Genomic DNA, 47,215 nt, shown 5'->3' on the forward strand with positions numbered 1-47,215 from the left:
AATTAGGCTTAGAGGCTAGTCCGAACTAGGGAAGTATTCGGAAGTCTGTGCCAGAACTAGGCTCAAACCGAGCTATTCACCGCTTACGTTGTCCAAACTGGCTTGGTCAATCCTTGTCCCTTTTAGGGCAAGGTTGGTGAATTTTATCCTATCTGTAGTTAAATATACACAAAATTGGCAAAAAGCTGCTCATACTTCTGAGTATTACCAAATACTATTAGGATGCAAACAGCAAGCTCTCACGCATTGAATTAATTTGATTGTTGAGGCTGACGGGAGACAGGGAGAGAGTTTTACGGTTTTTGTCAAAACTTATTGCTATTCAATGTAGATGAACAAGAGCTGACTCAATTGCAAAATTTAGGACTATTTTCTCAAGCGATACTACAAGTGATACTAGATAGCAGTAGCCTAGAAAATAAAGATGTTGGATATTAGGAGAAGGGCATCGGAATATTCCGATTAAACTATAGCTAATTCAGTACGGATGAGGAACTCGACTGAATCGTCCTCAAGACCCAAAAATTTTACCCGCCAAAAATAGCCTGTGTAGGGTTGATGCAAAAGGAAGGCACAAGGGCTATCATGTCATAAAAATACGCCCTTCGTGTATGGCAGTAGCCTAATGACTAAGTTATAGTTTTTTCGGTTAGAAGGAGTTTTCATGAAAATAGCACTGGTTAAAGAAATTGAAGTTGGCGAAAATCGGGTCGCCCTGATTCCGGATACTGTTGCCCGTTTAGTCAAACAGGGCTTAGAGATTTGGGTAGAAAATGGTGCGGGAGAGGCATCGTTTTTTAGCGATCGCGCCTACGAAGAAGCAGGGGCTACCTTAGTCTCAGATCCGGGCAAACTCTGGGGTGAAGCCGATGTCATCGTGAAAGTGAGCATTCCCAAAGATGATGAAATCAACCAGATGCGGGAAGGATCGGTATTAATTAGCTTCCTCAACCCCCTGGGTAAGCCAGACGTCGCCCAAAAACTGGCAAACCGCCAGGTGACAGCCTTCAGTATGGAATTGATTCCCCGTACCAGTCGCGCCCAGAGTATGGATGCGCTGTCCTCCCAAGCTGGGGTAGCCGGGTACAAAGCCGTACTGATTGCCGCCGCCGCGTTACCGAAATTCTTCCCCATGTTAACCACAGCAGCGGGAACAATCAAACCCTCAAAAGTATTTATCCTCGGTGCAGGAGTCGCTGGCTTACAAGCGATCGCGACTGCCCGACGCCTGGGTGCTATGGTAGAAGCCTTTGATATTCGTCCGGCGGTTAAGGAAGAAGTGCAAAGTTTAGGGGCGAAGTTTGTCGAGGTAAAAATCCAAGAAGACACCGTTGCTGAAGGCGGTTATGCTAAGGAAATCTCTGACACCGCTAAACAGCGCACCCAAGAGGTGATCGCTGAACACGTCAAGCAAGCCGATGTGGTAATTACCACCGCCCAAGTTCCTGGGAAAAAAGCCCCCTTGCTAGTGACGGAGGAAATGGTACAGCAAATGAATCCAGGTTCGGTGATCGTGGATCTCGCCGCCGAACAAGGTGGAAACTGTGCCGTTACCGAAGCGGGGAAAGATATTGTCCGTCATGGCGTGACGATTATTGGTCCAATGAATGTCCCCTCGTCCATGCCCACCCACGCCAGCCAGATGTATGCCAAGAATATATCAACGTTATTGCAGTACCTGGTAAAAGAGGGACAGTTACAACTCAATTTTGAGGATGATATTGTAGAGAGCACCTGTGTCACCCATGGTGGCGAAATTCGTAATCAGCGGGTCAAAGATGCTCTGTCTCAAATGAGTACAAAAGTATAGGTCATGGTTGATCGTTTTGTCTTTGGCGATGAACCTGTCGCTTGCTCAAAGAAAAGTTAGTATCATGAAGCCCGAAAAAGGAGGAAGGGATGACCACCACATTTATTGCCAGTTTATTTGTCTTCGTGTTAGCTTCCTTTGTTGGTTTTGAAGTGATCAACAAAGTGCCACCCACCCTGCACACTCCCTTGATGTCTGGCGCTAATGCCATTTCCGGTATTGCCGTCATCGGCGCCTTGCTTATCTCCGGATCTAAGGAATGGAATGTCACAGTCATTTTGGGTTTAATTGCTGTGGTGTTAGCCACGGTTAACGTGGTGGGCGGTTTCTTAGTTACGGATCGAATGTTGCAAATGTTTAAAAAATAAGTGAGGTGAGAGCATGACCGAGTTTCTGCCGACTGGGATTGAACTAACCTATTTAGTCGCAACGGGATTATTTATCTTGGGGTTGAAAAAGCTGGGATCACCAGCTACGGCACGCCAAGGAAATGTTTGGGCTTCGGTAGGAATGCTGCTGGCTGTAGTGGCAACTCTGCTTAACCAACAGGTCTTAAATTATCAGATGATTGTGGCAGGGATCGCCCTGGGTTCCGTAATTGGCGTAATCGCCGCCTATAAAGTCGCGATGACTGCCATGCCTCAGATGGTAGGCTTACTGAATGGGTTGGGCGGTGCCGCATCAGCCCTAGTCGCGATCGGGGAATTTTGGCGCTTGCTCAGCACGGGTCAAGGTGTACCCTTAGGGTCTACGATTACCGTGATTCTGGGTGTGTTGATTGGTGGAGTCACGCTCACTGGCAGCTTTGTGGCATTTGGCAAGTTACAGGGGTTGATTACGGGTAAGCCGGTAAAGTTTCCCTTACAGCAACTTTTTAATTCCTTACTCCTGATTAGCTTTTTGGTGTGCAGTGGCTACCTATTAGTCACACCGGAGAATACAACCATCTTTCTGTCGATGGTAGGTATCTCCTCGGTGTTAGGGATTTTCTTTGTCCTGCCGATTGGCGGCGGCGATATGCCTGTAGTGATCTCACTGCTGAACTCGTTTTCTGGGTTAGCGGCGAGCGCGGCGGGTTTTGTCGTGATGAACGATATGCTGATTGTGGCTGGGGCGTTAGTTGGGGCTTCGGGTTTAATCCTGACCAATATTATGTGTAAGGCGATGAACCGTTCCCTACCCAATGTGCTATTTAGTGCCTTTGGTAGCGGTGACGCCAAAGGCGGTGCTGGTGGCGCAGGTGGTGTAGGGGATAAGGTTGTCCATAGCATCGATGCTGAAGAAGGGGCAATGATGTTGGGCTATGCCCGTTCAGTGGTCGTTGTTCCAGGTTATGGTATGGCGGTGGCTCAGGCACAACATACGGTGCGCGAGTTAGCTGATCAGCTTGAAAAACTGGGCGTTGAGGTCAAATACGCCATTCACCCAGTTGCGGGTCGTATGCCGGGACACATGAACGTACTTTTAGCCGAAGCGAATGTCTCTTATGACCAGCTCTATGACATGGATGACATCAATCCTCAGTTTGATAACACGGATGTCGCCCTCGTCATTGGTGCCAATGATGTGGTGAATCCAGCCGCTCGCAGCAATAGCGGTAGTCCGATTTACGGTATGCCGATTCTCGATGTCGATAAGGCGAAACATGCGATCGTGATTAAGCGAAGCATGAGCGCGGGCTTTGCTGGGATTGAAAATGAGCTGTTCTACGGCGATAAGACCATGATGTTGTTTGGTAGCGCCAAGGATATTGTGGCGCAGCTAGTTGCTCAAGTGAAGCAGCTGTGACATCATCCCACACCAAATCAAAGATTCTGGTGTGGGCTTCCAAGCTTCACAACTTGGATTTCCTGGTTTTTCCCGTTCGGCTGACGCTCACGGCGGAAGCCTTGCGGGATTTCGACACTTACCTAGACTCAGACGAGTACATTTGAGTCCCCGGTAGACCGTCTGCACAGGCAGTTTCCATTCCCGCCAGCCCTGCGGTACTGGTTAGTTTGATTTGCGTTGGTTGTTGATGATCGAATTCGATCATCAACTCACACTGCAGCAATTTAAACTCGCTTTGTGAGCAGATGTATCGAATTACATGTCAATTTACCACATTGAGGTTGAGGGAGTCGAGTGTATCCCAACGCCCAATTAAAAATTATGGTGTGGGTCTTATTGCTCCCCCTCTCCCCCCACAATTAGATAAATTCTCAACTCAAGACTCAAAATTTAAACCCTATCCGGAAATATCGGTGGGATAATCAGTATGAACGGCTTCTAGCTTCATGACAATTTTCGGCTTAAGTTTCTCAAGCTCTTGCTTGAGAATTCGTTTACTTAGCTGAGGCTGAGCGCTGGGCATAGCCGCATGGCTAGCATTTGCCCAATCTAGGAGCAGTTTCCGCTGAGTTGAGGCAATGGTGGAGGTCATCACATTGGCGCAGCGTTGGGGTTGAGTCAGGGCAAAGAATAAAATCCGGTAGCTTCCCGATTCTCCTAAAATGCGGATCACTTTCTGACCCATGGCAGTTTTCAGATCCAAATAGCAGGTTAGCCAACGGGCGCCATGTTGCCGATTATGCAATGCTGTAATCCATAACACCATGGGATGAGGAGACATCAGAAACAGGAATTGGTTATAGCGGGTACTAATTCGGCGGTTTTCAATATCGTCCTTCGTCAGCATCACCCAAAGGGTGGCTAACAGTTCTTGACTGGTGCGAATAATATGAGGAAAAACAATCGAGGCTTGGGGTTTGTTTTTGGGCCAAGATGTTTGTAAACAGAGGTCTTCAATGGAACGAGCTGGAGGCTGGGGCGGTTCTTCTACGCGGGATATTTTCGAGAGTACCGCACCAATCCGTTGACCGAGTTGTCGTCCTTGACCAAAACGCTGCTCTAAGGGTTCTAACGTCTGGATGACTTCCTCAATTGTTTGCGGGCGATCGCTCGCCTCTTTTGCCAAACAACTCATCACCAGATTTTCCAAGGCTTTGGGCAATTTCAAATCAGGTTTTGCGGCTTCAAAGGTGCGCGGTGGACTGAAGTGATGGGCTTTGTACCACCCGCCGAAGGAATTGGATTCGCCCACAATCGGCATTTCCCCCGTGAGCATCTCAAACATCATCACACCCAGACTGTAAATATCTGAGCGGTTATCCAGTTCCCGTCCTTCCATTTGCTCGGGGGAACAATAGGCTAACGTCCCCATAAACGAGTGTGTTTGCTCGCTGTTGGACTGGATCAGCTTGGCAATGCCAAAGTCGAGGATTTTTACCAGTTCCCCGAAGGAGGCGTCTTGAACCACGAGAATATTGCTGGGTTTAATATCTCGGTGAATAATTGGGCTAGGTTGCCCTTCGATCACGATCCCCTTATGAGCGCATTGCAGCCCTAAACTAATCTGACGGCTAATATTGAGAAACCGAGGTAAAGGTAGGGTTTGATCGCGAATGATTTCACTTAAGCCATTGCCTTCTAGGAACTCCATGACGTAAAACGAAATATCATTTTCATCCACGCCATAATCCCGGACGCGCACGATATGATTACTTTTTTCCCCAAGTAGCGCACAGATTGTTGCTTCTCGCTCAAAGCGATCGCGCATTTTTTGGTTGAGCAAGGTTTGGGAGATGAATTTGACAGCGACAATAACGCCGCCGAGTAACATATCTTTAGCTTTATAAACTTGACCCATAGCGCCCTGACCTATCAACCCAACGAGTTGATAGCGATTGGCGAGTATGCGACCATGATTAGGGTCTTTTGTCATGATTGGTTTAGTGAGAGCTTGGAGCAGTTGTGAACAATACCTATTTACCAGTTTGACCCAAGCGCAATTCGGCAAGTAGCATCCTCAAGAACTAAACCCAATAACTCACTCGGTTACTCGTTCCATGGTGACTAGCCATAGTTCATCGCTTCGTTGAGCGCTCAACTGGAGCCACACCTGTGGCAAACCGCACAATAAATAACTCAAGAAGTTAAAAATGTCAAGGATGACGTAGAATTTATCGGTCTATCCTGGACTCTATCCTGCTAAGCTAACACACAAAAGCAGGTAAAACGTCGCAGATTTTTAGGGGGGGGTCAAATCCCAGTGAGTGATCTTCACGCTTTATACTTCTGATTATAGGTGACACAGAAAATCGGAGTGACATCCTCCCACACCAAATCAAAGATTATGGTGTGGGCTTCCCAAATCACTTTGAGAACTTCCTGGTTATTCCCTTTCGGGATTTCGCCACTTGCCTAGATTGAGTTACCTCAACCCCCGGTAAATCGGCTGCACAGGCACTTTCTATTCCCGTCTGTCCAACGGTACTGATTAGCTCTATTCCTCGGTTTCTGATGACTTGACCACTAGCTACGTCGCGGTCAGTTTTAAAACCGCAATGGGGACAATCATGCACCCGGTAATCCAAGTCTTTTTTGACTTCACCTTTACATTCAGGACACTCCCCTGAAGTGCCTCTAGCGTCAACAACAGCAAAAAACTTCCCACGCTTCCAACAAACATATTGAGTAATGGTGCGGAATTGACCAAAACCAGCATCAAGAATATGCTTACCCAGCATTCCCTTGGCACTGATTCTATAGTCCAAATTTTCCATGAAAACCATATCACCAGCATCACAAAGGGCGTGAGCTTGTTTGAAATGGAAGTTTTTTCTGGTGTTGTCAATGTGGTGGTGAAGTCGGCCTACCTTGAGTCGTTGTTTTTCATAGTTCTTTGACCGCTTCTTTTTCCAGAGAGCATCTATCAATCAAACACTTACGACTATTACACCAATCTTTTATCTTCCCCAAGGCATAGTTATATGCACGGCGACAGATTTCCATCCACTCAATTAACCGTTGTTCTTGAGTGACATCTGGATAGATTCGGTAACGATAGTTAAGTGTCAGCATAGCTATCTTATAGCGTATTTACTGGATGATAGTGTGCTGTAAAATGTTAATTTAGGTGAACATTGAGTTAACTAAATTAACTTGGGGAAGTCGTGTATCCCATCGCGCTCATCATAGATTACAGCGTGGGTCTTACGACCTCCCTAAACCCCTGCTACAGATAAATTAGATAGGTTATTGCTAATGGTGTACCAGTTAATACGTCTTGTGCTATCCCGGCTGTCGTTCTAGCTTGGCTTCCATTGTGCTGGTCAGATAATGACCCGCCATGATGCTACTGGAGAGGTAGTAGGTATTGTCATCAAGTTGGTGTCGGGTTTCAAAACCACTACGTCTTTGACGATCGCCTAAAACCCAATAGCGTTGAACAATTGATTCTGGAGTGATCCAACCCTCGCCTTCGACACGACCTAAACCACTATGCTGTAAAACAAAGGTATACTGTCGTTCTCCGGCATCAAGACGCCCCCGATACTGGAAAGAAATATCCTCGCGCTCATCGTCGGGAAAAACCAGCTTTGTCACCATCGTAAACCAGTTTTCTCGACCCCAGGCAACAATTGTTTTCCCTCTGACGCTCAGCAGCAATCCATTGCGCTCCAGCCAATTCCCCTGGAGTGTCCATCGTCCTGCCTCCATTAAAAAGGTGTGAGCCACAGCGTTACCCTTTGCCTCTGATTGAATATTGCTTGTTGAATTTTTCCTCAACAGTGACACAATGCCTGACTAAGCAGATTGCCAAAATGGTAGTCATGAGGATAAAAAAGGCAATTATGTTTCAGTATTAAGTGTAGTCCCAAGTGGGCAAGAAACGCTTCATTGTAAATTAATTATTTTAGGATGGCGCGATATTACCCAAAAGTACCCCTTGCTTGGCGCCTGTAACTTGAGGGAGATTCCCGCAAATGCCCAAGTCTCGCCAATAGGCTAAAACGGCAAAGGCGATCGCTTCTTTGAAATCTCCACTCACCCCAGCCTCATCTGTTGTTTGTATGTCCACTGACTGTAACCGGGTTTGTAAGCGCTGTTTGAGATAGAGATTGCGGCTACCCCCACCGCATAAGAATATCTGATCGGGCATCTGGGGCAAAAAGCGACGGTAGCTTTCCTCAATTGAGGCGACGGTGAGTTCTGTCAGGGTTGCCAATAAATCAGCCGGACTCAGGGAATAGGGTTGACTCTGGGCAATACATTGTTGTAAATAATCCCAACCGAACAATTCTCGCCCTGTGGATTTAGGGGGGGCTTGTTGGAAAAAGTCATGAGTTAACCATTGGTTAAGCAAGGCTTGACAAACCGTACCCTGACGCGCCCAGTTCCCGTCTTGGTCATAGGTTTTGCTTCCCTGAGTAAAATGCTGCACCGCTAAATCCAACAGACTATTCCCAGGTCCTGTATCCCAACCGCAGACAGCATCTAACCAATTCCCTTGACAGGGAGGGAGGTAGGTAACATTACCAATTCCGCCGATATTTTGGATACATCGGTGTTGAGTTGGATAGCATAGCAAACAAGCATCAATTTTGGAGACTAGGGGCGCTCCTTGACCCCCAACTGCGATATCAGCAACACGGAAATTACTGATAGTTTTAATCCCTGTGGCGTCAGCAATAACCTCTCCCCGTCCTAACTGAAGACTATATCCCAAAGAAGAGTCGGAGAATCCTGGGACATCATCTCTCCCCTGCTCCCCCGCTCCCCTGCTCCCCTGCATCTTCCTAGGGGGGCGATGGTAAACAGTTTGACCGTGGGAACCGATCAGCGTAGCGGCGGGTGGGTGGTGTTTCTGGATGGCTTGGGCGGCTTGGGCAAATTGTTGGGCGATCGCATCATCTAACACAGCGAGTTCTGCCATAGGTATAGAACCGCCAGCACAGAGATTTAGGATCTGCGATCGCAGTTGTTCCGGGTAGGGGTAAGTCGCTCCCGCCAACAACTTCACGGTTAAATCTGACTCGGAACCAGCAATCTCCACGAAAGCCGCATCAATTCCATCAACTGACGTACCACTTATTAATCCAATGACGCGGGTCATAGTTTTTTCTGGGGGAGGAAGAAGAAAATAGCTACGGTAGGAATCAATAGATTGTACCAAGAGTTGGCATTTCCTCAAAAAACCTCAGCCGTGAGGCTGAGGTCTGTGACATCCGGCTCTTCCGGACTTACTATGCCAAACTGTTAGTTAAAATTACCAAACCCTACGGTCACTCATCGCGATCGCACCCTAACCCTTGCAGCCGTTTCGCTCGTCTCACCCGCACCTGGGTATCGTCACTACCACTAGCGATCAGAATATTTCTCTTCAAAACATTTATATCAACACTATTGAATTTGAATGTTTGGTTTCTCAATGACCGACCCACTTCAATCCCACTTGCATAATTTTCTGCTCGTTTACCCTGATTCGTTAGGGGCCACAGCATCATTCGCCCGTCATCGCCACCACTGGCTAAGTAACAACCCCCATTACTTAAAGCCACAGAGCGCACGGGTTGACCGCCATGACCATTCGACCAGCGATCAAGAATTTCACAAGACTGATTATCCACCAAACAGGATCGCATATTCCATAGAGTAATAGTGCCTTGATTATCAGCAGTTGCCAAAAGATAAGGTTTTAATTTGGCAACATCCATGCTGAATATATAGTCATCTTTTCCCCCTTCCTCTCCTTCTTTGTAGGTCACTTTACGCAGAGAATTATCACCCAAATTCAAAATAACTAACTGATGAAATCGTCCAGCAACTGCTAAATTTTGATTGCCTTGTCCTATAAATTCCAAGTTATAGACAGCGAAGTCAAAGTTTAGCTCCATAATCGGTTGCTTTTCTTCGTTCAATTGTCCTAGAGATTGGTCTAGATCTTGGTAAATATCCCACCCAAGCACCTTACCACTGCCATGACCGCTAAACAGATAACGAGAGTCTTCAGTAAACTCTAATGCTAAGACCCGATCATCTTTTTGAAAAGAAAAAGAATCCATCAATTTTGGTGTTTCTGCCAATAAATTCAATAGTTGGATCTCACCATTTTCTAACCCAGCAGCGACAACATTATTATCTATCGGTTTATAACGAATAACGCGCACGGCTTTTCCCGTATCGGCAATTTCCTCTACTTCTGGATTAGCAACAGGATTAAAAAAGCCATCAACTCGCCATTTAATTAAAGTTTCATCACTGGAACCACTAACGACATTCTGGCTCATGCCATTAAATTGCACGGAATTAACTGCCGCTTGGTGTCCAAACAACTTGTTATTGGGATTGAGCCAAGATAGCCACCAGATGAAATATAAAAGCAAAACTCCTCCACCCAAAACTAACCAAGCCGGAAGAATTGGATAAACATCCAGTCTTAACACTTGACTAGTGGGATTGGTATTTCCTAAACGCTGATCCGATAACATCGCCACCGCTTCTAAAGATAGCCGCTTGGTTCCACCCCATAAATGGCGTCGGGCTTGAACTCTAGTCGCTGCTTGAGCCGTTTGACCTGGATTCAATTCTGCGGGTTTATCCGGCAATTCTAAGGTACATTCCTGTTTGTCTTCACCTTGAATTTCAACACTGACTTGCTGCTGAAGATTGCTATGATTATCAAATTCCAATGTGTAGGTAACCGGGAAACTACGCCAGTTGGGTAACCAGGTGCGTTTGGCTGGAATTTGTTGCTGCTTGGGAGTGGCGCTAAATTTAACCAATCCCATAGGTAAAACTTCTAGGATACCTTCCACTTGGGCAGGAGTTCCATGACGATGAGTCGCCGCGATCGCAAAAGGATAAATCCGGCTGGGGGCTTGGGGAATGTCAGGAATTTGGCAGATAAATGTTTCGGTTGCTTGTCCGCCAGGAGGTAGGTGTAACTGGCGTTCAGTTCCATCCACAATCCAGGTTGGATCTAAGCCCGAAAACTTCAAAGTAACATCAGTTTCAAGTTGACTGGGATTATAAACCCGTACCGGGATTTCCTGCTGATTTGCTGGATACTCTTGAAACTCCCCCACTGGCAGATCCAATTTTAACGGAATCGAACCCGTACCTTGTTCTAAAATTAAACGCAGGACTTCTCTGTCTTCATCTGGAAGTTCCATGGAGAAGACACGCACCGTTAGGTTCATTAGTCCGACAAACCCTGGTACAGGATTATCCACAATCGTCACCTGAAAATGGGTGACATCACCGGGAGGCTTTTTGGTACTCACTTCTGGGGAGATAATGTACCAATCCGGAAGGCGATCAACCTCAACTCCAGCCGCCATGACTTCCACCTGAAAACTGGCAAAGCGATCGCTATCATTCACCACCATAACTTCAAACGCAGCAGGTAGACCTCCGGGCTTAAATCTAATTTGTTTTGGGGAAACAGTCGTATCAATTAAATTATCTGCCATTATTTTTTCCTTACTCCTGAAACTCCCCTAGTTTTCCTATTAAGCAGTTCCCTCATCAACACCCTAGATCAACTTATCAAACAGATCATCTCGACGCGATTTATCCGGCGGTTTTGATGGCTTGGAGGGGTGGGAAGGAGTTGATGTAACAACTTTTGGCAGTGGCTGCTGTCCCCAGGTTAGCTGTCGGCGACGCCAAGCCGTATACAAAATGTTAATCCCTATTTCCTGTGCTGTACGGATTGCTTCACGGGAGGTAAGTCGCTTTTCATTGATTCCCCACGCGCCTGATAAGTTACCTAGCGCGACGATAATTCCGCCACCGCTTAAGATTTGAATCGGCTTTCTATTGATAGTAGGTGCCGCAGCAAAGAGAAAGGGTTGAGTCCGAAGTAAGTCGTGGCGGTCTAATTTTTCCAGTGGAGTTAACAGAACTCCCAAACTTTGGGCAAACTCTTGGAATCGACCCGCGATCGAATTCTTGCGTCTGGCTAACTCTGTCGCAATCATCTCTCGTTCACTTACAATATCTTGTCGGCATTGCTTTAATCTTGTATCTGTATCAATATTTGGAGTGTTATCGATTTGAGTTAATGCCTGTTCGAGTTCGTGGTAAAGTTGGCTCAGGTCTTTTATTGCATTGCCTTGCCTCCAATGTTTCAAGTCTGACGACGCTTCTACTAAAAGTGTGCCTCCTGCCTTTAAATACTGTCGCAGAACCTCAAATTCAGATTCTCCTAATACATGGACTTGGCGATCCGCCATGAAAAATAAATCATATTCTAAAATATTTTGTAGCTCTGCCAATTGTAAACTGAATTGTCCAATTTCATCACCCCCCTGCAGGGCTGGATAAAGTCCAGAAGTTGATTGTAGAAGATAGGAGAGATTCGATAAAATACGCTCATGTTCATGGTTATCAACGGCTAGCCCTTTGTACATGGCAACTTGAACAACCGCCTGAGGTCGCGCTTGTGGCTGGAGACGGTAGCGCAAGTCCAACTGGTTATAGCTAGGGGAGAAAACATGGACTGGGACTTCAAGTTTAAATTTTCCAGCTTTAAGGAGAATCCGGCACAATTCGACGTCCCCTTCAGTGGGTGGACTCGTCTTCTCATCAATCCGAAATGTTTCGATGATTCTATCTGTGGTTCTACGGGTGCGTAATTCTTCGGGATCTCTAAATTTAACTACCAAATAAACCATCAAGGGTTTTTCTGGCGTCGCTTCTGAAGAAATCCGGTAGGACATGGGTTCAGGCACTACGATAAAATTGCCAAATAAATCAATGGCAATTCCCGGTTGAATTTCGACCCAACGTTCATCTCGGTATTTTGCCACAACATCAGCGGGTGCGGGAACGATATGTACCCCCAAACCGAATACAATTCCTGGCTGATGCAGAGATTGGTAATAGGTTCTACGATACTGACGGTGATATTGGTGCGCTAACTGCCAACGTTGGGCATCAATGAGTAAGCCATCTGTGACATGGAGACGCTCAAATTGTTGGATAGAAGGTGGAGGAAAATGGTTAGTCATTTGTCATTTGTTATTTGTTATTTGTTATTTGTCATTCAACATAGAGTTCATAGGTACAAAATGCGGGTTTTTCTTGTTGAATAATTTGATGAACTAATAATTCATCAATTTGAGTCGGGGGATCAGGACGCAGTCGCACAATGAAATGATAAGGTTGTCCGCCGCCGATAAGGGAGTCTTGATTTAGGCGCGTGTTTCCCATAATAAATCCCTGACCAAAAACTTCTTGAATACAAATATGCCTTTGATGTTCTGGGAGATGATCATCTAAAGGTAAGTCAGTAAATAGATGCAAGTAGAATCGTAGTCCCCTGCGCGTACCCCGCCAGCGATAAATCTCCATCGCCTGACGAATCAGATAGCGCTGTCGCTGTAGGCTTAAGGCGGGGTTAAGCTGCCAACCGACCCAATGGGCTAGAAAGGGTAGAAGTGTCTCTGGTGTCATTAAGGGGTCGAGATACGCCCATAAAGCATCCAGGGATTGTACTGTCGGTTCAAAGGCTTGCTCGAAAATTTTCAGCAAGCGACCCATAAAATCTACTTCTCGATAGATTTCAGGTAAAAAGTTTAGATATAAGCTGTGAGGGCGAACATAAAGATTAAAGCTAGCTGATTCAACATGTTTGTTCCCCGTTACCGATTGGCTGTAGTAGACATAAATCTGACCGCGATAATCGAGACGGTGAGAGGGTTGAGCATCTCCTACCTGATTAGACTCAAAGAAATCGGCTGGCATATAAAAGCGAATGACAGCTTCCATGAGTCCACCGGGACGGAGTTCCCGCCCTTCCATACCCAAACGATACCATTGGGAAGGAAAATCTCCCTGGATTTGAATATCCAAGTGTAAGGTATGGTTGCTTAGATTTTCTAGTTCCAGCAGGAGTTCACTGGGTTCTCCGGGGTAGAGGGTAAGATAGCAACCGCGACGTTCTGTTTGCCGAGTTGCTTGGCTGAGCAAAGGCGCTTCTAACTCGCTCGACCCCCCAATGGACTGAGGGGTGACCTCTGGCAACTGCATGGGAGTCAGTTGCAGACGTAAGGGTAATATATCGCGAGCTTGTGTCATTTGTCATTTGTCAAGGGAACGGGGAACAGGGAACAGGGGAAGTAACTGTAACCAAAAAGTTGGACACCTCTGGACATTGTTGGATATTTTGTCCAGGTGTTGTTGTGTTATAATGAACGCAAGCGAAAACCAAGCTAAAAATCTTAGGGCTTGAGACCCCGTAACAAAGCTTTTAAGAGTAGCGCACCTGTAATAAGGCGGTTGAGAAATCCAGCATACCTTAATGGCGCTGAAAATAACGGATTAAAGCAGCAAAGTTTCTCAAATTACTACAATTACAGACTTTGAGTAGGGCGAGTTTCGTCCGATTTTAAGCCTGTGGACTGGTTGAGTGCCGACACCGAAGCGAGTGAAACAGGAAGCAATCCGGATAATGTCTAACAAGATCCAATGTTGTCTAGCTTTGTCCAAGTGTTGTAGAACGGAACACAATAACTCAAAACCATGTCCGACTAGCGCGTTGGATCAAATCGGGGCGGGTGCTTTGTTAAGTTAGGGGTTTTCTAGTGAACATTATCGGTAAAACCCGCCCCGACAAAAAAATTCTAAGGAATTAAGTTGATCACATGACCAGAGCGTAATCGATTATTGTGCCATGAACAGATTAAACCCAAAGGACCGGGGTCAATAACAGGGGTTCGTGGTAAGGTTCGCATCCACTTTTGTCCCTGACTCCGTAATTCAAACAGTTGTACAGCGCCTAAATACTGTACACCAGGCACGCTTTGTAATATAGTCACAATATCAGATGAGTAAACGGGGCGACCAAATGACCACCCTTTACCCTCTGAACCGCCGATCAGAGGATTGAGAAAGCGATACAATGCGGTTTGTAATTTCAATAGTATTTCTTGTTGAGCGCGGGGATTATTATAAGCTGGATCGAGAGCAACTTCAGTTTGTACCGCAACCCCGACGTAATCAGGTTGGCTACAGAGGATTTCTACACCCAGTAATCGTCGTTCGTCGAGATAACTCAGCACTCGCTCGGTGAGTTGGGGAGTCAGGGTTAATAAGTCTGGGTCAATTCCTTCACCTCGCTCAATACCATCGGTATTGGCGTTTGGTACAAGCAGCAGACGCACTCTTCCAGCTTCTTCTTTACGAATTGGCGATAAGCATAACGTGCGAGCAATGGAACCGCTTCCTGCTTCCATGGCTAAGTATTCAAAGTCTTCGGGAGTGACGGCGCGATCGCGGGTTCGTAGGAGTCGTGGTACACGGATCACGGCTTCTTCTAAGGATTCAGCATCAGCGCCATTCCGGGCGGAGGAATGGTTGATCACGTTAGCTACATAAGGAACGGCGGATTTGAGGACTTGAATCGCGCCCCGTTGAACGTTACCCTGTTGTCCACCTCCAATGCGATAGGCGACCATTTGAATCACAGCACCTCTAGGGGGAACCGCCCCATATTGACGTTCCATTGACTGCATCGCAGCGATATCCCGCCGTTCTACCACGCCAGTTCTACCATTGACTAAATTGAGCATTTCCGACGGTACTCTCTGAGACTGGGAACGCCACCACGTCTGTTCTCGCAGTTGAGAAGGTTCTCGTAATAGGGGACCAAATTGAACGGTTCCGGTAATCGCATCAATGGTATAGTGCAGGTCTTCTGGACCTGAATCGGCAAAATCATTGACTTCTTGCCATATTTGTGGTAATCCTCCAGGCGGAATCACCAGAATATGTTCCTCATCCCGTCGGGGTAAAATTCCCCGTCCTTGTAATTGAAAGGTTTGACCGGGGGTTCCGTCACTTTCGCCGAGGATTTCATTCCGAATCGTGGTACATTGGGTGACTTCGACTGTACCGCCAATCGAACGGACATCTAAACCAACAATTCGCGGGGAACGAATATAACCGGGTTGATTGAAGCGAGGTTCGGTGTAAATACAGCGCAGCCAGCGTCCCTGATAGGTAACAAATTGGGTAACCGGTAAACGCAGGGGTAAATGCAAGACAACATCCGCCCCTTGTAAAGGATCGCCTCCCTGCTGAATCAGTTCACTAAAACTGAATCCTTTGGTGCTATCATCGGCTTCTCGCAGCAGGATAGGTTCCCAAAACATACCATTCCAGGCTTGCCAAAGGCGGGGTGGATCTTCGGGATTAATCCCGGTGGAGGTAGCGGCTTCACCTTTGATCCGCAGGGCGATAACATTGCCTTCAATGGGTTGATCCCCCTCAAAGACGATATAAAAGCAATTTCCCGTTTGGGGTTGTTCATTAAAAATCGATAACTCCAAGCCTTGCCACTCTCCCCTGGGTCGCTGAGTCCAAGTTCCCACGAAGCGATCGCGCAGGATTTGGGGTTGATCTTCATCGGTGTCGGAGGTGAGAAAATGGCGGATACTCGGTTTAGCAATCACCAGGGAGCGATCGGTGCTAAAAATAATCGCATCGTCGGTTTGGGTTCGTACCGTCGCCACTTCTGTTCCCAATGGAATCGTGTAGGATTCAGGTAGCGCCGCACTCAGATAAAACGTCTGTTGGGTTTGCGCCGGGGTTGGGGCTTGTAGGCGAATCCCCAGTAATTCCAGAAAGGTAACATAGTTACGGCGGGGGACTTGATTGAACCGCAGCAACATTTGGTCAGTTAACCAAGCGAACAGTTCAATCAGCGTGATTCCGGGATCACTGGGGTTATAATTCGTCCACTCTGGACAGTAGCGGGGAATGCGGAGGATACACTCTTCCACCAAATCCTGAAACGTGCGATCGTCGAGATCTGATTTTGGTAAATTCGGTAAAAAATCAAATTCCATAATTTGTCATTCGTTTATGTCATTTGTCATTCATCATTCGTCCTATGTCAGCGGTACACCCAACTGTAGGGGCGCAAGGCTTGCGCCCTTAATCATGTAAAGGCTTGCGCCCTTAATCATGTAAAGGCTTGCGCCCTTAATCATGTACCTCACAACACTGATAAACGCTATAATTCACCCAAAAACGTACCACAACTTACAAAATCATTCCTGTTGTAGAGACGTTGCATGCAACGTCTCTACAGATTGTCACCACTAACGGCTAAACCCTGACCAACTACTCCCCAGAGGGCTGGAGATAGAACGGATAAACCAGACTCCGAGTATCATGGGAGTCTTTCGGATGATATTCAATAGTAATATTGACCCGACCGCGAATCGGGTCAGGTTCTGTATAAACGCCATCTAGTACAATCCGAGGTTCCCACATTTTTATGGCTTCCTCCACATAAACTCGGATCAGCAAAAGAGTTTGGGTATTCATCGGCGCAAAGGCAAGTTCAGACAGGCGCGAGCCAAAATTTTGTCGGTAGACTCGTTCCCCCACCTTTGTTCCCAGAATAAGCCCAATCGATTCTTCGAGGTTCCGGATATCGGAACTGAGTTGCAGGCTTCCTTGTAAGTTTCCCCGTAATGGGAATGATAGTCCCCTACCCAGATAAGAGCGGGGCTGATTATTTGTAATGTCTGCCATTTTTATAAATTTAGCGCGTTAGGATCAGTGCTACCTTATCAGGGTCTCAAGAATTCAGCTTATTCGCCAAAACCTGAGTCCAGTTAAAGCTATGGAAGTTCATAATTCAGTCATAGGGGCAGAATTTGCACTCAAAAATTATGGAGTTGTTTTGCTCAAAGGAGTCCTCGATACGGCTCAACTTTCCCTTGTTGCTCGATCCGCCACTCAATGTTTTTCTAGCATAGAACAGATTCTTCATGAGCAGGGCATCGAACAGGTCAGTGATTATCTTCCTTTCTACTATTTATTTAATGCCAGCTCCACCTCCGTTAGTCTGTTTGCCCTTGATGATTATCAAGTAACCCGTGCTTTCGAGACGATTTCTCACCAGATGCTGTCTATTTTAGTCAATTCTTTAGCTTATCAGATTTTAGCCCAGATGATGGATAACTCCCTTTTATTTAACCTTTCTCAATCTTGGGTCAGGAAACAGTATGCTCTCTCACACTATCATCCCTTGCATACCCCCCATAGCTGGCATCAAGATGGGGCTTTAGGAGTTACTTTTAACCCTTTGTCGGATAGCAGTAATGACTATATCAGTGAACCGTTAACACCCCTAATTACCTGCTGGATACCGCTGACAGACTGTGGACGAAATCGCCCAAGTCTTCAGTTGATCAGGCGAAATCTAGATCAGCTTCTCCATTATGACTGTTTAAATGAAGTTAAACTCAGACAACGTTTTGCACCCGATGAGTTTTGGTCACCAGAAATGACCCTGGGAGATGTTCTGATTTTCCTCAATGGCACGCTTCACAAAACTTATGTTACTGAAGCGATGACTCAGGATCGAATTAGCGTTGAATTGCGTGTAATGAGTGCTAACAAAATTCCCAAATGGATGAATCAGAATGTATTTATCCCGTTAAAAGAATAATCTCTTCAGAGAACAGTGACTTGAAATTGTCCAGGATTCATAATTTTAATCACACCGCCCCAACTACAGTTACAAACAGCAAAATCAGGGAGTGCCGGTATATTATTAATCTTTGTTTTAATTGCCCCAGGCTTCCAGGGACCAACTGGAACAGGAATACAGGGCATAGGAGTTAATACCCCTAAAGCTGCTGCTGTTGCTGATGCCACGGCTGGATTGGCTATAGAGATACACATCCCAAAAGGTGGTATATTGGCGATTGGAGCAAAGTCCATAATTGTAGCCGCTAACCTACCTTTCACTGATACAGGTGGCCCTTTGGGAATCACAATTAACGAACTGGGTGCTACTCCAAAGGGAATACATTGGAGTGTTGCCCCCATACAAGTTTGCAACGGCATTGTTTATTCCTTTTTTCGATTTTTTGCTTGTTTATGTCAAGTATCCTTCTCATATTTTTTAGCCTAAGCTAACGGTTGGAGCTGACACAGTAATCGCCGCCTTACCCCGTACTGATGTTGTCATGCCACTCAAGTTAGTCATGGATAGGGAATCAATATTAATTCCTGCTGGACTGAGTTCTATCTTGTTACCACCTTGTTTGATGATAATGCTCATTGGTGACATTTCTATAGTGCTGCCGCCTACTCTTAAAGTAATATTCTGTGGAGCTTCTACATTAATGGTTCCCGTTGATTGCATTGTAATATTCCTGCCTTGATCTTTCATTTCATAAGTATGTCCTCCTTGAGTTTTTATGATAATTTTCTTATTCTGATCATCTAAACGTACTTGATTACCATTTTTAGTTTTCGCTTCGATAAATTTATCACTATCATTTAAATATAAATGATGACCATATACTGTATCCAGATAAACCCCTTTTTTACTGCTGCCTTTATCCTCTTCAACAAACTGTAACGTATGACCCGTGCGAGTTTTCAATGTCCGGAGTCTAACTTTACCATCCACCACACTATTCGTCACGGGTTCTGGCGGTTTATCCTTACCATTCCACACTCCGCCAATGACATAAGGATGATGAATATCCCCATGTTCAAACGCCACTAACACCTCATCATTAATTTCTGGCAAACAGTCAAATCCTCGATTTGTACCCGCACCTGTTCCCACAACACGCGCCCAATAACTGGCATGTTTTTCGGTCAAAGTAGGAAACTTGACTCTGACTCTCCCCCAACTATTCGGATCATTGTTATCAGTAACAATGCCTACGAGTAGTGTTTGTCCTGGTTGAAAAGGGGCTTCGTGGGATAGCAGAGGGGGAAAATTATCCCCGCGTAATCCCCGTATCGTGAACTCTGTGGTGTAAACTCGTTCCTCGAATAGATGACGGGTTTCTGTAACGTAATACTTTCCGCTATACTTACCTATATCCTTCAATTTGATGACTCGCCCTGGTCGAATTTTGGGGTTTCCTTCAGCTTTCGCATCAGCCTGAACAAATTCTCCCCCTAATTCATCACAAATAGCTTGAGCAATAGTTCTCGCTTCAGGTGCATTGAAGACAGGTTGGTCTACTAAAATCATCTTGGGTGTGGGGGGCTTTCCTTTAAAACTGGTACTGGTTTTCGCACCGTCCCCGTAATCATTTTTAGTATGAACCTGTCCTCGATTCGCGGTTTCTACAATCGGTAGTTTTTGACTATAGTCCCAGCCTCGGACTTCAACTTCACTGACTTGTTCTGCACTACTGACTCTAACCTGAAAACTATGAACATCTTGAAGCCATTTCAGTTTTAGAGATTCATCGACTTTGGGTTTGCGGAAGTTTAATTTCCCATCTTGAACAAAGAACTCAAAGCCGTTGCGGGCGGCGCGTTCTCGTAAGAATTCGAGATTGGTCTGATTTTCTTGAAAAACATAGCCATTCGACCCATTGATATCTCCATAGCCATAAGGTCCCCCCGTCTCATCAATCTGACCTGTGGGTATCCCGACTTCCCCAGCAATTTTTTTCACAATATCGGTATCGGTCATGTTCTGAAACGAACGATTATATCGCCCTCGCCACAGTCGATGGGAAATATCATATCCGCGAATAATCATTGGCGCTTCGGAGTCACGGGTAAAGTTACACTCCATCGCCGTGATTTCCCCTTCGAGGATGTAATCTTTCTCTTGCGCTTCAAACTCTCGGGCTGCGGTGGTACTTGAAACGAAACCTATCTTAATCGTTTTGCCAATTTCAAATAAGTCACTATGTCGCCAGGTTTGATCCTCCGTGCGCCCAGGAAAGTAATCATTCTTAATCACTAAGGTGAACATTCCAGGAAGATGGAGGCTTTCTTCCAAAGCGATTTCAATAATGTCGTTAAGTAACGCTTCAGAAGCTAACTGACCATCAATTTTTAAAATCGGTTCAGCTACATAAGTGACATCCATGGCGACCTCTAGAATGGAGACTTGGCACACAGTTGTGCCGCTTGCTGGGGATTTACCCAGGGTGAATTGATGTGAGACGGGGGCAATTTAGGTAGAAAGCAGGGGCTTGGGTAATTGAGTTTCTCGTTTTTTGCTGACCTGTTTCTCTTGCCTTAGTTTTACATTTTGTAAACAAATAGGAATAGTGCATTTAAGATGAATGTAGCATTCATCTGTAAAAATTCAACAGGTGACTCTTATAAAAGGTCTGAAGTGACCTAAACTGTTGTATTATCGGTGATTGATCGGGACGGGTTAATGGGTGCGATCGCGCAATCTGAGATCTGTGTAGTTATCCTAACAGATGAATAGTCCCCAAGGGAAAAACCTGTGTAATAAATTGCTAAGTTTTGATAACCTAGCGTAAAGCGGCTCCAAATACAAAATGTCTTAAACAGGTAAGACACGTACACACCCACTACACTAGCGCCCACTACTCTGACGCTGGTTCCCACTCGGTTGGGGCGTTCCCATTCCCGGTTGAGAAACAGACTCATCAATCTCTTCCAAGGTCAGATTAATCGAAACTCGCACAGGTGTCCCATCTGGCAGAAACATGGTCAGGTTATAATCAACTTTTGTAACAAAACAACGAATATACTCCTGGGAACCCCAGGTAAACACATAAGTGGGAGGACGTTTTTCCTTCCCTTCCCCCGACTCGGCAAAATTCACCGCTTTCTCAAAGGGTTTCAGATAGCGGAGAACACTCTCACCTGTCTCATAAGTATCAAAAATAATGTCGTTAATCGAGAGGGTAACGGGTTCAGGATAAGCAAAGTTAACCTTGGGTAATCCTCGACCCGTTCGCGCTCCGCTACTTTTTGTTAAATTAATTTGCTGGCTAAACGCCAACTGGCTGGGGTTGAACATGAAATCAATTGTTCCCCCACCATCTGTGGAAATAAGCTGGGCTTTAACAAGTTGTGACATGACTGATTACCTCTGACTCAGTTTTGCCGGCAATTGTCAATGGCTTCACCTCGTCTTACGCTGAGTTTTCCAGAATGACTCTTACTGACTAAGCTGTCATGCATTTAAATTGGGTATTAGTAGCGAGCAAGATGCTCGCACTACAATGCTTTCGCCATTATTGACATTAAGGTTTAAATGCCGAACAGCTTACTCTACCAGAGGGTTCAGAAAAGGGCTTGCCAGTGTTTAGGGTGAGCAGCCAATCTTCTGCCAGGATTGTTTCCTCTACCCTACCTAAATCAAGATACCATCTAGGGACTGCGCTCAACTTTTGTTGAATTAAAGTTTTGCTCGATTATTTTAAGTTTTGTTAAAATGTTTCGGTGGAACATCTCTAAGGTTGTGATACTGTTGTGTCCAATAATTTCACGTAAGCAATGGGGATGACAAGGGGCCAAAATACCGTGGCGATGCCAACGGTGAGGAAAGATAAGACTTTTTGCTGAGGAGATAGTCCCGCTCCTTTTTTGAGAAAGCGTAACCAAGCTGCCGATAAATAAAGCGCAACCAATACGTAAAGACTAACAAGCAAAAGTTTCATATTCAAACTCCAGGTATGAATCCAAACAAGTATTCAAAATCTAAGTAATTATATCAGATGTCTATCAACTTGGCTAATCATTACTTGATTGTAAAGTATAGCTGGATAAGTTATGAAATAGCCATCATGGCTGGGTCTGGTTTCCCGCCTCATCTTTCTTCACAAATCATTGGGATTGGCTCTATTAATGTATTCTGTGTTACTAATCTGGAATCCGGGCAGTATTCAGTTTGTTAGGTACAGTCTTTTTGATCCATACTCCTAATCTTTTTAAACTGGTTCAGCAGAACCTTTCGACGGCTTTGATACGGTAGCGTTTAATAGCTTGGCGTAAGCAATGGGGAGGACAAGGGGCCAAAATACCGTGGCGATGCCAATGGTGAGTAACGATAAGAGGTTTTGCTGAGCAGACAGTCCTGTGCCTTGTTTGAAAAAGCGGAACCAAGCGACCAATAAATAAAGCGAAACAAGGGTATATAGAGTGATAAGCCAAAGGTTCATAGAAAAACTCAATATGTAGATGAAACTCGATGAATCAGATTCTAGATTTTGAGAGATATCTGATTTGTTTTGAACGTTCAGATTATCCTTGATTGTCTAGAGGTATTTTGTGTTACATGTCTTTAACTCCAGTGATATTCAGAGGGCAAAGTTGTGAGGGATTGAGGGGGGAACTGTGATAATTCTCCTGAAATACGATGATGAAGATCACAGTCAAATCCGGGTTACCTATCTTCTTTATCATCTAGTCCAAGAAAGCAGAAATAACTGAACAGTCTAACATCTCCCCCAGCTCCCAGACGCGCTTTTGAAGCGTCTCTACATGCTCCCTCTGCTCCCGCTGCTTCATCGCTGATTTTAAAGTTTAACCACCTGATTGAAAATGGTGTTTTGAGTTAAAATGGTAGACTCGAAGGGTGATCGCTCTGACTATTCCCCCATATCGTGATCCGATTTTAGACTTGAGATTGTAGCCGCTGTGCGGATGGGGAAAAGACGGGTTTGCTTGAAATGTTATTGGTGTTATCTCGATTGCACGCCTAAATCCGCTCCAATAAGCGCTTGATGGGTTTATTCCCAAGCGCAATTAATCATTCATACTGGATAGTTTAAACGTCAGAAATTCCGATGAACATAACCTGGAATATTTCTCCGTTAGGACGATATTTTTTCAACGTCTTAGCCCTGACGCTAATTTATATCGCCACTGCTCAAATTTTTAGCCGTCAGGATATTATCCCCCTTCTCTGGATTCCCGCCGGAATTAGTCAAGCCGCCCTGTTGTTACTGGGGCGCAATCTTTGGCTGGGTGTCGCTTTGGGAGAATTGTCTCGGGCTTTATTGATCGGAATTCCGGGAACTGTTGCGATCGCCTCCTGTTTAGGCTGTACCCTACAAGCTTGGGGGGGTGTGACGTTGGTTCAATTCTGGGATATGCATCCAGGGTTAAACCGTCGCCGGGATGTGGTTAAATTCCTGGTGGGTATGGTTCTATTATCTTCCCTGGTGAGTCCCACTATCCGTTTGCTGGGTGAACGATTAGGGAGTGAAGGGAGTTCAGGGGATTGGCTGCTGTTGTGGTTGAGTAACGCCATGGGACTTTTAATTGTTACACCTGTATTGTTAACTCTGGGTTATTCAATGATCCACTCAGGGGAGACAGGGGGACAGGATGAGAACAAGGGGGTTCTGGAGTTCATTCAAAACCTCGGTTTGGGCGGGTTTAGCAACATTCGGGTGACAACAAATGAGAATAGTCAAACCCACCCCTACACATTCAATACTCAACAATCAACATTCAGTCAGGGCGGGTTTTGTACAAACGTTACTATCAATAGCGAAAAGAAAGTCTCATTACCCGCCCCTAGAAACCATTCCCTGGAAGGTTGTGAAGGATCAACAATCATTTTGCAGGTTGGAGTCTGGCTGATTGGATTGGGAATAATGAGTGGTTTGGTGTTTGGTGTCTTCTCCAATTCCGCGATAGTCGTAACCGAAGATAGTATAACCGCTTCTAATCCAATGGGAGTCCAATTTCATCAAAAACTTGCCACTCAGTTAACAGAGTTGTTGTATCAGTCTCTAGGTCAGGCTGACTTAAAGTATTTACTATTTCCTTTCATCTTATGGGCAGCCCTGCAATGGGGTCAACAGATAACCGCATTGGGTATCATGGTTGTGGCAAGTGTTGCCTTTTGGCAATCAGCTGAGGCGTTTGAATCGCTTAATTGGGTTATTGTATCTCAAGATGGGTTTATCGCCGTTTTTGCTATCACCGCCCTCATTGTCGCCGCTACGATAACCGATCGCGCCACCGCTTACCAGGAATTGTGCGATCGCGAAACTCATTCTCGCCATATCTTTGCACGTCTCCAACAAACCTTTGAGGAACGAACCGCCGCCCTGAAAGCTGCTAATCGCCAACTTTTGGCGGAAGTGGTGGAACAAAAGCGGATGGAGAAGGCGCTGCGAAAAAATGATCAACGCCTCTCCCTGTTGGTTAAACAAACTCCCCTGGCGGTAATTGAATGGAATACGGATGGGGAAATTGTTGATTGGAATCCCGCCGCTGAAACCATTTTTGGCTATCATCGGGACGAAGCTTTGGGTCATCCTTCCACTCTAATTGTGCCACTGGCTGCCCAAGCCCAAATTAAACAAATTAAAGCCAGACTTTGGTACGACAAACAAGTTGCTCGTTCCTGTAATCAGAATATCACTAAAGATGGCAGAACGATTGTTTGCGAATGGTATAATACTCCTCTAATTGATAACCACGGTAACCTCTTGGGTATCGCCTCTATGGCATTGGATATTACCCAACGCCAGGAAACCCAAACTGCTTTACGGGAGAGTGAGGAACGGTTTGCCCTAGCGATTCAAGCCAATGATAGTGGACTCTTTGATATTAACGTTAAAACCAATACCTACTATTATTCCCCCCAATTTCTCCATTTAATTGGCTATCCCGAAAATTACGATAGTCCCAGCTTTGATGAATTGATAGCGCGGGTTCCTCCAGAGGATCACTCTAGGGTCAAAACCACGATGGAGCAACTTTTTAGCGGCGAACTTTCCCAATGGAAATTAGAGTTTCGCATGGTACACACTGATGGATCAACCCCTTGGTTTTTATCCCGCGGATTGGTACTACGGGATAAACAGGGTAAGGTGACACGAATTGTCGGGACGCATACTGATATTAGCGATCGCAAACAAGCAGAAGCGGCGTTACTCGATAGAGAGGAACAATTCCGCCAACTCGCAGAAAATATTCGGGAAGTGTTCTTTTTAACCACGCCCGATTTAAGCCGCATGTTTTATCTGAGTCCAGCTTATGAGGAAGTCTGGGGACGTTCCCGCGAAAGTCTTTACGATCAGCCGATGACCTGGTTAGATAATATTCATCCCTATGATCGCGATCGCGTTGCAGAAGCTTTAGGCAAACAACTGCAAGGGGAACAAGACTTTGAAGAAGAATACCGCATTTTACGCCCCGACGGGAGTGAACGTTGGGTTTGGGTGCGGACGTTTCGGGTGTTCAACGAAACGGGTAAAATGAACCGCATTGCTGGGATTGCCGAAGATATCACTGAACGCAAACATTCCGAAGCCGAATTGCGTCGCCAAACCCTACAACGGCAACTCTTTGCCGAAATTACGCTCAAGATTCGCCAATCCTTACAACTGGATGCTATCCTGCAAACTACAGTAACCGAAGTGCGCCGGATCTTGCAAGTTGATCGGGTAGTAATCTACCAACTCAACGCCGATGGAACGGGGGTAATCATGACTGAAGCCGTGGTTCCTGGCTGGACACCGATTCAAGGACAGGAGATTTACGATCCCTGTTTTCGGGAAGGCTATTTAGAACAATATCGCCAAGGACGTATTCGCGCGATCGAAGATCTCTACCAAGCCAACCTGGAACCCTGCCATATCAAACTCTTAAAACCCTTTGGCGTCAGAGCCTATTTAGTTGTTCCTATTTTACAACGAGACAACCTCTGGGGTCTATTAATTGCCCATCAATGTAGTGGTCCGCGACAGTGGGAAATGTTTGAAATTGAACTGTTGAGTCAACTAGCGGATCAGGTAGGAATTGCCCTCGCCCAGAGTCAACTTTTAGAAGAACAAACCCGAATTAGTCAACAATTAGCCGAAAAGAATCTCCACCTGGAACAAGCCCGCCAAGAAGCCGAATCCGCCAATAATGCCAAAAGCGAATTTTTGGCAAATATGAGTCATGAACTCCGCACACCCCTCAACGGTATTTTAGGCTATGTCCAAGTGCTCAAACGCGAACCCCATCCTACCGCCAAGCAACAGCAAGGACTGAGTATCATTCAACAGTGTGGCGAACATCTGTTAACCCTACTTAACGATATCTTAGACCTGTCTAAAATTGAAGCCCGGAAAATGGACTTATGTTTAAGCGAGTTTCAGTTCCCCCATTTTCTGGAGGGAATTATTGAAATGGTTCGCATCCGGGCTGACGAAAAAGCCATTGCCTTTCACTATGAACCCCTCTCCCCCCTACCTAAAATTGTCCGGGGTGATGAAAAACGACTGCGACAAGTGCTAATTAATCTGTTGGGGAATGCAATTAAATTTACGGATCAGGGGAATATTACATTTAAAGTTGGCTATGTCTCAGCCCCTCAATCGGAGACGGAATCATCCCGAAAAATGCGATTTCAGATTCAAGATACAGGAATTGGGATTGCTGCTGAACAATTAACCAATATATTTTTACCCTTCCATCAAATTGAAAATCGGAATCGACAGGTGGAAGGAACGGGATTAGGATTGGCGATTAGTCAACGGTTAGTCCAACTCCTTGGCGGCGAACTTCATGTAGAAAGTTATGTGGGTCAAGGAAGTACCTTTTCTGTCGATTTAGATTTACCCGCCGTCTCTCCAGACCAAGCAATAGATGTAGTAGAAGATCAAATTATTATTGGGTTTCGCGGTCACCCGCGCAAAATCTTGGTTGCCGATGATCAGTGGCAAAATCGCTCAATTTTTGTCAATTTATTGTTACCATTAGGGTTTGAGGTACTTGAAGCCATCAATGGTGAAGACTGTCTCCAGCAAGCCCAAGAAGAACACCCCGACGCGATTTTAATGGATTTGATGATGCCAAAACTCGATGGATTAGAGGCGACGCGACGGTTACGAAAAATTCCTGCGTTACGAGATATCGTAGTCTTGGCGATTTCAGCTAGCGTTTTCGGGGAAAAACAACAGCAATCTATCACGGCAGGTTGTAATGATTTTATCGGGCAACCTGTACAAGCCAAAACCCTCTTTGCTACCCTGCAAAAGCATCTAAACTTAGAATGGATTTATGAATCCACTGAAGCACCCAGTAGTGTTTACCCTGTGGAAAAACTGCCCGAACAAAAACCAGAGGTTTCGATTACTCCTTCAGAGATTGTCGCGCCGCCCCTAAAGGAAATGACGATTCTCTATGAATTAGCCATGATGGGTGATATCAAAGGGATTAGTGAGCAAGCGGATAAGTTAGAAAAACTCGATTCGCAATGGGTTCTATTTGCCAAGAAGCTGCGCCGCTTAGCCAACGGGTTTCAGGAGAAACAAATTCTGGAGTTTGTGAAAAGATACATGAATGACAAATGACGAATGACGTATGACAAATGATAAATGATAAAGAGACGATTCTCATTGTTGATGATAATCTCACGAACTCAGAAGTGCTGTTAAATTTTGTGAGTGAGGCGGGGTTCCAGGTTATCGTGGCAAGGGATGGTGAAAGCGCAATCAAAAAAGCTGAATTAGAGCATCCCGATATCATTTTGCTGGATGTGATTATGCCGGGAATTGATGGGTTTGAAACCTGTCGGCGTCTGAAAGCTAATCCAGCTACCTACGATATGCCGGTAATTTTTCTCACAGCACTGTCTCAAACGGCGGTTATTATCAAAGGATTTGAATTAGGTGCGGTTGATTATATTATTAAGCCCACCCAACAGGAAATTGTGTTGGCACGAGTGAACACCCATCTGACGATTCAAAAGCTACGCCGGAATCTGCAAGTCCAAAATCAGCAACTTCAACAAGAGATTCAGCAGCGTCAGGAGGCTGAGGCGAAACTGCAAAAAGCCAATGCTCAACTGAAGCGTTTGGCAACGTTAGATAGTTTAACTAAGGTGGCGAATCGGCATCGATTTGATGAATATTTTAACCAAGTGTGGCGGATTGCCCGACGAGAGCAATGGGTGTTGTCGTTGCTCTTATGTGATGTAGACTATTTCAAACTCTACAATGATAGCAAGGGTCACCAAGCTGGGGATGAATGTTTGTATCAGGTGGCGCAAGCGATGAAACAGGTGGTAAAGCGCCCCGCCGATTTAGTCGCCCGCTATGGAGGAGAAGAATTTGCGGTGATTCTACCCAATACCCCAGCCAAAGGCGCATTACAAGTTGCTCAATTCATTCAGACGTCGCTGAATCAGTTAGGTTTGACCCATCCGCGATCGCCGATTAAGAATTCTGTCACGTTGAGTGTGGGGGTATCTAGCACTGTTCCTTGTCACCACACCTGTCCGGAAGCGCTGATCAGGGCGGCGGATCAAGGATTGTATCGAGCAAAAGAAACGGGACGCGATCGCACGGTTTTTATGCCACTCGACGATCCTCACAATCACAGTGTATGCTCAATACCTTCAGCCTCTGGCTCCTTACCGAATTGATCAGCCCTGGTGTAGGGGTGGCTCTTGAGAGGAAAACAGGGAATCTTCTACCGGGGACAAAGTAACTTCCAAAGTAGGGCTGCGATCGCCAATTGTTTACCGTTCATGGCAAGTTCACCAGAAAATGAACCATGAACGATTAAAAACATTTCGTTATACCACACCAAGCCAGCTACATCGTTCATAGCAAGTTCACCAGAAAATGAACCATGAACTATGAACTATGAACTATGAACCAAACCACTTTAACCCCGATGAATGATGAACAGTTATTACAAGGCGTCATCGTTATTGTCGATGATACTCCCCATAATCTCGGTGTCCTCTTTGACTTTTTAACCGATTCTGGCTTCAGAGTTTTGGTGGCGCAGGATGGGCAAAGCGCTCTGCAAAAAGTCGAGTATGCCAAACCCGATCTCATCTTACTGGATGTAATGATGCCAGGGATTGATGGCTTTGAAACCTGTCGCCGCCTGAAAGCGAATCCAGCAACTCGAGATATCCCAGTCATTTTTCTGAGTGCGCTATCTGATGCTGTCGATAAAGTCAAAGGCTTGAATCTGGGAGCAGTAGACTTTATCACCAAACCCGTGCAGCAGGAAGAAGTCAAAGCCAGAGTGACGACGCATTTAGCGCTTCGGAACCTGCAAAAGCGGCTAGAGGAGCAAAATCTGCAACTCCAAGCCGAAATTCAAGAACGACAACGAGTAGAAGCTTCCCTGCGCCAAGCTGAAGAGAAATATCGCAGTATCTTTGAACGAGCCACCGAGGGCATTTTCCAAGCCACTCCTGAGGGACGCTACATCACCGCTAATCCAGCCTTAGCCAAAATTTTAGGCTATACCTCACCCGAAGATCTCATGAAACAGGTGAGGAATATTGGAGAGCAACTTTATGTTGAACCCACACGCCAGGAAGAGTTAGCCGCTTTAATGCAGCGCTACGATACCTTATCCGATTTTCAGTCCCAGGTTTATCGTAAAGATGGCAGCATTATTTGGATTGTGGAAAATATCGATACGGTTAAAGATGAAGCGGCTAAACTCCTCTACTACGAAGGGACAGTATCCGATATTACCGAACAAAAACAAGCCGAAGTTGCCCTCAATCGCGCCCGCAAACGCGCCGAACTGTTACTTTTGAATATTTTACCCCAACCGGTGGCGGAGCTGTTGAAGCGGGGTCAGCACACGATCGCAGAAAGTTTTAAAGGGGTAACGATTATGTTTGCCGATCTGGTCAATTTCACCAAATTTTCCACTCAAACCTCACCCACCCAACTGGTTGAACTGCTGAATCAGATTTTCTCCAAATTTGACCGACTGGTTGAGGAACATGGCGTGGAAAAAATTAAAACGATTGGCGATGCTTATATGGTGGCGGCGGGACTACCTCGGCGGCGTCTGGATCATGCTCAGGCGATCGCACAGATGGCTTTAGATATGCAGCGAGCCATTACTGAATTTAACCAAGAGACTGGAGAAAATTTTCGCCTGAGGATTGGGATCAATAGCGGTCCTGTCGTCGCGGGTGTCATTGGCATCAAGAAATTTAGCTACGATTTGTGGGGTGATACCGTGAATACCGCTAGCCGTATGGAGTCTCACGGTTTACCCGGTCGCATTCAAGTAACCCGGGCAACCTATGAATTGCTCAAAGATGAATACGACTTTGAGGAACGTGGTGTGGTTCTGATTAAAGGTAAGGGAGAAATGACCACCTATTGGCTCAAGGATAAAAAAATTCAAAAGACCGATATTTAGTGTAGGAATGATTAATATCAAACCTTAAAACACTAGATATAGGATAGAACGGACTTAAAACTGAGACTAAACCCCCAAGCTCAGGGGAAGTTTTTCGGCGTTGGAGAATGAAAAACCAGCGATCGCGATCATGTTCAGATCTGATAAGTGATCATTAAAACCTTACCCAGATCCATCAACCTGTGCTAATATCTGGGATAATATTCACATTATTTCGATCTCCTAATGAGCAAGGTTCTGGTGTTAAACGCCTCCTACGAACCGCTCAATGTCACCAATTGGCGACGAGCGGTTGTCTTGATGCTCAAAGGCAAAGCGGAACAAATTGAACACAACGGCAAATATATCTACCCAGAGTTACCGCTACCCACCGTTATTAGGTTGCGCCATTACGTTCGGGTTCCTTACAAAGAAATTCCTTTAACCCGCCGCAATATCCTCTACCGTGATAGTCATTCTTGTCAATACTGCGGATACACGGGTGATGATTTAACCCTCGATCATGTGATTCCTCGTTCTCGACAAGGGGGAGATTCTTGGGAAAACATTGTCACCGCCTGTGTGCGTTGTAATGTCAAAAAAGGGAACCGAACGCCTAAGGAAGCCAACATGATGTTGCGACATCAACCCCGCAAGCCCTATAGCAGTCTTCATTTTGAGGTGGCTAAACAGGTTAAAGGTGGAGTTCATCAGGAGTGGCGAAAGTATGTGATTGGCGTTTGACATCCTCACCACCCTACAAGGACGGTGATTCCCTACCAGTCACACAGTGATAACTGAATGTACTCAAGGGTGGGGTAAGGCTCCTACGGTAACTCGAGCTATAGCCGAGGCTTCTCAACCGGGCTTTAGCCCAACATTTCTCGTCCATACGATAGTATGGACTCTCTTCAAGCGGCAGTCAATTTTAGCTAACCCGGCGATTCATCCCACGCTCAATCAAAGATTTGAGCGTGGGATGAATCGCCAGTATTAAAAGTTTATTTCTACCTGATTATTGGGTTTGCAGGTGTTATAATAAAATGAAAGGGAGGTGATAAAAATTGAAGCGAAGCAAAGACACGTTTAAGTTGAATTACCAGTATCAGATTGTGCAGGACAAACAACAGGCTTACCAGCTAAACAACTGGCTGCATAAACTATGCCGGATACATAATCTGATGCTAGAGGAAAGGTTTAACTGGTGGGAGTGTAACCGCCGCCCAGTCAATGCTTGCTCAATTTTTGTCACCCATTTAGCAGAACTTAAAGACCAGCCAACCTATTACTCACAGAAACGGGCTACCCATTGGTCAAGGGAAGCTTTTAAGCACCTATACAAGGGAGTTCACTCACAGGTAATTCAAGAGGCGATTAAGCGAGTAGAGGATGCGTTTACTCGTTTTGTTGCAGGAGATTCAAATGGGAAACGAAGTGGAAAACCTCGGTTTAAGTCGCTGCGGCGATACCGGACATTTTCGATTCCCCAATTAAAACCAGATTGTCTCACCGTTGTTCCTAATCCTCATCGGCGCAAAAATGGTAGCACGCGGCGCGATATTGCTTATATAAACCTGCCCAAAATCGGTCAGGTTAAGCTTATCTATCATCGCCCAATCCCAGAAGGGTTCACTATTAAAGCGGCACTGGTGTCGCGTCGTGCCGATGGTTGGTATATCTGCTTAACCTTAGAGGACAAGACCGTTCCTAGTCTGAAATCACCAGAGATAGAAGCAACGGAAGAGAATTCCCTTGGCTTAGATGTGGGGCTAGAGAAGTTCTGGACAGCCTCAGATGGTGAGGTTGAACCAATTCAGCAACACTACCGTAAGTCTGAGTCAAAGCTGACAAAGTTGGCTAACCGTAAAGATAGCAAACCTCACCAATCAGCATCACGACGAAAGCTGGCGAAAAAGATATCGAAACACCACCAGAGGTTGCAGCGTAAGCGGAAGCAGTTTCATTATGAGTCGGCTACAAAACTGGTGAGTCGGGACGAGCAGGTATTCTTTGTCGAGGACATCAAGCCGGGAAACCTGTCCCGGAAAAACAAACTCAAGCAGGATGAAAATGGAAAATATTTACCCAATGGTCAGAGTGCCAAATCAGGCTTAAACAAGTCGATCAATGATGCTGGCTGGAGTCAATTCCTTTCAATTCTCACTTACAAAGCTGCGAAAGCTGGTAAGTCGGTGGTGAAAGTTAAACCCCATGATACAAGCCAGATATGTTCTTGTTGTAATCGTTATCAAGAAAAAGATTTATCTGTCCGAATACACGAATGTTTATGCGGATTGATTTTGGACAGAGACTGGAATGCAGCGATTAACATCAAGAAAGTGGGGCTGGGCATATTCCCCACTATAAAACGCCGGAAGCGTAGTCGTAAGACTACGACAAAGGAAGCCTACACTGTACCCGTAGGGTCAGTGTAGGAGGATGTCACAAGCTGCGATACTAAACCAACAGCTAAATACCTTGCCCGCTATGGAATCCAACCCCCTGAAATCTGTCAATAATAACGCTCTACACAATAAAACATCAGGTTCGGATGGGAGTGATGGAGTTTCACGACAACAGAAAGCTTCCCCAAAAAATCCTAATAACCGCAGTAGTAGTAGCCGCGAACCTCGGCAGCATGTTGATGCTTCCGAAAGCAAAATAGGAGAACTGCAAAAGGTTTTAGATCGTCACAGTTCAGAACGCCAGCTCATTGTCATTCAAGATTTTCCTGATCCTGATGCTTTATCGAGTGCTTGGGCGTACCAGTTAATTGCCCAACAGTACAATATCCAATGTGACATTGTATATGCCGGAACTCTGTCTCATCAGGAAAACATCGCCTTGGTCAAACTGACCAACTTGCCAGCTAAGCGCTGGGGGATTCAGACATTGAAGGATCGGGATTTTTCGGTGTATCAAGGTTGTGTTCTGGTTGACAACCAGGGAACCACAACCCAGTTAATGCCCTTTGTCAAACAAGCAGGTATCCCCATTGTTGTCCTGATTGACCATCACAATCCTCAGGGTAATCTGGAAGCAGAATTTGCCGATTTGCGACCTCAGACAAGGGCAACCGCCACTATCCTCAGCCAATACCTGCAAAAGGGTTTACTCAAGCTTGATAGTAGTATTAGCACCCATGTCAAGTGCGCCACAGCACTAATGCACGGTTTACGTGCCGATACCGATCGCCTGATGCGGGCGAGGGAAGAGGATTTCTTAGCGGCGGCGTATTTGAGTCGTTTCTATGATGTACAGTTGCTCAATGCTGTCCTGCAAACGGCGCGATCGCGACGAGTGATGGATGTGATCGAGCGATCGCTGAAAAATCGCATTGTCCAGAATAATTTCTCGATCGCGGGAGTGGGCTATTTACGTTACGATGACCGCGATGCGATTCCTCAAGCTGCTGACTTTTTGGTGACTGAAGAAAATGTCCACACGGCTGTGGTTTACGGCATTGTCCACAACGAAGATGAAGAAGTCGAAGTGGTAATTGGTTCCTTGAGAACCAATAAAATTACTCTTGATCCCGACGAATTTATTAAAGAAGCCTTTGGTCAAGACAATCAGGGACGATTCTTTGGTGGCGGACGCATGACCGCCGGCGGCTTTGAAATCCCCATTGGCTTTTTAGGTGGCTTTAATGACAATACCGAATTCACTAAGCTCAAGTGGGAAGTATTTGATATTCAAATCAAGCAAAAACTCTGGCGCTTAGTTAATCCCAAAGATAATTTGATTCACACCGATTAAACAAGTGTTGCTCTCCAACATTGCAGGCGCTCACGATTTTCCATGATTTTTGTAGGGGCGGGTTGAGGGATTAACATTGATTGTTTCCGACAACTGTAATGCAAAACCAGCCCTTGTTTTATTGGGTGAGAGCAAAAAATTCGCGAGCATCATCAATAAAATCTTGATTGTGTTCCTAGAGAACCTTACGATCTTAATTTTCAGGACAAAATAAAAAACAGATGACGATAGAACTGTACTTGATCCGTCATGGCATCGCTGCCGATCGCGAAGACTATCCGAACGATGAAGATCGTCCCCTGACGAGCAAAGGGCGCAAGAAGACAACCAAAGTCGCCAAGCAACTGCGCGATCGCGGTTTGCATTTTGACCACATATTGACCAGTCCCTTAGTCCGAGCGCGAGAAACCGCCGCGATTCTGCAAGACGTAGGTTTGGGTGAGCAACTCGACGAATTTCCCAGCCTTGCGCCTAATGGGGATATCAATACCTGGGTTAGCTGGCTACAGGAGTGGCGTCAAAACCGGAACAGAGAAAGCTGTTTGGCGTTAGTCGGTCATCAACCGGATTTAGGCAATTGGGCAGAATTGTTGGTTTGGGGAGAAGCAGGGGAAAAACTTGTCCTCAAGAAAGCGGGCGTTATCGGGTTAAACCTGAAAGAAACGGGAGTTCCTCTGGGTCAAAGTGAGCTATTTTTGCTCACGTCGCCAAAATGGCTGATCTAGTCTGATCTTTAAGAATTTGTGTAACACACACTACTAATCTGACAGTTTCTGGTAAGTTAGCCTGAGAACACTTCAAACGTATTTGGTAGTTCTATGACTGTCTGTGAGTATAAACCAGGTTTAGAAGGCATTCCCGCTGCCCAATCCAGTATCAGCTATGTTGATGGAAAACAGGGGATATTAGAGTATCGTGGTATTCGGATTGAAGAACTCGCCACAAGAAGCACATTCCTAGAAACCGCCTATCTTCTGATATGGGGTGAGCTACCAACCAAGGATGAGCTAGAAGCGTTTGAGACGGAAATTCGTTACCATCGACGGATTAAATATCGGATTCGGGACATGATGAAATGTTTCCCGGAAACCGGACATCCGATGGATGCACTGCAAGCCTCTGCAGCGGCGCTGGGTCTTTTTTACTCGAAACGCGCTCTCCCAAATCCCCATTACATCCGGGAAGCCGTTGTCCGCTTGTTGGCGAAAATCCCAACAATGGTAGCAGCATTTAAGCTGATGCGGAAGGGGAATGACCCGGTGAAGCCGAGCGACAATTTAGACTATTCCGCTAATTTTCTGTATATGCTCACTGAGCAAGAACCTGATCCCCTAGAGGCTCACGTCTTTGATGTTTGCTTAACACTCCATGCTGAACATACCATGAATGCGTCTACGTTCTCAGCCATGGTGACGGCTTCGACGCTAACTGACCCCTATGGGGTGATTGCATCAGCCGTAGGCACCCTAGCCGGTCCCTTGCATGGAGGAGCGAATGAAGAAGTGATTACGATGCTCGAAGAAATTGGCTCAGTGGGAAATGTTCGTCCCTATCTAGAGGATTGCTTGCAGCGCAAGTCAAAAATCATGGGATTCGGTCACCGTGTCTATAAGGTCAAAGATCCGCGAGCTACAATTCTACAGCATTTAGCCGAACAACTGTTTGAGAAGTTTGGTTCGGATAAATACTACGAAATTGCCCAGGAGTTAGAACAGGCGGTTGAGGAAAAACTGGGATATAAAGGGATTTACGCGAATGTAGATTTCTATTCCGGTTTGGTTTATCGGAAACTCGGTATTCCCACCGACTTGTTTACCCCCATATTCGCGATCGCACGGGTAGCCGGTTGGCTAGCGCACTGGAAGGAACAACTGGCAGAAAACCGGATTTTCCGACCCACCCAGATTTATACCGGCGATCACGACGTCGCTTATGTTCCTATCCATGAACGGCAATCACAAATCCCGTTAGTGTAAAACAGGTAGATCGCTTCTCCCCAAAACTAGAGTGAAAGGAGGAGCGATCGCTATTTGTTACCGATGGTTTCGTGGAGAAAGTAAACGGAAGAGGATGATATCTTTGACTCCTAGATAAATAACGAGTAAATTTAATAGAAGATAGCTAAACTGCAAGAAAGGGTCGAGTCGCCATCCTTGAAAAATATGAATAAAACCAGTGATCAGCAGAAATAAAGGAGCAATAATTCCTTGAATGATATAAAGAACTATTCCCGTAACCCCGATATCTCTTCTCCTAGCAGTGACCTCCTCCTACACTAAATCTTGCGATTATAGTGTAGGCTTCCTTACCTCACGATAAGGCTTTCCTGGTTATTTCCCTTGCGGGTATTTCACCACTTACTTAGTCACACCCAATTGCAAGAGATATGACCCCGGCAGACCGATTGCCCAGGCAGTTTCCATTCCGCACAGCCCATGCGTACTTGCTACCAATTGAACTGGAAGCTTTTACACCTAAGTACTGCTTTCGTTTTTACCCAGCTACAGCGTCGAACATACCGCGCTCAACATTTTTAGCTGGAACCCCTTAACGGAAGATTGTCAAGGTTCAGATTAGTTTATGCCGTTTGCGCTGTTCACCACGCTACTTGTGACCTGTCCGTTTGAGTCAAGGCAACCGTTAGTTATTCGGTAGATTGATACTATCATTTCTGACAAAAACAAGCAAGAAAGCTTCGACTTTATTTGTTAATTTTAGGGATATTGAATCCCGTAAAATTAAATTGGGAGAGTCCATGTATCCCAACGCTGACAGCAAGAGTACAGCGTGGGTCTTATAGCTCCCCCTCTCCCCCCACAAGAAGATAACCCTAAACACCGACCGCCCCCAAGGGAATCAAAGCCAAGAGCAGCAGGAGTTTTGCCCACCATTGAGGTAATACCCTGAAAAAGCCAATCTTGGGTTTTAAGGGTTCGAGTTCATCCCGCAAATCGATAACCTCCATCCAAGATGGGGCAGGTTGTCCAACCTGTTTCCCATAGATTTGCACAGAGGTGATCGATGGGACTCGTAAGTGTGTCATCAGTTTGCGGACAATTGTCACCGATAATTTTTGGTCAGGGACTTGAACCGCTTTTAGGAGTACCAACAGGCAATTCCCTTTGAGTGCAGCTTGGGCGGTAATATTGCGGTCTTGCAGCACATAATTCATCACCGACACAATCGCCGCATCATCACCCTGTTTCGCTAATTCCAGAAGATTCGCTTGGGTCATAACTACTACTTGGACTCAAAAGCTTAAAATTTAATATTTTCTTTCAGGATGCCTTGCTTGCCCCGATTGAGCAAGGGGAATAACGTTCCAGACGTACCATGGCACGTCTGGGAGAAGCAACAAGCATCAAAAATAATGATGGATACCATAGAAGCAATTGCCACAAATTAAGCCGTAACCAGGTTTTCTTTTGCCTTTTACCTTTTGTCACCGCCACACTCGCCTTAGATTGAGAACAAATCCAGACAGTACATCCGTCTGATTTAACCGTCGTAGCACATCGGCTACGATCAACGGAAATTCTCGCTTGTCTGGGCTGAGGGGATCACCCTCGAACGGTATACTAGGCAGTGAGGCTGTCAAAAAAACTTCACAAACCAAACCGATAGCATAATTTGATACAGCAAGTGTCAAATTACCTCAGTAAATATCATGTAGCTGCCAAGATGAACGCAGGAATTGACCTTCAAGGAAGTTTTATTGAATCGCTTAAAGATTTTGGCATCCCCAGTGGTGCTGCCAAGGCGATGTGGATGCCCCTACCGATGTTCCTGATGATTATCGGTGCCACCGTGGGTGTTCTTGTTGTCGTCTGGCTGGAACGGAAAATTTCGGCTGCTGCTCAACAGCGGATTGGTCCGGAATATGCTGGACCTCTGGGTGTTCTGCAAGCCGTCGCTGATGGTCTCAAGTTGGTGTTTAAGGAAGATATCGTCCCCGCCAAAGCAGACCGATGGCTATTTACCCTCGGACCCATACTCGTCGTCATCCCTGTCTTTTTGTCCTACCTGATTGTCCCCTTTGGGCAGAACCTGATTATTACTAACGTAGGACTGGGGATATTTCTCTGGATTTCCCTGTCGAGTATTCAGCCTATTGGTTTGCTGATGTCAGGCTATGCCTCCAATAACAAGTATTCCCTACTTGGAGGGTTAAGAGCAGCCGCCCAGTCGATTAGTTATGAAATTCCCCTGGCGCTGGCGGTATTAGCAGTGGTAATGATGTCCAATAGCCTAAGCACCATTGATATTGTGGAAAAGCAATCCGGGTATGGCATCTTAGGCTGGAATATTTGGCGTCAACCGGTTGGCTTTTTGATCTTTTGGATTGCGGCGTTAGCCGAATGTGAGCGACTTCCCTTTGACCTACCCGAAGCCGAGGAGGAACTGGTTGCTGGCTATCAAACAGAATATGCCGGCATGAAATTTGGTTTGTTTTATATCGGGTCTTACGTTAACCTAATCCTTTCTGCCATATTAGTGGCGGTGCTGTACTTAGGCGGCTGGGAATTCCCGATTCCCCTTGACCGATTAGCCACTTGGCTAGGTGTGAGTGAAACCAGTTCCTGGTTACAGGTGATTACCGCTTCTGTGGGAATTACCATGACCTTGCTTAAAGCTTACTTTCTCCTCTTTATTGCCGTTCTGTTGCGCTGGACAGTTCCCCGTGTGCGGATTGACCAACTCCTAAATCTAGGATGGAAGTTCCTTTTACCGATTGGATTAGTGAATCTGCTGTTGACGGCTGCTCTTAAACTCACCTTTCCCGTGGCATTCGGGGGTTGATTGTTGATTATTCATTGGTCATGGTTAAAAACAAATGACCAATGACCAAGGACAAATGACGAATGACGAATCATAAATTATGCTCAAGTTCCTCAAACAAGTTGGCGATTATGCCAAAGAAACCGTTCAAGCTGCCCGTTATATTGGTCAAGGTTTATCTGTAACCTTCGACCACATGCAGCGCCGTCCTGTTACCGTGCAGTATCCTTATGAAAAACTGATTCCCTCTGAACGGTATCGGGGTCGGATTCACTTTGAATTTGACAAGTGTATTTCTTGCGAAGTCTGTGTACGAGTTTGCCCGATTAATCTGCCGGTGGTAGACTACGAGTTCGATAAAGCCAGTAAGAAAAAGAATCTCAAGCACTACAGTATTGACTTCGGGGTTTGTATTTTCTGCGCGAACTGCATTGAATACTGTCCCACCAACTGTCTGTCGGCGACAGAAGAGTATGAAATGTCTACCTACGATCGCCACGAACTCAACTATGATAATGTGGCGATGGGACGGCTGCCGTACAAGGTGACGCAAGACCCGATGGTTACGCCATTACGGGAGTTGGCTTACTTACCCAAAGGAGTCACAGATCCCCACGGTTTACCGCCAGGTTCTCAACGTGCTGGTTTGCGTCCTGAAGAAATTGTCGAGCAAATGGAACCTGCGAAAGAAGAAGAAACAGCGAAGAATGCTTAAAGCTAGTCCCACGGAGTCTTTTTCCGTGGGATTAATGTGTCAGTTTAACTAGAGTGCAAGGAGTGAAGGTACAGTGGATCTAGCCCAAGGGGTTCAGTTTGTTTCATTTGCGATTTTGTCGGTAATGATGATTGGGTCAGCCTTAGGGGTTGTCCTACTCAATAACATCGTTTATTCGGCATTTTTACTTGGCGGTGTCTTCATTAGTATGGCGGGATTTTACCTGTTACTAAATGCTGATTTTGTCGCTGCCGCGCAAATATTGGTTTATGTGGGTGCGGTGAATGTGCTAATTTTGTTTGCCATTATGTTGGTGAATAAGCGAGAAGATTTTAAACCAATTGCGAATCGTTGGATTCGTCAAGGTGCAACCGCGCTGGTTTGTCTGGGATTATTTGCTTTGCTGGGAACGATGATATTAGCGACACCTTGGTCGATATATTCGGGTACGATGGTCGAGGGTGAAGGATCAGTGGTGGAGATTGGCAAGCATTTCTTCAGTGACTTTTTACTGCCATTTGAACTCGCCTCGGTACTGTTGTTGATGGCGATGGTGGGTGCAATTATTTTGGCACGTCGCGACTTTATCCCAGAAAGCTTGATACCTCGCGATACATCAGAGACTGAGTTTTCTACTTTGCCAGAACGCCAGCGTCAGTTGGCATCTGTAGGCGGAGATGCTCCAAAAAGCCCTCGATAAAACGTATTGTGCTATGGGCGGGAATAGGGGCGAGTGTAGGGGCTGGTGTAGGGGCGGGTTTAGGTTTTCAATAGACTTTGTGACCGATAAGTGATCAACAAAACCAGCCCGACTGGGTTACCGATAAGTGATCAACAAAACCCGCCCAACTGTCAAACATCGAACATTAAACATTAATTCATGGAACTGCAACTTCAATATTTTTTACTGCTAGCAGCGGCTTTGTTTTGCCTGGGTATCTATGGCTTGATTACCAGCCGCAATGCTGTGCGCGTGTTAATGTCAATTGAACTGCTGTTAAATGCGGTCAATTTGAATTTAATGGGGTTTTCTAATTTTATTGACCCTGTAGGAATTAAAGGTCAGGTTTTTGCTGTGTTTGTGATTACGGTAGCGGCGGCTGAAGCGGCGGTTGGGTTGGCAATTGTGCTTTCGATTTACCGCAATCGCGACACGATTGATATGGAGCAGTTTAATTTGCTCAAGTGGTAAGTGTAGGCTGAGGGCGCACGTTAATATATATCGGTGAGGGCGCACGTCGGTGCGCCCCTACATTTTGACCAATGATTAGATTTTTATAGCTGTTGTCATAAAGATTAGGACAGATTTAACGGCTGAAATCACTATGTACTAATCATAAACCTTCTGCCCTCTGCCTTTTCACTTAATCACAACGCCAAACTTTAATCGTCTTATCCATACTGCCACTCACAAGTGTCTCACCATCGGGGCTAAAGGCGACAGCATAGACTTCCCAGGTATGCCCGTTCAGGGTAGCAAGGGTTTGCCTATCGTACAGTTGCCAAATCTTAATTGTTTTATCCATACTACCACTGGCTAAGGTGTATCCATCGGGACTAAAAGCTAATGTCCGTACTCGTTGATTATGACCCTTAAGAGTACCAAGTTCCCTTCTTGTCTCTAACTGCCATAATGTAATTGTGCCATCGCTTTTTCCGGTGGCGAGGAGTTGCCCATCGGGACTAAAGGCGACGGAATAGAAAAAGCCGAAACGTAACTGGCTATCGCCAAAACTATTCTGTTCTTCCCCTGTACTGATTTGCCATAATTTCACCGTTCCATCCCCACTGACACTGGCAATACTTTCTCCATCGGGACTGATGGCAATTTCATTAATATAAGTGGTATGTCCTGTCAGCGTATATAATTCCCTACCCTGTTGGATATGCCATAACTTAATCGTGCCATCATTGCTACCACTAGCTAATATCTGCCCATCGGGACTAATGGCGAGGGAACTAATCCATTTTTTATGACCAGTTAGGGTTAAAATAAGTTGTCCATTCTGTACCTGCCAAAGTTTAATCGTTTGGTCATAACTTCCTGTGGCTAAACATTGACTATCCGGCGTGAATGCGACAGCACAGACTCGTTCGATATGACCATTTAGAGTATGATACTCTCGTCCTTCTGGTAACTGCCATAGCATAGCCGTGGCGTCTGCACTACCACTAGCCAGAATTAAGCCATCGGGACTAATCGCCACCGCTTCCACGGAACCCCAATGTCCATTTAGGGTTTGCACAACTTGCCAATTGGTTAAGGGTGGATGAGAAGGTGGCTGGAGGCTGAGTGGATTTGCCGGAGCCTGTGCGATCGCACCTTGACCTCCTGTTACCTGAAATCCTGACAGGGTAATCGATTGAGGCGATAGCGATGGGGTAGAACGTTGGGTTAGCGAAATCGATGGGAGTTGATTTAAATCTCCCAGAACTTCAGCAACAGATTGATAACGATGATTAGTTGCTCTTTTCAGGAGTTTATTTAAAATATAGGCTAATTCATCACTAACCGAATTATTTTTTAAGTAACGCCGCCATATCCAGATATCCTCTCCCGTATCAAACAGTTGTTCAGGAAGTACCTGGGTGAGTAAATGAATACAACTAACACCCAAACTATACAAATCACTGGCAAAAATGGCTTTTCCTTTAGCTTGTTCTGGGGCAATATAGTCCGGTGTCCCCACAGTCGTTCCCGTTTTTGTCGTCCCAATGGCATGTTTAGCCGCACCAAAATCAACTAAAACCAAATTACCCTTGATTACACCTTCTTCATTTTCCCCCGTTTCCCCAGTATAAATATGCCGACGACGAATAATATTTTCTGGTTTAATATCTCGATGAATAACAGAGCGCGAGTGGATAAACTCAAGGATAGCTAGCAAATCTCGCAGCATATCCCGAATCTGCTGTTCGTTAAATACCCCTTCCTTTGCCAAGATTTGGGCTAAATTTTGCCCATCAATAAACTCTTGAACTAAATACTGGCGATTATCCTGGGTAAAATGAGCCAGCAATTCCGGAATCTGGGGATGTTTGCCCAATTCATCCAGACGCACGGCTTCTCGTTCAAATAATTCTGTGGCTTTTTGGATATCGCTTTTCCCCTGGTAGAGGGGGAAAAACTGCTTAATCACACATTGAGGTTTCGAGGGTTTATCCTCATCTACTGCTAAAAACGTTCTGCCAAAACCCCCTTGTCCAATCAATCCCAGACTGCGGTAACGTTCTCGCAGCAACAGCTTGGAACCGCAACGTCGGCAAAACCGCATCCCATCTGGGTTTTGGGGGTGATCGCAGTGAGGATTGAGACAATAGCTCATCAGCCAAGGGATATAGAGGTATTCGTCTCTATTTTGGCTTTATCCGGGCGCATTGCTTATAATAAATGAACCTAAAACCTAACACCTAATAGTATGATACTTACAAAAGAAGAAATCATTTATCCCTGTAGTGATGGTCAACCCATGGCAGACAGCACCATTCAATATCAATGGATTACCAAAATTAAAGGTGGCTGTGATGCTCTATTTAAAGATGAGCCTAATGTATTTGTAGCCGGAGACTTACTCTGGTATCCCGTCGAAGGCAATAACACCATCTCCCAAGCGCCGGATGTCATGGTTGTTTTTGGTGTCCCTAAAGAGGATCGTCGTTCCTACCTGCAATGGCGCGAAAACAATATCCCGCCACAAGTTGTCTTTGAAATTCGTTCGTTTCATGACAGCCAGACTAAGATGGATAAAAAACTGGCATTTTATAATCGCTACGGTGTTGAAGAATATTACCTCTATGATCCAGAGGATAAAGACTTGAGAGGGTGGCAAAGAATTGAAGGACTATTAGAAGTCATTGAACCGATGTCCGGCTGGGTTAGTCCTCGCTTAACAGTGCGGTTTGAATTACCCGAAGCCGGGTTAGAATTATATCGACCCGATGGGCAACGGTTTTTATCCTATTTGGAATTAGAACAACAGCGAGAACAAGAAGCTCAACGCGCCCAACAAGAAGCTCAACGCGCTGAACGGTTAGCCGCGAAATTACGGGAGTTGAATATTGATCCAGATAGTCTTTAAGGCTATACAATTGATTGGATTTAATTACGGCTATCAGGCAAGCTCCTTTTGCTGAAGTTGGTAAACCTGAACCTTTGAAATATCTGGAATCAAATTAAAATTTGTCATGAGTAGCCCGATAACCCGATTTAATTTTGTCCGACTACTTAGAATCTGCGTCCCTCTGCCTTAAACTATAATTCCAATACCCCCATCATCAACACTGCCAAATCCTAATCGTCTTATCCGAACTCCCACTCACCACAGTCTTTCGATCCGGACTTATCGCCACCGAATACACCGCACCGTTATGCCCTTTCAGAATATCAATAATTTTCCCTGTACTTAACTGCCAAAGCTGCACCGTCTCATCAGAACTCCCACTCACCAGAACTTTTCCATCCCGACTCATAGCAAGTGAATTAACCGAACCAAAATTCCCCGACAAGGTACTCATTTCTTTACCCGTTCCCAGATACCAAAGCTTAATCCTTTGATCCGAACTACCACTGGCAATCATTTTACCATCGGGACTAAATACCACTGACTTAACGGCAGCTTTATGTCCACTCAACGTCATGATTAATTGACCTGTGGTTAAATCCCAAACCTTAATCGTCTTATCATCACTCCCACTAGCAATAATTTGACCGTTGGGACTAATCGCCACTGCGTTGACTCGCCCTAGCCAATCTGAAGGCTGGATCGATAAGGGAATTTCTTTACCAATTTCCAGGTTCCACAGTTTAATCGTTCTATCATCACTTCCACTAATTAAACGTTGCCCATCTCGACTAAAGACAATTGATTTAACTGAACTTGAATGTCCCATGAGGGTATAGATTTCCTTGCCCGTTTCTAACGCCCATACCTTAATCGTATAATCATCATTACCAAAGGCAAGCAGTTTCCCATCAGGACTAAAGGCAATTGATTTGACTCCATTAAACCAGGCAAAGTTTTTAGCCAGAATGCCCATCTCCTGACCCGTTTTTAATTGCCAGAGTCGAAGGGTTTGGTCATCACTACCACTGGCAAAAACCTCTCCCTGGGGACTAATTGCCACAGTATTCACTTTACCCGAATGGGCGGTTAAGGTTTGCACACAATGCCATTTCTGGGTGATTAAGCCAGACTCTGTGCGGGTTTCCAATGTGGTTAATCCCGTCCATAAGTCTTGCAGGGAATTACCAATCTGATGAATATTTTTACCCACTCCCTGAAGTCCGGCGTCGAGTTCATGTCTTAACATTGCCAGGGAAAGGGATGAGGGTTCTGGCGTTTCTGGGGCGTTTTTGGGCGGCGAGAGTAATTGATTTTTGTCCTTAATGTCTTGCAGTTTATAGATTGTCGTCTGAAGTTGAACAATAGTTTCTTTGAGTTGTTCAATCTGTTGGTGTCGCTGGGAATTTACCTGTTGCGAGTTGGTTTCCAGGTGAGAGACTTGCTGGTTGAGGGGTTCAAGGTAGTCATACCATTTCGCGATCGCGTCTTTTAGTTGTCCAAGCTGTAATCCTTGGCTAGTAACCTGTGGCGTTAAGGTGTCGAGTTGAGTTTTTAGGGGTTCCAGGTGTTCCTGAACCTGGGTAATAATCCCATCATGCTGTTGCTGATTGGCGGCGCTAAATTCAGCAAACTGTTGTTGAGTTTGGCTATCTAGGCGAATTAGTTCCTGATTGAGGGTGTCGATGAGGGGGTTAATGTAAGCCAGAATACCTTCCGCTTGCAGGTGTTGTAATGCGTGTAATTGATCCAGTTGGGCTTGGGTTTGGCGATCGCGCTGTTGGGTTTTTTCGTCGAGTTGGCTAAGATGCAGGTGCAGGGGATGGATGAGTTGATAGATGTGGGCGATAATTTCCGTGTGTTGTTGCTGATTCGCGGTATTGAATTGTTCAAGTTGTTCTTGGCTGCGGGTATCCAGTTGAATCAGTTGTTGATTCAGGGGTTCGATCAGCTGATGAATTTTGTTAATCGTCGCCTTATACTGTTGAGCGTTAATATCCTTGAGGTGATCGATACGCTCCTGAGTCTGGATGTCCAGTTGAGAGAATTGCTCGTGAATCGGTTCTAGGTTTTGATACACCTGCGCGATCGCACTATCCTGGTGTTGACGGTTGAGTTGATACAGCCGTTGGCGATTCAGGACATTTACCCCCAGAGTGAAGGTTAAGGGGGTAGCCGCGTAGACGACTTGCTGAGTAGCGGCTGCGATCGCGGTTCCTAAGAGTGAACCCCCGATACAGACATATTCGGTAATATCGAGCCAGTGGCGTTGGGTCATGGCTGTCTTAGTGGCTAATGTCCCCGATCCTTTTATTATGCATCATCGCGCCAATTTTAGACTAGAGATGTTCCTAGAGAAACATGGCTAGTTCTCAGTAGAAAACGCGAATCCCGCAAAGAGGACAGCGTAATCCATGATCATTTACATTTTCTGATCAGGCGATCGCGAATTTTGAAAATGGCTCTCTCCGGTACTACATCACCATTGGCGAACCCCCCCAACTGATAGAACGCTATACCCAATTAACGGGTCGAGCGCCACTACCGCCTCGTTGGGCATTAGGGTATCACCAATCGCGCTGGGGCTACCGTACCCAAGACAAGGTGCGACAGGAAGTAAATTTATTTCAAACTCATGATTTACCTTTAAGCGCTATTCATCTCGATATTGATTGTCAAGTTAAAAATCGTGCCTTTACCATTGACCCCAAACGCTTTCCTAATCTACGGAATTTTACCCAAGAACTGGCAGAATTAGGTGTCCGATGCGTTGCCATTAATAATCCTGGAATTAAGTACAGCCGCCAGAGCAATTTGTTTCTAGAAGGACAAATTCTGGATGCCTTTTGCACCTATCCCAATGGAGAACTTATCATTGCCCCGGTTTGGGCGGGAAAAACGGTATTTCCTGATTTCACCAACCCCGATGTTCGGACGTGGTGGAGTCAGCAATTCGCCTATCTGCTCAAGGTGGGAATTGCCGGTGTTTGGAATGATATGAATGAACCGTCAGTGTTCGTTAGTTGGGGTGATCCTACCCTTCCTCTAGTCGCACAACATGACTTAGAAGGAAAAAAAGGTGACCATCGACAGGCACATAATGTGTATGGATTTCTGGAAAACCAAGCCGTTTATGAAGGGATGCGTCAGTATCAACCTCAAAAACGTCCCTTTATTGTCGCGCGATCGGGTTGGGCGGGGTTACAACGCTATGCTTGGACTTGGACAGGAGATATTGTTTCTACGTGGGAAGCATTGCTTGACACTCCCCGCCCTATAAGTGCGGGGATTCTTAGTTCCGCGACACACCTTACAATTATCTATCCTTGCGGCAATACTTAAACCAAACACCCGTAGAAAACTACCAAGTAGTCAAAA

The 47,215-nt window shown here is 45.6% G+C and carries 38 protein-coding genes and 1 pseudogene; 18 read left to right on the plus strand and 21 right to left on the minus strand.

Annotation, left to right across the window (positions count from 1 at the left end; all coding sequences use genetic code 11):
• Nucleotides 1-664: 664 nt before the first annotated feature.
• The 3 genes from RID09_RS22220 (at nucleotide 665) to RID09_RS22230 (ending at nucleotide 3,598) form a co-directional block, all read left to right on the plus strand.
• Complete coding sequence (locus RID09_RS22220; protein WP_446338093.1) at nucleotides 665-1,810, plus strand: Re/Si-specific NAD(P)(+) transhydrogenase subunit alpha; 1,146 nt, start codon at nucleotides 665-667, stop codon at nucleotides 1,808-1,810.
• A gap of 89 nt (nucleotides 1,811-1,899) precedes the next feature.
• Nucleotides 1,900-2,178 (plus strand): NAD(P) transhydrogenase subunit alpha, encoded by a 279-nt coding sequence (locus RID09_RS22225; RefSeq protein ID WP_446338094.1) that lies wholly within the window; start codon nucleotides 1,900-1,902, stop codon nucleotides 2,176-2,178.
• Between the two features lie 13 nt (nucleotides 2,179-2,191).
• Nucleotides 2,192-3,598 (plus strand): NAD(P)(+) transhydrogenase (Re/Si-specific) subunit beta, encoded by a 1,407-nt coding sequence (locus tag RID09_RS22230; protein WP_446338095.1) that lies wholly within the window; start codon nucleotides 2,192-2,194, stop codon nucleotides 3,596-3,598.
• Nucleotides 3,599-4,037: 439 nt separating this feature from the next.
• On the opposite strand, the gene RID09_RS22235 is transcribed toward RID09_RS22230, so the two are convergent.
• The 10 genes and pseudogenes from RID09_RS22235 to RID09_RS22280 form a co-directional block, all read right to left on the minus strand.
• Complete coding sequence (locus RID09_RS22235; protein WP_446338096.1) at nucleotides 4,038-5,573, minus strand: serine/threonine protein kinase; 1,536 nt, start codon at nucleotides 5,571-5,573, stop codon at nucleotides 4,038-4,040.
• A gap of 430 nt (nucleotides 5,574-6,003) precedes the next feature.
• Nucleotides 6,004-6,549, minus strand: a pseudogene (locus RID09_RS22240) (RNA-guided endonuclease InsQ/TnpB family protein); the annotation flags it as partial.
• Nucleotides 6,524-6,712 carry a helix-turn-helix domain-containing protein gene (locus tag RID09_RS22245; protein ID WP_446338097.1) on the minus strand — a complete coding sequence of 63 codons (189 nt, stop codon included), beginning with the start codon at nucleotides 6,710-6,712 and terminating at the stop codon, nucleotides 6,524-6,526. The gene RID09_RS22245 and the pseudogene RID09_RS22240, both read right to left, overlap by 26 nt.
• 210 nt (nucleotides 6,713-6,922) lie before the next feature.
• Nucleotides 6,923-7,369, minus strand: a complete 447-nt coding sequence (locus RID09_RS22250; RefSeq protein WP_446338098.1) for a hypothetical protein — start codon at nucleotides 7,367-7,369, stop codon at nucleotides 6,923-6,925.
• Between the two features lie 178 nt (nucleotides 7,370-7,547).
• Nucleotides 7,548-8,747 (minus strand): anhydro-N-acetylmuramic acid kinase, encoded by a 1,200-nt coding sequence (locus RID09_RS22255; protein ID WP_446338099.1) that lies wholly within the window; start codon nucleotides 8,745-8,747, stop codon nucleotides 7,548-7,550.
• A 169-nt stretch (nucleotides 8,748-8,916) separates the two neighbouring features.
• Nucleotides 8,917-11,106 carry a hypothetical protein gene (locus tag RID09_RS22260; RefSeq protein WP_446338100.1) on the minus strand — a complete coding sequence of 730 codons (2,190 nt, stop codon included), beginning with the start codon at nucleotides 11,104-11,106 and terminating at the stop codon, nucleotides 8,917-8,919.
• 63 nt (nucleotides 11,107-11,169) lie between these two features.
• The gene (locus tag RID09_RS22265; RefSeq protein WP_446338101.1) at nucleotides 11,170-12,648 is read right to left on the minus strand and encodes a hypothetical protein; all 1,479 of its coding nucleotides are present in this window, start codon (nucleotides 12,646-12,648) and stop codon (nucleotides 11,170-11,172) included.
• Between the two features lie 31 nt (nucleotides 12,649-12,679).
• Nucleotides 12,680-13,717: a phage tail protein gene (locus tag RID09_RS22270; RefSeq protein WP_446338102.1), complete on the minus strand. Its 1,038-nt coding sequence runs from the start codon at nucleotides 13,715-13,717 to the stop codon at nucleotides 12,680-12,682.
• Between the two features lie 545 nt (nucleotides 13,718-14,262).
• Complete coding sequence (locus tag RID09_RS22275) at nucleotides 14,263-16,488, minus strand: putative baseplate assembly protein (protein ID WP_446338103.1); 2,226 nt, start codon at nucleotides 16,486-16,488, stop codon at nucleotides 14,263-14,265.
• Between the two features lie 277 nt (nucleotides 16,489-16,765).
• Nucleotides 16,766-17,182 carry a GPW/gp25 family protein gene (locus tag RID09_RS22280; RefSeq protein WP_446338104.1) on the minus strand — a complete coding sequence of 139 codons (417 nt, stop codon included), beginning with the start codon at nucleotides 17,180-17,182 and terminating at the stop codon, nucleotides 16,766-16,768.
• A 91-nt stretch (nucleotides 17,183-17,273) separates the two neighbouring features.
• Here RID09_RS22280 and RID09_RS22285 point away from each other — a divergent pair, with 91 nt between their 5' ends.
• A complete protein-coding gene (locus RID09_RS22285) occupies nucleotides 17,274-18,104 on the plus strand; it encodes a hypothetical protein (protein ID WP_446338105.1) in 831 nt (276 codons plus the stop codon).
• A 5-nt stretch (nucleotides 18,105-18,109) separates the two neighbouring features.
• On the opposite strand, the gene RID09_RS22290 is transcribed toward RID09_RS22285, so the two are convergent.
• The 5 genes from RID09_RS22290 to RID09_RS22310 all read right to left on the minus strand — a co-directional run bounded on the left by RID09_RS22290 (nucleotide 18,110) and on the right by RID09_RS22310 (nucleotide 22,566).
• The gene (locus RID09_RS22290; protein WP_446338106.1) at nucleotides 18,110-18,505 is read right to left on the minus strand and encodes a DUF4280 domain-containing protein; all 396 of its coding nucleotides are present in this window, start codon (nucleotides 18,503-18,505) and stop codon (nucleotides 18,110-18,112) included.
• Between the two features lie 58 nt (nucleotides 18,506-18,563).
• Complete coding sequence (locus RID09_RS22295) at nucleotides 18,564-20,510, minus strand: VgrG-related protein (RefSeq protein WP_446338128.1); 1,947 nt, start codon at nucleotides 20,508-20,510, stop codon at nucleotides 18,564-18,566.
• 462 nt (nucleotides 20,511-20,972) lie between these two features.
• The gene (locus RID09_RS22300; RefSeq protein ID WP_446338107.1) at nucleotides 20,973-21,482 is read right to left on the minus strand and encodes a CIS tube protein; all 510 of its coding nucleotides are present in this window, start codon (nucleotides 21,480-21,482) and stop codon (nucleotides 20,973-20,975) included.
• A 376-nt stretch (nucleotides 21,483-21,858) separates the two neighbouring features.
• Complete coding sequence (locus RID09_RS22305; RefSeq protein ID WP_446338108.1) at nucleotides 21,859-22,065, minus strand: hypothetical protein; 207 nt, start codon at nucleotides 22,063-22,065, stop codon at nucleotides 21,859-21,861.
• A gap of 270 nt (nucleotides 22,066-22,335) precedes the next feature.
• Nucleotides 22,336-22,566, minus strand: coding sequence for a hypothetical protein (locus tag RID09_RS22310; protein ID WP_446338109.1), 231 nt, complete (start codon nucleotides 22,564-22,566; stop codon nucleotides 22,336-22,338).
• Between the two features lie 627 nt (nucleotides 22,567-23,193).
• Between RID09_RS22310 and RID09_RS22315 the strand changes: the two genes are divergently transcribed.
• Together RID09_RS22315 and RID09_RS22320 are read left to right on the plus strand one after the other, a co-directional pair.
• Nucleotides 23,194-27,708: a PAS domain S-box protein gene (locus RID09_RS22315; protein WP_446338110.1), complete on the plus strand. Its 4,515-nt coding sequence runs from the start codon at nucleotides 23,194-23,196 to the stop codon at nucleotides 27,706-27,708.
• A gap of 17 nt (nucleotides 27,709-27,725) precedes the next feature.
• The gene (locus tag RID09_RS22320; RefSeq protein ID WP_446338111.1) at nucleotides 27,726-28,781 is read left to right on the plus strand and encodes a diguanylate cyclase domain-containing protein; all 1,056 of its coding nucleotides are present in this window, start codon (nucleotides 27,726-27,728) and stop codon (nucleotides 28,779-28,781) included.
• A gap of 47 nt (nucleotides 28,782-28,828) precedes the next feature.
• On the opposite strand, the gene RID09_RS22325 is transcribed toward RID09_RS22320, so the two are convergent.
• Nucleotides 28,829-28,966, minus strand: coding sequence for a hypothetical protein (locus RID09_RS22325; RefSeq protein ID WP_446338112.1), 138 nt, complete (start codon nucleotides 28,964-28,966; stop codon nucleotides 28,829-28,831).
• A 45-nt stretch (nucleotides 28,967-29,011) separates the two neighbouring features.
• Between RID09_RS22325 and RID09_RS22330 the strand changes: the two genes are divergently transcribed.
• The 6 genes from RID09_RS22330 (at nucleotide 29,012) to RID09_RS22355 (ending at nucleotide 36,258) form a co-directional block, all read left to right on the plus strand.
• The gene (locus tag RID09_RS22330; protein WP_446338113.1) at nucleotides 29,012-30,544 is read left to right on the plus strand and encodes an adenylate/guanylate cyclase domain-containing protein; all 1,533 of its coding nucleotides are present in this window, start codon (nucleotides 29,012-29,014) and stop codon (nucleotides 30,542-30,544) included.
• A gap of 225 nt (nucleotides 30,545-30,769) precedes the next feature.
• Nucleotides 30,770-31,267 carry an HNH endonuclease gene (locus RID09_RS22335; protein ID WP_446338114.1) on the plus strand — a complete coding sequence of 166 codons (498 nt, stop codon included), beginning with the start codon at nucleotides 30,770-30,772 and terminating at the stop codon, nucleotides 31,265-31,267.
• Nucleotides 31,268-31,587: 320 nt separating this feature from the next.
• Nucleotides 31,588-32,958, plus strand: coding sequence for an RNA-guided endonuclease InsQ/TnpB family protein (locus RID09_RS22340; RefSeq protein ID WP_446338115.1), 1,371 nt, complete (start codon nucleotides 31,588-31,590; stop codon nucleotides 32,956-32,958).
• 52 nt (nucleotides 32,959-33,010) lie between these two features.
• Entirely contained in the window at nucleotides 33,011-34,282 is a 1,272-nt protein-coding gene (locus RID09_RS22345; RefSeq protein ID WP_446338116.1) for a DHH family phosphoesterase, read from the plus strand.
• 221 nt (nucleotides 34,283-34,503) lie between these two features.
• A complete protein-coding gene (gene sixA / locus RID09_RS22350; RefSeq protein WP_446338117.1) occupies nucleotides 34,504-35,007 on the plus strand; it encodes a phosphohistidine phosphatase SixA in 504 nt (167 codons plus the stop codon).
• Between the two features lie 93 nt (nucleotides 35,008-35,100).
• Nucleotides 35,101-36,258, plus strand: coding sequence for a citrate synthase (locus RID09_RS22355; RefSeq protein WP_446338118.1), 1,158 nt, complete (start codon nucleotides 35,101-35,103; stop codon nucleotides 36,256-36,258).
• Nucleotides 36,259-37,112: 854 nt separating this feature from the next.
• Here the strand turns inward: RID09_RS22355 and RID09_RS22360 are convergent.
• Genes RID09_RS22360 through RID09_RS22370 form a run of 3 tightly spaced genes read right to left on the minus strand, consistent with a single transcriptional unit; the run spans nucleotide 37,113 to nucleotide 37,880 of the window.
• Nucleotides 37,113-37,517, minus strand: coding sequence for a hypothetical protein (locus RID09_RS22360; RefSeq protein ID WP_446338119.1), 405 nt, complete (start codon nucleotides 37,515-37,517; stop codon nucleotides 37,113-37,115).
• Between the two features lie 23 nt (nucleotides 37,518-37,540).
• Nucleotides 37,541-37,681: a hypothetical protein gene (locus RID09_RS22365; protein WP_446338120.1), complete on the minus strand. Its 141-nt coding sequence runs from the start codon at nucleotides 37,679-37,681 to the stop codon at nucleotides 37,541-37,543.
• Between the two features lie 43 nt (nucleotides 37,682-37,724).
• Nucleotides 37,725-37,880, minus strand: coding sequence for a hypothetical protein (locus tag RID09_RS22370; protein ID WP_446338121.1), 156 nt, complete (start codon nucleotides 37,878-37,880; stop codon nucleotides 37,725-37,727).
• An 83-nt stretch (nucleotides 37,881-37,963) separates the two neighbouring features.
• Here RID09_RS22370 and nuoH point away from each other — a divergent pair, with 83 nt between their 5' ends.
• The 4 genes from nuoH (at nucleotide 37,964) to nuoK (ending at nucleotide 40,968) form a co-directional block, all read left to right on the plus strand.
• The gene (nuoH, locus tag RID09_RS22375; RefSeq protein ID WP_446338129.1) at nucleotides 37,964-39,082 is read left to right on the plus strand and encodes an NADH-quinone oxidoreductase subunit NuoH; all 1,119 of its coding nucleotides are present in this window, start codon (nucleotides 37,964-37,966) and stop codon (nucleotides 39,080-39,082) included.
• Between the two features lie 79 nt (nucleotides 39,083-39,161).
• Nucleotides 39,162-39,776, plus strand: coding sequence for an NAD(P)H-quinone oxidoreductase subunit I (gene ndhI / locus RID09_RS22380; RefSeq protein WP_446338122.1), 615 nt, complete (start codon nucleotides 39,162-39,164; stop codon nucleotides 39,774-39,776).
• A gap of 73 nt (nucleotides 39,777-39,849) precedes the next feature.
• Nucleotides 39,850-40,476 carry an NADH-quinone oxidoreductase subunit J gene (locus RID09_RS22385; protein WP_446338123.1) on the plus strand — a complete coding sequence of 209 codons (627 nt, stop codon included), beginning with the start codon at nucleotides 39,850-39,852 and terminating at the stop codon, nucleotides 40,474-40,476.
• A gap of 180 nt (nucleotides 40,477-40,656) precedes the next feature.
• Nucleotides 40,657-40,968 carry an NADH-quinone oxidoreductase subunit NuoK gene (gene nuoK, locus RID09_RS22390; protein ID WP_446338124.1) on the plus strand — a complete coding sequence of 104 codons (312 nt, stop codon included), beginning with the start codon at nucleotides 40,657-40,659 and terminating at the stop codon, nucleotides 40,966-40,968.
• A 172-nt stretch (nucleotides 40,969-41,140) separates the two neighbouring features.
• Here the strand turns inward: nuoK and RID09_RS22395 are convergent, their stop codons facing one another.
• Complete coding sequence (locus RID09_RS22395; RefSeq protein ID WP_446338125.1) at nucleotides 41,141-43,102, minus strand: protein kinase domain-containing protein; 1,962 nt, start codon at nucleotides 43,100-43,102, stop codon at nucleotides 41,141-41,143.
• 93 nt (nucleotides 43,103-43,195) lie between these two features.
• Here RID09_RS22395 and RID09_RS22400 point away from each other — a divergent pair, with 93 nt between their 5' ends.
• Nucleotides 43,196-43,855 carry a Uma2 family endonuclease gene (locus RID09_RS22400; RefSeq protein WP_446338126.1) on the plus strand — a complete coding sequence of 220 codons (660 nt, stop codon included), beginning with the start codon at nucleotides 43,196-43,198 and terminating at the stop codon, nucleotides 43,853-43,855.
• A 196-nt stretch (nucleotides 43,856-44,051) separates the two neighbouring features.
• Here the strand turns inward: RID09_RS22400 and RID09_RS22405 are convergent, their stop codons facing one another.
• On the minus strand, nucleotides 44,052-46,115 hold the full coding sequence (locus RID09_RS22405; RefSeq protein ID WP_446338127.1) for a WD40 domain-containing protein: 2,064 nt from the start codon (nucleotides 46,113-46,115) through the stop codon (nucleotides 44,052-44,054).
• Between the two features lie 227 nt (nucleotides 46,116-46,342).
• On the opposite strand from RID09_RS22405, the gene RID09_RS22410 reads away from it, so the two are divergent.
• Nucleotides 46,343-47,179 (plus strand): TIM-barrel domain-containing protein, encoded by an 837-nt coding sequence (locus RID09_RS22410; RefSeq protein ID WP_446338130.1) that lies wholly within the window; start codon nucleotides 46,343-46,345, stop codon nucleotides 47,177-47,179.
• Nucleotides 47,180-47,215 lie beyond the last annotated feature (36 nt).

This window comes from Coleofasciculus sp. G1-WW12-02 (assembly GCF_040219735.1).
Taxonomy (GTDB): Bacteria; Cyanobacteriota; Cyanobacteriia; order Cyanobacteriales; family Coleofasciculaceae; genus Coleofasciculus.

Coding starts and splice junctions, on each gene's coding strand:
- RID09_RS22220 (WP_446338093.1), top strand. CDS start 665: ATGAAAATAGCACTGGTTAAAGAAATTGAAGTTGGCGAAAATCGGGTC.
- RID09_RS22225 (WP_446338094.1), top strand. CDS start 1,900: ATGACCACCACATTTATTGCCAGTTTATTTGTCTTCGTGTTAGCTTCC.
- RID09_RS22230 (WP_446338095.1), top strand. CDS start 2,192: ATGACCGAGTTTCTGCCGACTGGGATTGAACTAACCTATTTAGTCGCA.
- RID09_RS22235 (WP_446338096.1), bottom strand. CDS start 5,573: ATGACAAAAGACCCTAATCATGGTCGCATACTCGCCAATCGCTATCAA.
- RID09_RS22245 (WP_446338097.1), bottom strand. CDS start 6,712: ATGCTGACACTTAACTATCGTTACCGAATCTATCCAGATGTCACTCAA.
- RID09_RS22255 (WP_446338099.1), bottom strand. CDS start 8,747: ATGACCCGCGTCATTGGATTAATAAGTGGTACGTCAGTTGATGGAATT.
- RID09_RS22260 (WP_446338100.1), bottom strand. CDS start 11,106: ATGGCAGATAATTTAATTGATACGACTGTTTCCCCAAAACAAATTAGA.
- RID09_RS22265 (WP_446338101.1), bottom strand. CDS start 12,648: ATGACTAACCATTTTCCTCCACCTTCTATCCAACAATTTGAGCGTCTC.
- RID09_RS22270 (WP_446338102.1), bottom strand. CDS start 13,717: ATGACACAAGCTCGCGATATATTACCCTTACGTCTGCAACTGACTCCC.
- RID09_RS22275 (WP_446338103.1), bottom strand. CDS start 16,488: ATGGAATTTGATTTTTTACCGAATTTACCAAAATCAGATCTCGACGAT.
- RID09_RS22280 (WP_446338104.1), bottom strand. CDS start 17,182: ATGGCAGACATTACAAATAATCAGCCCCGCTCTTATCTGGGTAGGGGA.
- RID09_RS22285 (WP_446338105.1), top strand. CDS start 17,274: ATGGAAGTTCATAATTCAGTCATAGGGGCAGAATTTGCACTCAAAAAT.
- RID09_RS22290 (WP_446338106.1), bottom strand. CDS start 18,505: ATGCCGTTGCAAACTTGTATGGGGGCAACACTCCAATGTATTCCCTTT.
- RID09_RS22295 (WP_446338128.1), bottom strand. CDS start 20,510: ATGGATGTCACTTATGTAGCTGAACCGATTTTAAAAATTGATGGTCAG.
- RID09_RS22300 (WP_446338107.1), bottom strand. CDS start 21,482: ATGTCACAACTTGTTAAAGCCCAGCTTATTTCCACAGATGGTGGGGGA.
- RID09_RS22305 (WP_446338108.1), bottom strand. CDS start 22,065: ATGAAACTTTTGCTTGTTAGTCTTTACGTATTGGTTGCGCTTTATTTA.
- RID09_RS22310 (WP_446338109.1), bottom strand. CDS start 22,566: ATGAACCTTTGGCTTATCACTCTATATACCCTTGTTTCGCTTTATTTA.
- RID09_RS22315 (WP_446338110.1), top strand. CDS start 23,194: ATGAACATAACCTGGAATATTTCTCCGTTAGGACGATATTTTTTCAAC.
- RID09_RS22320 (WP_446338111.1), top strand. CDS start 27,726: ATGATAAATGATAAAGAGACGATTCTCATTGTTGATGATAATCTCACG.
- RID09_RS22325 (WP_446338112.1), bottom strand. CDS start 28,966: ATGAACGATGTAGCTGGCTTGGTGTGGTATAACGAAATGTTTTTAATC.
- RID09_RS22330 (WP_446338113.1), top strand. CDS start 29,012: ATGAACCAAACCACTTTAACCCCGATGAATGATGAACAGTTATTACAA.
- RID09_RS22335 (WP_446338114.1), top strand. CDS start 30,770: ATGAGCAAGGTTCTGGTGTTAAACGCCTCCTACGAACCGCTCAATGTC.
- RID09_RS22345 (WP_446338116.1), top strand. CDS start 33,011: ATGGAATCCAACCCCCTGAAATCTGTCAATAATAACGCTCTACACAAT.
- sixA (WP_446338117.1), top strand. CDS start 34,504: ATGACGATAGAACTGTACTTGATCCGTCATGGCATCGCTGCCGATCGC.
- RID09_RS22355 (WP_446338118.1), top strand. CDS start 35,101: ATGACTGTCTGTGAGTATAAACCAGGTTTAGAAGGCATTCCCGCTGCC.
- RID09_RS22360 (WP_446338119.1), bottom strand. CDS start 37,517: ATGACCCAAGCGAATCTTCTGGAATTAGCGAAACAGGGTGATGATGCG.
- nuoH (WP_446338129.1), top strand. CDS start 37,964: ATGAACGCAGGAATTGACCTTCAAGGAAGTTTTATTGAATCGCTTAAA.
- ndhI (WP_446338122.1), top strand. CDS start 39,162: ATGCTCAAGTTCCTCAAACAAGTTGGCGATTATGCCAAAGAAACCGTT.
- nuoK (WP_446338124.1), top strand. CDS start 40,657: ATGGAACTGCAACTTCAATATTTTTTACTGCTAGCAGCGGCTTTGTTT.
- RID09_RS22395 (WP_446338125.1), bottom strand. CDS start 43,102: ATGAGCTATTGTCTCAATCCTCACTGCGATCACCCCCAAAACCCAGAT.
- RID09_RS22400 (WP_446338126.1), top strand. CDS start 43,196: ATGATACTTACAAAAGAAGAAATCATTTATCCCTGTAGTGATGGTCAA.
- RID09_RS22405 (WP_446338127.1), bottom strand. CDS start 46,115: ATGACCCAACGCCACTGGCTCGATATTACCGAATATGTCTGTATCGGG.